At 36.3% G+C, this 57,671-nt stretch carries 42 protein-coding genes and 2 riboswitches (1 of these 44 running past the window's edge); of the genes, 20 read left to right on the top strand and 22 right to left on the bottom strand.

Annotation, left to right across the window (positions count from 1 at the left end):
- Positions 1-270: the 5' end (the start) of a DUF4198 domain-containing protein gene (locus I6U50_RS15325; RefSeq protein WP_198639495.1), read on the bottom strand. The gene continues 462 nt to the left of window position 1, outside the view; only the first 270 of its 732 coding nucleotides appear in the window; it begins with the start codon at positions 268-270; its stop codon lies off the left edge, out of view.
- Positions 271-516: 246 nt separating this feature from the next.
- Here I6U50_RS15325 and I6U50_RS15320 point away from each other — a divergent pair, with 246 nt between their 5' ends.
- The 4 genes from I6U50_RS15320 to I6U50_RS15300 all read left to right on the top strand — a co-directional run bounded on the left by I6U50_RS15320 (position 517) and on the right by I6U50_RS15300 (position 6,493).
- Positions 517-2,886 (top strand): TonB-dependent receptor, encoded by a 2,370-nt coding sequence (locus I6U50_RS15320; RefSeq protein ID WP_198639494.1) that lies wholly within the window; start codon positions 517-519, stop codon positions 2,884-2,886.
- A 30-nt stretch (positions 2,887-2,916) separates the two neighbouring features.
- On the top strand, positions 2,917-4,155 hold the full coding sequence (locus tag I6U50_RS15315; RefSeq protein WP_198639493.1) for a DUF4374 domain-containing protein: 1,239 nt from the start codon (positions 2,917-2,919) through the stop codon (positions 4,153-4,155).
- Positions 4,156-4,266: 111 nt separating this feature from the next.
- Positions 4,267-4,614, top strand: coding sequence for a DUF3325 family protein (locus tag I6U50_RS15310; protein ID WP_198639492.1), 348 nt, complete (start codon positions 4,267-4,269; stop codon positions 4,612-4,614).
- A gap of 277 nt (positions 4,615-4,891) precedes the next feature.
- Positions 4,892-6,493 carry a PepSY-associated TM helix domain-containing protein gene (locus I6U50_RS15300; protein ID WP_198639490.1) on the top strand — a complete coding sequence of 534 codons (1,602 nt, stop codon included), beginning with the start codon at positions 4,892-4,894 and terminating at the stop codon, positions 6,491-6,493.
- Positions 6,494-6,920: 427 nt separating this feature from the next.
- Here the strand turns inward: I6U50_RS15300 and I6U50_RS15295 are convergent, their stop codons facing one another.
- From I6U50_RS15295 to metE, 7 genes are all read right to left on the bottom strand, one after another.
- On the bottom strand, positions 6,921-9,734 hold the full coding sequence (locus I6U50_RS15295; RefSeq protein ID WP_198639489.1) for a M16 family metallopeptidase: 2,814 nt from the start codon (positions 9,732-9,734) through the stop codon (positions 6,921-6,923).
- 97 nt (positions 9,735-9,831) lie between these two features.
- The gene (locus I6U50_RS15290; protein ID WP_198639488.1) at positions 9,832-11,172 is read right to left on the bottom strand and encodes a RagB/SusD family nutrient uptake outer membrane protein; all 1,341 of its coding nucleotides are present in this window, start codon (positions 11,170-11,172) and stop codon (positions 9,832-9,834) included.
- Positions 11,173-11,182: 10 nt separating this feature from the next.
- Positions 11,183-14,617, bottom strand: a complete 3,435-nt coding sequence (locus tag I6U50_RS15285) for a TonB-dependent receptor (RefSeq protein WP_198639487.1) — start codon at positions 14,615-14,617, stop codon at positions 11,183-11,185.
- 109 nt (positions 14,618-14,726) lie between these two features.
- On the bottom strand, positions 14,727-15,848 hold the full coding sequence (locus tag I6U50_RS15280) for a FecR family protein (protein ID WP_198639486.1): 1,122 nt from the start codon (positions 15,846-15,848) through the stop codon (positions 14,727-14,729).
- 77 nt (positions 15,849-15,925) lie between these two features.
- On the bottom strand, positions 15,926-16,462 hold the full coding sequence (locus I6U50_RS15275) for an RNA polymerase sigma factor (protein ID WP_198639485.1): 537 nt from the start codon (positions 16,460-16,462) through the stop codon (positions 15,926-15,928).
- Positions 16,463-17,031: 569 nt separating this feature from the next.
- On the bottom strand, positions 17,032-17,292 hold the full coding sequence (locus tag I6U50_RS15270; RefSeq protein WP_193712014.1) for a cysteine-rich CWC family protein: 261 nt from the start codon (positions 17,290-17,292) through the stop codon (positions 17,032-17,034).
- Positions 17,293-17,316: 24 nt separating this feature from the next.
- The gene (gene metE / locus I6U50_RS15265; protein WP_198639484.1) at positions 17,317-19,623 is read right to left on the bottom strand and encodes a 5-methyltetrahydropteroyltriglutamate--homocysteine S-methyltransferase; all 2,307 of its coding nucleotides are present in this window, start codon (positions 19,621-19,623) and stop codon (positions 17,317-17,319) included.
- A 178-nt stretch (positions 19,624-19,801) separates the two neighbouring features.
- Positions 19,802-19,988, bottom strand: a riboswitch (cobalamin riboswitch).
- A gap of 130 nt (positions 19,989-20,118) precedes the next feature.
- Positions 20,119-20,321, top strand: a riboswitch (cobalamin riboswitch).
- A gap of 109 nt (positions 20,322-20,430) precedes the next feature.
- Here metE and I6U50_RS15260 point away from each other — a divergent pair.
- The 5 genes from I6U50_RS15260 (at position 20,431) to I6U50_RS15240 (ending at position 26,980) form a co-directional block, all read left to right on the top strand.
- Positions 20,431-21,576, top strand: coding sequence for a hypothetical protein (locus tag I6U50_RS15260; protein ID WP_198639483.1), 1,146 nt, complete (start codon positions 20,431-20,433; stop codon positions 21,574-21,576).
- Between the two features lie 409 nt (positions 21,577-21,985).
- Positions 21,986-23,704, top strand: coding sequence for a tetratricopeptide repeat-containing sensor histidine kinase (locus tag I6U50_RS15255; protein ID WP_198639482.1), 1,719 nt, complete (start codon positions 21,986-21,988; stop codon positions 23,702-23,704).
- Positions 23,705-23,715: 11 nt separating this feature from the next.
- Complete coding sequence (locus I6U50_RS15250; RefSeq protein ID WP_198639481.1) at positions 23,716-24,480, top strand: LytR/AlgR family response regulator transcription factor; 765 nt, start codon at positions 23,716-23,718, stop codon at positions 24,478-24,480.
- Between the two features lie 117 nt (positions 24,481-24,597).
- Entirely contained in the window at positions 24,598-25,401 is an 804-nt protein-coding gene (locus I6U50_RS15245) for a hypothetical protein (RefSeq protein WP_198639480.1), read from the top strand.
- Between the two features lie 292 nt (positions 25,402-25,693).
- Positions 25,694-26,980 (top strand): hypothetical protein, encoded by a 1,287-nt coding sequence (locus I6U50_RS15240; RefSeq protein WP_198639479.1) that lies wholly within the window; start codon positions 25,694-25,696, stop codon positions 26,978-26,980.
- A gap of 10 nt (positions 26,981-26,990) precedes the next feature.
- On the opposite strand, the gene I6U50_RS15235 is transcribed toward I6U50_RS15240, so the two are convergent.
- Complete coding sequence (locus I6U50_RS15235; RefSeq protein ID WP_198629140.1) at positions 26,991-27,557, bottom strand: PAS domain-containing protein; 567 nt, start codon at positions 27,555-27,557, stop codon at positions 26,991-26,993.
- 551 nt (positions 27,558-28,108) lie between these two features.
- On the opposite strand from I6U50_RS15235, the gene I6U50_RS15230 reads away from it, so the two are divergent.
- From I6U50_RS15230 to I6U50_RS15220, 3 genes are read left to right on the top strand one after another with little or no spacing between them, the layout of a single operon-like run.
- Entirely contained in the window at positions 28,109-28,699 is a 591-nt protein-coding gene (locus I6U50_RS15230; RefSeq protein ID WP_193712003.1) for a HupE/UreJ family protein, read from the top strand.
- 57 nt (positions 28,700-28,756) lie between these two features.
- Positions 28,757-29,188: a deoxycytidylate deaminase gene (locus tag I6U50_RS15225; protein WP_198639478.1), complete on the top strand. Its 432-nt coding sequence runs from the start codon at positions 28,757-28,759 to the stop codon at positions 29,186-29,188.
- Positions 29,185-30,774: a S41 family peptidase gene (locus tag I6U50_RS15220; RefSeq protein WP_198639477.1), complete on the top strand. Its 1,590-nt coding sequence runs from the start codon at positions 29,185-29,187 to the stop codon at positions 30,772-30,774. The genes I6U50_RS15225 and I6U50_RS15220 overlap by 4 nt, the downstream gene beginning before the upstream one ends.
- Before the next feature lie 306 nt (positions 30,775-31,080).
- Here I6U50_RS15220 and I6U50_RS15215 read toward each other — a convergent pair whose 3' ends face one another.
- From I6U50_RS15215 to I6U50_RS15205, 3 genes are read right to left on the bottom strand one after another with little or no spacing between them, the layout of a single operon-like run.
- Positions 31,081-31,686 (bottom strand): FAD-dependent oxidoreductase, encoded by a 606-nt coding sequence (locus tag I6U50_RS15215; protein ID WP_198639476.1) that lies wholly within the window; start codon positions 31,684-31,686, stop codon positions 31,081-31,083.
- A gap of 1 nt (position 31,687) precedes the next feature.
- Positions 31,688-31,885, bottom strand: coding sequence for a hypothetical protein (locus tag I6U50_RS15210; RefSeq protein ID WP_193711999.1), 198 nt, complete (start codon positions 31,883-31,885; stop codon positions 31,688-31,690).
- A complete protein-coding gene (locus I6U50_RS15205; RefSeq protein WP_193711998.1) occupies positions 31,882-32,463 on the bottom strand; it encodes a MarC family protein in 582 nt (193 codons plus the stop codon). The genes I6U50_RS15210 and I6U50_RS15205 overlap by 4 nt, the downstream gene beginning before the upstream one ends.
- Before the next feature lie 134 nt (positions 32,464-32,597).
- Between I6U50_RS15205 and I6U50_RS15200 the strand changes: the two genes are divergently transcribed.
- From I6U50_RS15200 to I6U50_RS15180, 5 genes are all read left to right on the top strand, one after another.
- Positions 32,598-33,161: a DUF3109 family protein gene (locus tag I6U50_RS15200; RefSeq protein ID WP_193711997.1), complete on the top strand. Its 564-nt coding sequence runs from the start codon at positions 32,598-32,600 to the stop codon at positions 33,159-33,161.
- Between the two features lie 216 nt (positions 33,162-33,377).
- Positions 33,378-34,202: a DUF4412 domain-containing protein gene (locus tag I6U50_RS15195; protein WP_198639475.1), complete on the top strand. Its 825-nt coding sequence runs from the start codon at positions 33,378-33,380 to the stop codon at positions 34,200-34,202.
- A gap of 8 nt (positions 34,203-34,210) precedes the next feature.
- On the top strand, positions 34,211-34,564 hold the full coding sequence (locus I6U50_RS15190) for a DUF4870 domain-containing protein (RefSeq protein WP_198639474.1): 354 nt from the start codon (positions 34,211-34,213) through the stop codon (positions 34,562-34,564).
- 557 nt (positions 34,565-35,121) lie between these two features.
- On the top strand, positions 35,122-36,054 hold the full coding sequence (locus I6U50_RS15185) for a ribonucleotide-diphosphate reductase subunit beta (RefSeq protein WP_198639473.1): 933 nt from the start codon (positions 35,122-35,124) through the stop codon (positions 36,052-36,054).
- Between the two features lie 295 nt (positions 36,055-36,349).
- Positions 36,350-37,696, top strand: a complete 1,347-nt coding sequence (locus I6U50_RS15180; RefSeq protein ID WP_198639499.1) for a deoxyguanosinetriphosphate triphosphohydrolase — start codon at positions 36,350-36,352, stop codon at positions 37,694-37,696.
- A 78-nt stretch (positions 37,697-37,774) separates the two neighbouring features.
- Here the strand turns inward: I6U50_RS15180 and I6U50_RS15175 are convergent, their stop codons facing one another.
- On the bottom strand, positions 37,775-38,797 hold the full coding sequence (locus I6U50_RS15175) for a DUF3078 domain-containing protein (protein WP_198639472.1): 1,023 nt from the start codon (positions 38,795-38,797) through the stop codon (positions 37,775-37,777).
- Positions 38,798-38,829: 32 nt separating this feature from the next.
- Positions 38,830-40,608, bottom strand: a complete 1,779-nt coding sequence (gene dxs / locus I6U50_RS15170) for a 1-deoxy-D-xylulose-5-phosphate synthase (RefSeq protein WP_198639471.1) — start codon at positions 40,606-40,608, stop codon at positions 38,830-38,832.
- A 97-nt stretch (positions 40,609-40,705) separates the two neighbouring features.
- Here dxs and I6U50_RS15165 point away from each other — a divergent pair, with 97 nt between their 5' ends.
- The 3 genes from I6U50_RS15165 (at position 40,706) to I6U50_RS15155 (ending at position 46,302) form a co-directional block, all read left to right on the top strand.
- Entirely contained in the window at positions 40,706-41,155 is a 450-nt protein-coding gene (locus tag I6U50_RS15165; protein ID WP_193711991.1) for a nucleoside deaminase, read from the top strand.
- 125 nt (positions 41,156-41,280) lie between these two features.
- On the top strand, positions 41,281-44,871 hold the full coding sequence (locus I6U50_RS15160) for a metallophosphatase (RefSeq protein ID WP_198639470.1): 3,591 nt from the start codon (positions 41,281-41,283) through the stop codon (positions 44,869-44,871).
- Positions 44,872-45,072: 201 nt separating this feature from the next.
- Complete coding sequence (locus tag I6U50_RS15155; protein WP_232805962.1) at positions 45,073-46,302, top strand: hypothetical protein; 1,230 nt, start codon at positions 45,073-45,075, stop codon at positions 46,300-46,302.
- Positions 46,303-46,615: 313 nt separating this feature from the next.
- On the opposite strand, the gene I6U50_RS15150 is transcribed toward I6U50_RS15155, so the two are convergent.
- The 8 genes from I6U50_RS15150 to I6U50_RS15115 form a co-directional block, all read right to left on the bottom strand.
- Positions 46,616-46,876 (bottom strand): hypothetical protein, encoded by a 261-nt coding sequence (locus I6U50_RS15150; protein WP_198639469.1) that lies wholly within the window; start codon positions 46,874-46,876, stop codon positions 46,616-46,618.
- A gap of 145 nt (positions 46,877-47,021) precedes the next feature.
- Positions 47,022-48,029, bottom strand: coding sequence for an acyl-CoA dehydrogenase family protein (locus tag I6U50_RS15145; protein WP_198639468.1), 1,008 nt, complete (start codon positions 48,027-48,029; stop codon positions 47,022-47,024).
- Between the two features lie 66 nt (positions 48,030-48,095).
- Positions 48,096-48,695, bottom strand: coding sequence for a nicotinamide riboside transporter PnuC (pnuC, locus tag I6U50_RS15140; protein ID WP_198639467.1), 600 nt, complete (start codon positions 48,693-48,695; stop codon positions 48,096-48,098).
- Positions 48,696-49,089: 394 nt separating this feature from the next.
- Positions 49,090-51,021, bottom strand: coding sequence for an OmpA family protein (locus tag I6U50_RS15135; protein WP_198639466.1), 1,932 nt, complete (start codon positions 51,019-51,021; stop codon positions 49,090-49,092).
- Positions 51,022-51,040: 19 nt separating this feature from the next.
- Positions 51,041-51,970 (bottom strand): PorP/SprF family type IX secretion system membrane protein, encoded by a 930-nt coding sequence (locus tag I6U50_RS15130; RefSeq protein ID WP_198639465.1) that lies wholly within the window; start codon positions 51,968-51,970, stop codon positions 51,041-51,043.
- Between the two features lie 110 nt (positions 51,971-52,080).
- On the bottom strand, positions 52,081-53,316 hold the full coding sequence (locus tag I6U50_RS15125) for a gliding motility-associated C-terminal domain-containing protein (RefSeq protein ID WP_198639464.1): 1,236 nt from the start codon (positions 53,314-53,316) through the stop codon (positions 52,081-52,083).
- Between the two features lie 379 nt (positions 53,317-53,695).
- The gene (locus I6U50_RS15120; protein WP_198639463.1) at positions 53,696-56,293 is read right to left on the bottom strand and encodes a lectin-like domain-containing protein; all 2,598 of its coding nucleotides are present in this window, start codon (positions 56,291-56,293) and stop codon (positions 53,696-53,698) included.
- An 88-nt stretch (positions 56,294-56,381) separates the two neighbouring features.
- Positions 56,382-57,671: hypothetical protein (locus I6U50_RS15115; protein ID WP_198639462.1), on the bottom strand; the 1,290-nt coding region annotated here is incomplete at its 5' end.

Genomic DNA, 57,671 nt, shown 5'->3' with positions numbered 1-57,671 from the left:
AACTGCCTGGTAGAAATCACGCTTCATGCTTATTTTCAATTCCTTTTTCTCTCCACTGGGAGCTATTAACCACAAACTAAAATTTTTAACTGCATTAAAAGCATCATTTCCCGGCTTTTCAATTGCTCCTGAAGTATATTCTCCATATTTGATCTTCACCAGCTGTTCTTTATTTAGTTTACCACTGGCAGCTGTTTCTATCCATAAATAATGAGCTGAAGCTGTGGACTGAACCAGTAGTACAAAGATTAAAATCGTGATTTTTTTCATTTTAATTATTTAGAATGATTATCGATAGTGCAAACATAGGCTAAGCTTTTGAATTAAAAAACTTATTTAGACTTATTTTAAATAAAATCGGAAATTCCCTTTTTCAGTAGAGAAAAATAATTACATTTGCTCCAGTTTAGAACCAGTCTTAATAATTATGTGTTGATTTTAAACAAAAAAAAGAGCCATACAGCGGCAACTGTATGACTCCATGATTACTCTTTAACCTCTTACAATTAAAAAGCAATGCAATATACAACTTTGCGTGGATTTTTTTTGCTATGCCTCTTTATAGGCGGCCACTTATGTGCCCAGGAGCAGCAGCAAATTGAAGGAAAAATAACCGATACCAAGGGAAATCCTCTACTTGGGGTGACCATCTGGATTCCTGAAATTTCCAAAGGGACTACAACAAATCCTCAAGGTTATTTTTCTTTAGCGGTACCTTCCAATAATAGAAATCTCAACCTCAACATCTCATTCGTTGGCTATGTCCCGGAAACACGCATAATTACACCAGCTAATAACTTTTTTGATATCAGTTTAAAAGAATCAGCAACCCAATTGGAAGAAGTAAATCTTACCGCAAAAAGTAAACTTCAACAAATTGAGGCACTGGCGTATAATGTAGATGTAGTAGATGCTAAAAAACTACACCATACTTCATTAGACATTGGGCATGCCCTGGACCGGGTTTCGGGAATACGGGTTCGGGAAAGTGGCGGCGTAGGTTCAAATATGCAACTTTCAATGAACGGTTTTAGGGGAAACCAAGTAAAAGTCTTTATTGACGGAATCCCGATGGAGAATTTTGGTTCTTCTTTTCAATTAAACAATATCCCTATTAACCTGGCTGAACGTATTGAAGTGTACAAAGGTGTGGTTCCTGTTGGTTTAGGAGCCGATGCCCTTGGTGGTGCTATCAATATAGTTACAAAAAGTGATTTTGGAAATCATTTAGATGCCTCTTATTCCTATGGCTCTTTTAACACGCATCGTAGTAACATTAATGCTATATACACGGCAAAATCGGGTTTCACTGCAAGAATAAATGCCTTTCAAAACTATTCTGATAACAACTATGCTGTTAATGTTGATGTAGCCGATTTGGAAACCGGAGAGTATTTCCCAAACCAGGAAGTTAAGCGCTTTAATGATAATTACCACAACGAAACAATAATTGGAAATATAGGTGTTGTAAATACATCTTATGCCGATAAGCTATTACTTGGTTTTACAGTGGGCCAAAACTACAATGAAATTCAAACAGGTGCCAGGCAGGTTAGCGTTTATGGCAATAGGCACAGACAGGGAAATATTCTAATGCCCAGTTTAAAATATCAAAAAAAAGATCTCTTTACCCAAGGCCTGGATGTCACTTTAAATGCGAACTATAATTTCGGAAAAGAAGAAGTGGTAGATACAGTAAACCGACGTTATAATTGGTTTGGGGAGTTTATTGAATATGACAGCCCGGGAGGAGAATTAAATTATACGCATTTAAAATTTCAGAATAATAATGGTATTGCAAATGCTAACCTTAACTATAACATTAATGAAACGCACAAACTGGCCATTAGTAATGTATATACCAGTTTTAACAGAAAGAGGGAAAACCTGCTATCGGAAGAGGAACAAATCTATAATCAACCTCAAAAAACCACTAAAAATGTGGCCGGCCTTGGCTATACCTTTGAGAAAGAAAACTGGAGTATTACCGGTTTTTTAAAGAATTACCATCAGGTTAATACATTTGAAGAAGCTTACAGGCCCGAAGGTTCAGAATACGGCAGCGTTGCATACCGCTTTAAAAAGAATACATTTAATAGTTTAGGTTATGGAGCAGCCGGCACATATTTCCTTACCGATAATTTTCAGATAAAAGCTTCTTTTGAGAAAAGTTTTCGCTTACCGCAGCCTAACGAATTATTTGGAGATGGCGGTATATTGTTACAAGGAAACAGTAGCCTAAAGGCAGAAACAAGTTATAATTATAACCTTGGTGCTCAATATCTATTCAAAATTCAAAAATATCACCAGCTTAATCTAAGCACAAATGGATTTTACCGTGATGCAAAAGATTTTATAAGGCCCAGGCTCAACAAAAATCAGGTTTTTCAGGTAATGGATAACCTTGCAGATGTTAGCAATCTGGGAATAGAAGCCGAAGCTCGTTATTCTTATAAAAATAAATTTTCTGCGGGAGCGAATTTAACCTATCAAAACCTTAGAAACAACACTCAGTTTGAAGATGGTCAAACCCAGGAAAGTATTGTTTACAGAGATAGAATTCCCAACATACCCTACCTGTACGGCAATGCTGATGCCAGCTACACCATAGAGAGCCCTTTTAACTCCAATAACAGTATCAGCTTTGGCTACAATCTGTTATATGTTCATTCTTTCTATTTGTATTGGCCCAGCTTAGGAAGCACAAAGCTGGAAGTACCCGAACAAATTGCGCACGATTTGAGCATGACTTACAGTTTTGGGAAAAAGAACAGCTTTCAGTTTACCCTGGAAGCAAGAAACCTGGCAGATGCCAACTTATACGACAATTTTAGCTTACAGAAACCCGGTAGAAACTTTACCGCCAAAATAAGATATTCATTTTAATCTAATCCTAACACCAAAACAATAATCAATATGAAAAAGTTCAATTTTAATTTTCTCGCCATGCTAAGTTTAGCTCTAATTAGTGTAAGCTGCAGTGAAGACGATCCCGATGTTCCGGGAGAAGGAGAAACCGCTACAGATAAATATATTATTGCAGCCACCCCGGTAGCTTCAGAAGGAGTAGCCGACTATTTACTTACTACAGAAAGTTTTACCGAAGGCACAATAAGCACTCAGGGAAACGGAGTAGAACAAGACGGCACTTACCGTTATTATATTACTGCCAATAATAAGTTTTTTAGCTTGCTCTATGGCCAGGGAAACCCCGGTGCAGTAACCACCTACCAGTTAAATGAAAATGGAGCTTTAGATAAAATATCAGATTTCCAATCGGAAACTGTACATACTTTTACTAATGTAGGAGATGACGTTCTTATGAGCCGGGTTTCCAGAAACAGCGAATCGCCGGTGGCAAGCTGGTACCGATTAGATACCGGCAACAGCCAGTTTGTGGACGAAGGTGAAATTAACACGGCTGCTCTTGCGCCCGAAGGGGAACAGGCATTTTTTACCTGGATGACCCAGGTAGGCGATAAAGTTTTTGCTCCTTTTTATAGTATTAAGGCTTGTTGTAATGATAGGTTTGGAACCAATTACCCAAACCAGGCCTGGATTGCCGTGTATTCTTATCCTGAAATGGAACTGGAAAAAGTTATAAATGACGATAGGACAAGTTCTATTGGCAGGTATTTCACCAATGGGCTTAGTGTAGACGAAACGGGAGATGCCTATGCATTTTCATCATCTCTTGGCTCATCTAATGGAGATATAACCTCTACAAAACCTTCGGCAGTTACCAGGATAAACAGCGGAGAAACCGAATTCGATGAATCTTACCTTTTTGATCTGGAGCAAGCCTCAGGAGGCTACTACGTTACCAATCATATTTATGGCGGAGATGGAGACTTTGTTGTGATGATGAAAAAAGAAAAAGCAGCTTATAGCGTAGGCACGAATTTGGCGATAATCAATGTTTACGATAAAACATTTGAGTGGTTAGATGGAGTCCCTGAGGCAGCAAGCATACAAAATGTAACCAGTAATAACTATGTAGATGCTAATGGAACTGTACACATTGGCATTACCACAACCGAAAGCAGTTATGTTTATAATATTAATGTTGAAACTGCAACTGCTACAAAAGGCTTAGAAGTAAAGGGAGGTAATATAACAGCTATTAGCAAGCTTAGCCCGGTAAAAGCAAATTAGTAAACCAGTTTGAATAAGCCAGAGACATTTCGGCCTTCGGGCCGAAATGCTCACCATACTAATATAGTTTATAACTCATAATTTTATGAGGCCTACTATTAAAATTTAAAGATGATCTCACTCGCCTTTTTAATAACGCTTTTAGGTTTTATCTCCTGTTATCATAGTTCAAAGAGAGCAAAATTCAATGTAAAATATCCTGTGCAACAATGGCTAAAAAATCATCCCAAAAATGCCAATTATCTAGGGATTTTATTAATGGTATTAGGTCTGTGCATTTGTTTTTTACATTTAGGTTGGTTAGTAGGATCTCTTTCTTTTTTAATGATCTTAAGCCTGGCAGCGAGTCTAAGCATACTGCTTATACCTTTAAAAATTCCGTCTCTAAAATTATGGGGCGTTTTAATTGCACTAATCTTACTTACTGAAATTTACCTCTCTTATTATGCCGGCAAATAAAAAATACTTCTCCTCTACGTGGCAACGTCTCTTAAAAATTACGGCTGGTTTTATTGGTGGATTTATCCTCACGCAAAGCTTTTTTATGATTTTCATCCAATTTTTTAAAAATGCCGCATCGCTCATTACCCTACAATTTGCAGGTTTTATAGTATGGGTTGCGTTAATGATAATCGCCTTTTTGACTAAAAATGGCTTTAAAATATGGGGGGTATACCTTCTTTTATCCGCATTTTTCGTTCTGCTTATTTATGTCATTCCCTAAATTTCCTTCAAAATGTCCAATAGAATTTACAATATTCTCTTTCATACCCACACCATTAGCGGTATAATTATAAGTGCACTTTTATATATAATTTTTTTCACCGGTTCTATTGCTTTTTTGCGAGATGAAATAAGTGCCTGGGAGCATAACAAACCTATTGAAGAAAATTACTTTAACACCATTGATTTTGATAGGTCTTTAAAGAAATTAGAAGAAAATAAAAATCTCTATGGAAGAGATATTACCTACTCTCATCGTTATTTTGAGCGAGAAGTAAATGTTTCTATGACGCCTTCCAAAGACTCTAGCCTTACTAATGAAAATAGCGGAAGATTATCTAATTATCTTTTTATGGATATGGATACTTTTGAAAAAAAGGACTATCAGTCTAATTATTCACTTGGTGAATTCTTCTATCGCTTACACTTTTTTGCACAGCTTAACTTTTTTGGAAGGTCTGGTTATTTACTGGCAGGTTTAGTTGCTTTCTTTTTTCTTTTTGCCATAATAACCGGTGTGCTGGTACATTGGAAAAAAATAATCTCCAACTTCTACACATTCCGTCCCATGGCCAAATGGAAAACTATTTGGACTGATGCCCATGTGGCACTGGGAATAATTGGACTTCCCTACCAGTTTATTTTTGCAGTTACCGGTTGCTATTTAATGATTGGATATATGGTAATGCTCCCGCCCGTAGAAAGCTACCTGTTTCCAGATGAACCCGGTGAAATAGCAAACATCCTAAACCTGGAAGAAGAAGTTGACAACATGGAATTCACCTATACACCAATACAAAAAGACTTTTCAATTAATCATTTTGCGGGGAAGATCCTGAAAAAATGGCCCGACCTAAAACTTAGTGAGCTTAAAATTATAAATTATGGCGACGCCAATATGTATGTACAACTAAGCGGTTCTCCCGGTTTTGATGAAAATCTGCTAGACCGGGCCTCCCAAACCTATAGAATAGCAGACGCTAAACTTATCGCCGAAAAATCTATCGACTCCCCAACTTCTTACGCCCAGGGAACTTTTAACCTTTTACGCCGATTGCATTATGGTGATTATGGTGGTTATGGCCTTAAACTAATTTACCTTGTTCTAGGTTTTGTTACTTGTTTTGTAATTCTTTCAGGGGTTTATATATGGCTAGTTGCCAGAAATAAAAAAAGTGTTTCAAAAAGCAAGAGAACCTTCAATAACTGGCTGGTCACTATTTATACCTCTGTTTGCCTAAGTCTATTACCAATAACTGCCATTATTTTTATAGTTATGAAGGTTTTTGGAGAAAGTTATGTTGCAGATACAGGGGGAGTACGAAAGGATCTTATTTACCAGGTGTTTTTTTGGGGATGGTTAATATTAAGCATTTTATTCACCATAAAACGAGACAATCATTTCACTAATAAAACCTGTTTAGTCTTAGGGAGTATCCTCGGTATGCTGGTTCCGATTGCTAATGGTGTAATCACGGGTAATTGGATATGGATTTCCCTTCAAAAAGCTTATACCCAAATTTTTGTAGTTGATGTATTTTGGGTACTACTTTCTTTAACCGCTTTTTTTGCTGTTTTGAGGATATCAAAGAAGACTAAGGCGAGCGCAGCTTAAAGGCAATTACAAATTTACTCTATAATCCTTTATCCCGAGATTATTGAGACTTTCAGGCACGCCTTGAAATCAAAAAACTTTACATTTAATGCTCCATTGGCTTGTCACGAGGTAATTTATTTTTTCACCTTAAATACTTTACTTTTCCATTCAAACCTAAAAAGCTTAGCAGAATAGAATGAACAAATTTTAATGTAATATGCTCTTATTTGTTCCGGCACCACAACTGTATTTTCACACCAGTTTTGTGCAGTGCAGATTACCGGGAAATAAGCGTAAAATGATTTCTAAATTTCTGTTTATTATCAAAGCTTATTCATTGGCTATGTAAGCCGGAATGATTAAAAAGCTTGTAAAAAAGTCATAAAAAAAACCGTTTCTTTTTAACGAAACGGTTTTTCTTGCTAACTCAATCAAATCACTGAAATTACCCAGCTTTCTTTTCCATTTTTTCAGGTAGAAGAATAAATTGAGAATAATTATCTTCTATTAAATATTCTTGGGCAAGCTCCTGAAGCTCCTTTGAGCTTAATTCATCGGCAAAAGAATTAAAGTCTGGAATTTTAGAAGGGTCCAGGTTGTATTTATAAGCTTCTTTTAGCTTCATAGACCAATAACTATTATAGTCCAGGCCTTCTTTTCCCCTTAAGCGTAAAGCTTCTTTTACCTTATTTAAATCTTCCTGGGTCACCCCTTCTTTTCTAATTTTATCTAATTCTACGTGTACGGCCTTTATAAGGTCCTCAACATCATCTGGAGCAGTGGTAAAGTCAATGCTTTGGCGGTACCATTTGTAAGGTATATCTGTAGCAAATGAAGCTACTCTCACACCATAAACCCCTCCTCTATTTTCTCTTAATTCTTCATATAACCTAAGCCTTATAACGTGTGTCAGTGCACTTAATAAATCTCTTTTTCTTGTAGAAAAATCAAATTTACCTGTATACCTAAGATGCACTTCAGCTTTATCTTCCTGTCCTTTATAAAAGGTTTCGTTATTCCCCTGGGTATAGCGCAATTTAATGTCTTTGCTCTTTTGCTTTATATTCTTTGAAGGTAAACTAGCAATATAAGTTTCAACATAAGGCTTTATAGAATCCAGTTCAAAATTCCCTAAAATAAAGAAGGTAAAGCCTTTGGCAGAAGCAAAGCGTTCTTTATAAAAATCAAAAGCTTTATCTAAATTCAATCCATCTTTAATTTGTTTCGATTCTACCGGAACAGCCCTAAGATGGTTATCGCTCATTTCAATAGCGATTTTCTTACGGAAATAGCTATAAGGGGTGATTTCGTTATTTTTATAGGCTGAAACCCTTCTGTCTTTAAAAACTGAAAAGGCAGCTTCGTCTTTATTAGGATTGGTAAAAGAAAGATGTATCATTTTTAACATCGTTTCTAAATCTTTAGTAGAGCTCTCTCCAGAGATGAGTTCTTCATAAAAGTTTATATAATTTTTAACTGAAACTGTCTTTCCCATATTCAGTTTTCTCAATCCGCTTTCAGAAATATTATTTAAACCGCTTTTATTGATTATACCTGCTGCAAAACGTGCAGATATATAGTCTTCATCGGGAGCTAAAGAACTACCGCCGGGACGAACAGCACTAATGCTTATAACATCATTCTGTAACTTTGTAGGTTTCAAAACTACTGTTACCCCGTTTGATAATTCCCATTCGGTAACATTAATATCTTTATTGTAAGAAGTACTTTTAACCTTTCCCGGTTTTGGTTCCCAGGACATTAATTCATCTACTTTTAAATCGTCTTCATAGGGTTCTAATTTCAAATCTTTTACAGATTCAAACCACTGTACCAAAGTTTCCTCTCCCGGAAGTTTTAAATCATCTTTTTCCGGCCCTGCTAGGATTAAGCTTATATTCTCATCGCCTATCCATTTCTCACTTAAGGCATTTACTTCTTCCAGGCTAATTGTAGGAAGCTGGTCTTTGTAAAAATTGTAGGTAAATTCACTACCCGGAATTGGATCACCTTCTATAAAATGATCTACATAATCTTCAACATAACTACGAGAATTGATTTTTCCTTCTTCCTTTCTAACCAGGTTTGCACGATTAAGAAGTTGTTTTTTATAGCGATCTAATTCACTTTGGTTAAAGCCATAACGTTTAGCTCGTTCACTTTCTTTAAGCGTAGCAATAATACCTTCTTTAATCTGGTCTTCTTTAAGGGTAGCACTTACAAAATATGAATTCTTATCGGCTAGAAAATTCCCCATTCCTCCTTTAATTTCAATAACAGGAGCTCTTCCTTCTTCCCTGGCCTCTTCCATTCGCAGGTTTAACATACCGGTATACAACCTACCCACTAAGGTTTTGCGGTAATCTTCTAAAGTTTCGGTGTTGTTTTTCTGTTTTTTATAATAAGCAAAAAACTTAAGAGATGATACCTCGGGATCTGTAAAAATACCGGCCTTTAATTCCTTATTATCAGGTATACCATATTGGGTTCGTGGCTTAGGACTGGTTGGGTTCTTCAAGTCCCCAAAATTTTGTATTATTTTTTGTTTGGTTTCTTCTACATCAATATCCCCAACTACCATTAAAGCCATTAGATCTGGTCTATACCAATCTCTATAAAATTTTCTAAGCTCTTCGTAATCAGCATTAAGAATAACGTCTAATTTTCCAATAGGAAGCCTTTCGGCGTGCCGGGCATTATTTGTAATTAAAGGTATATAACTGTTAAAAAGTCGGCGTGAACCTATAAGTCCGCTTCTCAATTCTTCTGCAATCACGCCACGTTCCTCATCTATGTCTTTTTCTGCCAGGGTTATACCATCACTCCAGTCTCTTAAGATCTCAATACCTTTATCATAAACCTCTTCATCATCTGTTGGCAGTGTTAGCTTATAAACGGTCTCATCAAAACTGGTGTGCGCATTAAGGTCGGCACCAAATAGTACTCCCAGATTTTCCAGGTAGTCAATAAGTTCATTTTTTTCAAAATTACGGGTTCCATTAAATGCCATGTGCTCAAGAAAGTGGGCAAGACCTTGTTGTTCTTCGGTTTCCAGTAAGGAACCTGCATTTATAACCAGGCGTAATTCTGCTTTGTTCTCTGTTTTGGGATTATGTTTAATATAGTAAGTTAAACCGTTATCAAGCTTTCCAGTAGTTATAGAAGGATCTATAGGAACCTTTTTAGTTAGGTCCTGGGCAACTAGATTGGTTAGGGCACAAAAAAGCAGTATCCCCGTAAGGAATTTTAATTTACTCATATAGTTTATCTTTAAAAAATGATTTTTATAAACACCCAAAAAGCAGATTTACACCTTTGATTTAGAGTCTTTTTTTTACTTTTTGGGCATTGTATTATTAATAACCAGGATTCTGGTCTGAAAGGTTTAATTCTGAATTTCCAAAAATTTCATCTTCCGGTATTGGTAAAATGAATTGGTTTTTATTTGTTACTTCCGGCTTTAGCTCCATAATTTTATTAAATCTAATCGCAGCAAACCATTCGGTACCATTTTCAAAAGCAAGTTCTTTCACATATTCCTGAAAGATCTCTTCTTTTACAGCCTCGATAGTAGTTGCTTCAGAAGGTGCCAAACCTGCTCTTAAACGAATTGCATTAAGTGGTTCCTGAATATCTTCAAGCGCAGCATTTTCAAATGCCAGGGCTTCAGCTTCAATTAAGTACATTTGAGCCAATCTAAGAAAGTAAGTAGGCCTAAAAGTTTCCTCATTATTTACCTTCAGAATTTTAAGCCCATCATAGGTAAACTCCTGCCTGGGGTCTCCATCCATCATTTCAGGATACCAGCTGTTACCGGTTTTTCCTGAATAAAATCGCTTTCGGTTATTGTCTTCAGTGTCTGAATCTGGACTTCTATGGGTAAGAAGAATAATTTCAGAAGAATTTAATCCATTATTAAACACTGTAGGAAAATCTGGCTCCAATTGCCTAACCTGGCTTTCTATAACCTCGTTTGCCATACTGGCTGCACCACTATAGTTCCCCATGAACAAAAGCACACGAGCTTTTAATGCCTTAGCCGCAGTTTTCGAAGCTCTATGGTTTACCGAAAAATCTGGAGCATTAGCGATGGCATAATCTAAATCTGACAATATCTGCTCGTAGGTAGCGGCCACGCTGCTTCTAGCTTTATTACGGGTAACAAAGTTTACCGGTTCTGTACGAATAATAATTCCATATTCACTATCTAAATCGTAGAACTCACCGAAATACCTTAATAAATCAAAGCTACTCATTGCCCTTAAAAAATGAGCTTCGCCAATAATTTCAGACTTGGTATTCCCCGAAAATTCTTCATCGGGCAATTCTTCTACAAGAGCTATGGTATTATTAGCTGCATCCAGTACTTTGTACTTAATTTGCCAGAAACTTTTTAATTCACTATTGTCAAAAAGAACGCTGTTGGTCACAAAAGCTGAATTTCCGTCACCAAAACCAATGTAGCTCATAGATCCGCTAAGGCCAGCGGGAACTAATTCTGAGTACATATAATAATGCGCACTTGAGAAAGAAATTATCGTACTGTAAACACCACTCAATAGTGCTTTTGCGTCATTTTCATTTTTCACTACATTCTCGGGAACCAAATTATTTGGTGGGTCCTGATCTAAGACATCGGTTAGTTCACAGGATGCCATTAGGAATATTGATAATATAGGTATTATTATTTTTTTCATCATATAGTTTTTAAAATCCAATTTTCACTCCTGCCGTAAATACTCTAGATATAGGATACCTGTTATTGTCTCTTCCTGCACTTATATCGTTATTATACAAGTTAGAAGCTTCAGGATCTGCACCAGGGTAGTTGGTAAAGGTTAACAAGTTTTGTCCGGTAACGTATATAGTAGCACTATTTACAAACCCAAACTTGTTCAAAGCTTCCTTAGAAAACACATATTGAAGGTTTACGGTTTTTAAACGTAGGAAAGAAGCATCATATACATAATAGCTTGAAATACGATCGTTATTATTTGGATCTCCATAAACTGCCCTTGGCTGGTTGGTTGGGTTTTCTGGGGTCCAGGCATTAAGCACTTCAGTAGTCTTATTTTCACCAAAATATGAATTGGCAAAATTTATAGACCTTGCCTGGTTAAACCAATGTAAATCATTCCCTACTGAAAAATTGAACAAGGTAGTTAGTGAGAAGCCTTTATAGCTAAAGGTATTGGTAAACCCTCCAAAGAAATCGGGTTGGGTATCACCAATAACCTCCTGGTCCTGGGCATTCACCACTCCATCATTGTTAAGATCTGCAAATCGAAGGTCACCTGGAGACGTCCCGGCCTCTTGGTAAATTCCGGTGGGAGAATTAGCATTTAGCCCATCAATCTCGCTTTGTTCCTGAAAAATACCTTCTGACACATAACCGTAGATAAGTCCTATTGGGCTTCCTTCCCTAAGTAAACCTCCACCGCCAAAGCCAGATACAAAACCATCTTCATCTTTAAAGTCATCAGAAATTTCGGTTAATTTATTTCTGTTTTTATTGGCATTTAAGCCAAGGCGCCAGTTGAAGTCATCTGATCTAATTATATCGGCATTTATTTCAAACTCAACACCCTTGTTACTGGTATTACCTACATTGGCCTGTACAGAAGAAAAACCTGTACTACCCGGACTAATGGCTGTAAAAATAGCATCCTCGGTATTCTTTTCATAATAACCAATAGTACCGCTAAGCCTATCATCAAAAAGGGAGTAATCAACCCCAAGGTCAAATTGTTTACTGCGTTCCCATTTTAAGCGATCATTTCCTAACTGGTTAAGTACAATAGCGGGCATATCTCCATAATCATCTGTTGCATAAAGCGTTCTCCACTGGTAAGGAGAAAAGTCCTGTTGTCCCGTAACACCCCAACTAGTCCTTAACTTAAGCTCATTAACTGTATTAGAGTTTTTAAGGAAAGCTTCTTCTGAAAGTCTCCATCCCACTGCAGCCGCAGGGAAAAAAGCGTGGGTATTTTCTTTGGCAAATTTGGAAGAACCATCTACCCTGGCCGATAAGCTTAGTAAATATCTGGAATCAAAATTATAATTGAATCTTCCAAAATAAGACTCCAAACCATAAGCCGTTTTATTAGAGGAAGCGTCCCTACTTACTGTAGCGCTAGAGATGTTGGTAAGCACATCGTTAAAATAACCGGTTCCCCAGCCTTTAAGCAAAGAAGTTTTATTTTGCTCAAATGAAGCACCAATTACTGTATTTATTTGGTGAACTTCATGAAAGACTTTATCATATCTTAATGTATTTTCCCACATAAGGTTAGAAAACTTACTGGAGCTCTGTTGGGCATATCCATCGCCTTCTCCTGTAAAACTACTCCACCCACCTCTAAAGGTGAATTTTGGATAGAAACTTGCTTGCGAACCATCGTTGTAGTTTAATGCAATAAGGGATTTTGCAGTTAAACCATCGGTAATTTCCAATTCTGCAAATAAAGAAGTAAGCAGTAATAGGGTTTGGTTATTATTGGTAGCCTGGGCTAAAGCTGCCGGGCTTTCACTTGCATAACCACTGGAAAAAGAATAATTTCCATCAGTATCAAAAATTGGCAAATCTGGTCTAAAGGTGTACATTCTATCAATTAATGACCTATCAAGCGCATCCTGGTTTGTATATGAAATACTGGACTGAACTCCAATATTCAATGCATTGTTAACTTTAGTATCCAGATTAAGCTTAAACGAATATCTATCGAAGTTTGATCCTTCAAAAGCCCCTTCCTGTGTATTAGCTCCTATTGCTGAAAAATATCGGGTATTTTCACTACCACCCTGCACACTTAAATTAAAATTCGAGATTACCGAACTAGAAGGAGAAAGTACTTCTTCCCAATTGGTATTGGCATTTCCAAAATAAGAACCATCTAAAACATTTCTAGTGTAAGAATTATCTAAGATACCGTTTTCTACTGCGGTAGTAGTAATTGCTTTAAATTGTTCAGCATTTAAAACATCAAGGGTTTTGGCTTCCTGCGAGCTTAAAGAATAATCTATATTAAATCGGGGAGCCTGGGAAAAATTCCCTGATTTGGTTTCAATTATTATTACCCCATTGGCTGCACGAGAACCGTAAATGGCCCCGGCAGATGCATCTTTTAATACAGTAATAGAAGCAATATCGTTCGCATTAATATTTCCAATAGGTGTATTTAGGCCTTGCGCCTCCAGCACACCCCCCAGTCCCTGGCCTTCTCTACCACCTACCGGGATATTACTATTAGGAACCACCGGAATACCATCAATTACGTAAAGCGGTTGATTTGAGCCCTGTAAAGAAGTTGTTCCCCTAATTCTAATTCTGGCAGGTGCCCCGGGTTGCCCGGTAGCTCCAGAAACATAAACTCCGGGAATTTGACCTTGCAAAGCATGGTCTAGATTTATGTTGGGAGATTGCATTCGGATATTCTCCATATTTACCGTACTCACCGCACCGGTTAAATTCTGTCGTTCTGTAGTACCATATCCTACTACAACCACTTCATTAAGATTACCAAGATCTGCTTGTAGGGTTATTTCATAGAAATTCTTATCGGTTATCTCAACTTCTTTACTTTTATAACCTACAAAAGAAATATTTAAAACAGCCTCATTTGGTACTGCCAGGCTAAATTCACCGTCAAAATTAGCGGTAGTACCGCGGTTCATACCCTTAACAGTAATTGTAGCGCCCAATAGCGGAACTCCCTTTTCATCTAAAACCTTTCCGCTAATTTCCCTTTGTTGCGATTGGGGCTCCCGGGAGCTAGACTTTAACGGAATATCTTTTTTGGTTAGAATTATTTGCTCCTTTAAAATTTCGAAATTAATAGCTGTATTCTTGAACAGCATCTCCAGAACGGTTTCAACTTCTTGATTTGAAACATCTAAGGAAACTTTTCGCTCTAAATCAATTATAGAGTTTTCATAAAAGATATTATAAGAAGTCTTTGCTTCTATCTCTTCAAACACCTGTGCCAGAGAGACTTTTTCCAGATGTATTGAAACTTTTTCCTGCCCATAAGTATTGGCATTAATTGGGAAAAGAGAAAGCATGAAAAATAAAAAGGAAAGTTTAAGCGATAACCTTTTACACTTTGGTTCGGTAGCTCCGAACAAAGCTAATATTTTTTTCATAATTTTGTTTTTAGTTTAAGAATTGAGGAAATTTTTAAATAATTTGTATTTTAAATCGGGAAATGTTCCAGCATTTTCCGATTTTCTCTTTTTGTAGCCTTATGTCATATTAATTATTTTTTGGATTAATGGTAATTTTATCGTTGTTTATACTAAAATTGAAGGAGGCGGCTCTCTGAAAGGTTTTAAAAACTTCTTCTATAGACTCATTTCTAAAACGCCCGGTAAAGCTTTGCTGTAATAGATCTTTATTTTTACAATCTATACTAACATTGTAGTGTCTTTCAAGTTTACGTTGAATTGTGCTAAACTTTTCGTTTCTAAAAAGCATAATTCCTTTAGTCCATGCGATATGATCGGCAGCATTGGTATTAACACTGTGCAAAGAATTCTTCGATTTTTGAAATACAGCCATTTCATTAGGCTTAAGCACACTTGTATGCTGTAATCCCTCTGTAGAAACCTGCACTGAACCTTCCAGCAATGCAATATTCTCATCCTTATCGCCAGGATAAGCCGAAACATTAAACTTTGTCCCTAAAACCTGTGTTCTGGTATGATTTGAATTTACTATAAATGGTTCGTCAGGGTTTGAGACCACTTCAAAATACGCTTCCCCCTCAAGGTAAACCTCACGGCCTTTCCCTTTTAGAAAAGTTTTTGGATACTTTAAAGAAGACCCCGCATTAATTATAGTCGTGGAACCATCAGATAAAACCAATGTTACCGATTTTCCAAAAGGCACACGTATGGTATTAAATTCCAACTTTTCATTTGAAGGCTTGCTTTTTGGTGTATACAACAATTTCCCCTTTTTATAAGTAAAATCTGAATGTTCTACCAGGTCTTCTTGTGAATCTAATGTTCTTATACTCCCATCTTCCAACTCAATGGTTATTTCAGGACTATTTTGCGTATCAGCGGGCAGGTTAAAAAACCAGATTGACACGCCAAGTATTCCAATAAAGATGGCTGCATATTTTAAAAATGCAGTCAATTTAAAACGTGACTGTTTTTCAACACTCACCTGTTTCATAATCTCCTTCAGAACCAATTCCCTTTTTTCACGGGGTAAATCATTAGGCTTAGGGTTATTCCATTCATCCAGCAAAAAAGCCTCAAGCTCTTCAAAAGAATCCTTTTCGAAGTAATTCTTCAAAACATTGATTTCATGACGAGTACAATTACCCTCAAAGAATTTTTCTAATAAAACGTGAATATTTTGAGACATTGGTTACAAGTGTTTCTATAAGGTTTACGATGCCCAACTAGAAAATCACTAGTTCCAAATGTTAAAATTTTAAGTTTTTATAGTATTGGAAAGAAAAAGCTAAACAGCCTACTATTCTTTTTTAAAAACTTCATGGCTGTTGAAAAGTGGCTGGAAACGGTATGTTTAGAAATACCTAACTTAGAAGCAACTTCATTATAAGTATATCCCTGAAATTTAATTAATTTAAAAATTTCTTGCTGTCGTTTAGGGAGTTGCTCTAATAAGCCATTCAATTTTTTTAGCTGATTATTTTCACTAGAAGTTGTAGGGTTCCCGGCTTGCTCCTGGTGTAATTTGTATTCCCTCAATAGCTTTTCTTCGTTTACTTTTTTTCGAAAATAGTCAAAAGCAACATTCTTGGTAATAACATACAACTGCTGATCTAAAGGGAGTTCCAAATTAATGCTACTACGGTTTTTCCATATTTTTAAAAAGGAGTCCTGCACCAGGTCCAGGGCAACACTTTCATTTTTCACAAACTTTATGGCAACGGCATATACTTTAGAAAAATACAGGTTGTAAATTTCCTCTAATGCTTTTGAATCTCCGTCCTTCAGTTTTTTTTGCAGCATTTTTAAACCTTTTACGCCAGGTATAGGCACTCATAATGTTTGCAATAGTTAACAAAATGCTAATATACTATTTCCAAAGTTTTATTTTATTTTTCTAAAACCTATAAATTGAGGAAAATTTATATGCCTTATAAATAGTTTTATAGAACCTATTTATATTTTCTTTAAAAAAGACCCTGCTAACAATGCGTAAACCCACTTAAGTAAAAAAGTCATGAAAAGAACAAGAGATGTAAACTGGAAAGAATCATTTTTTTTTATTTGAACAAATTTTACTCATTTTAATCAACAGCTATTAATATCGGCTAAAGTGGGTTGTAAGTAACCGGTTAAAATTTCCGGACTGAAAAATAAACCTGGCAGATTGAGATATCAGGATATAAAAAGACTGCCTGAAAAGCCTTAAAAATTCACCTTGAGCTTTTTAAACTGAAATAAATCCAGTTTGGTGAAAATTAACCTTTCAGACAGCCTTAATTTGTTATTGTTAACCAAATATACTTTTTCAGTTAACTACCTCGGGGTGTTACACCCTTTGGCAGTGTCAATAAAATTCCAACTAAGCCTCTTCAGCCGCCTTTATTATTTTTTGGCGGCCTATAAAATACACCCAGAATAGCCTTTAATTTTTCCTGTAAATTTTGGTTGCGATACTCTGTTTTTAAAGCCTTCATACATTTAGCGCAAAGGCAACTTTCATAAAGCTTATGTATGTATTCCAGTTCTTCATTATCCAGTACCACTTGAGAGCATTGGCAAAGTTCTATAGAGCCAACTTTACATTCAAAGGCTGTTTTACATCTTGGGCAGTATTTTTCTTCGTGCTTCATGGGTATTTATAAAAAAAGTTGGTTTTAATTCTCCACCAAAGCAGTTCTTACCATTTTTGCGGCGCTAACCATTGCTTTTAATGCAGCTTCAGTTTCTTCCCATTTCCTGGTTTTTAAACCACAATCTGGATTTACCCAAAGTTGTTCTGCAGGGATTACTTTTTCGGCTTTTTTTAGCAAAGTAAGCATTTCTTCGGCGGCAGGAACCCTGGGGGAATGTATATCATAAACCCCCGGACCAATTTCATTGGGATACTCAAAATCAGAAAAAATTTCCAGCAACTCCATTTGCGATCGGGAGCACTCAATGGTAATCACATCTGCATCCATATTTGCTATACTCTCCATAATATCATTAAACTCAGAATAGCACATGTGTGTATGAATTTGAGTAGAATCTTTTACCCCTGCCGATGCTAATTTAAAACAAGTAACCGCCCAATCTAAATATTCTTTCCAGCCGGATATCCGTAGCGGTAATCCTTCTCTAATGGCAGGTTCGTCAATTTGAATTATTTGAATCCCGGCCTGCTCTAAATCTTTTACTTCTTCACGAATAGCCAAAGCTATTTGTTTACAAGTGGCAGATCTTGGTTGATCGTCTCTAACAAAAGACCATTGCAAGATTGTTACAGGCCCCGTCAACATTCCTTTAACCCATTTATCGGTTAAAGATTGCGCATATTGAGACCAATAAACCGTCATGGCTTCTGGCCTGGAGACATCTCCATATATAATAGGAGGCTTAACACATCGGCTACCGTAACTTTGTACCCAGGCTTTTTTGGTAAACAGAAAACCATCTAATTGCTCTCCAAAATATTCTACCATGTCATTACGCTCATATTCTCCATGTACAAGAACATCTAAACCTATTTCTTCCTGCCATTTTATGGCATTTTGGGTTTCTTTTTTTAGTAAACTATCATATGTTTCTGCTGATAATTTTCCTTTTTTAAATTGAGCCCTCCAACTCCTCACTTCTTTGGTTTGCGGAAACGAACCAATGGTGGTAGTAGCGAACAAAGGCAAATCCAGTACTCTCTGCTGCTCAATCTTTCTTATGCTGAAGGAGTTGGATCTTTGTGAGTCTTTTTCTGAAATTTGACTCACCGCATCTTTCACCTTTTTGTTGTGAATTACCTCTGAAGTTTTTCTACTCTTAACAGCATCTAAATTCTCTTTAAACTCCTTTAAAAGGGGCGCTTCAGTACTACCGGTAGCCAAAGCCCGAAGAGTTTTTAATTCTCTTACTTTTTGCCGGGCAAAGGCCATCCAGTTCTTAATTCCAGGGTTTATTTCAGTCTCCAAATCAAGATCGTATGGAACATGTAACAACGAACAGGAAGGAGCCAGTAGCAATCTATCAGAACCTATTTTATCCTGTGCCTTTTGAATAAGATGAAGGGAATTTTCAAAATCATTTTTCCAAATATTACGTCCATCTACTATCCCGAGCGATAAATTTAAGCTAGCAGGAATTTCTTCAAGCACCCTGTCTAATTGTGATGGGCATCGCACCAAATCCAGGTGTAACACATCTACCGGAAGCTTTAGAGCCAGGGCAAGATTGTCTTTAAGGCCTTCAAAATAAGTGCTGAGAACAAATCTAAGTTTAGGGAATTTTTTTCTAAGCTCATTATATACAAAAGAGTAGGCATCCCTGGCTTTCTCATCTAGGTCTAAAGCTAGAAAAGGCTCGTCAAACTGAATCCATTGTGCTCCTTCTTCCTGTAATTGAGTTAAAAGCTCCTGGTAAACCGGCAATAATTTTTCTGCAAGGTCTATTTTATCAAAACCTCCCTCTTTTTCTTTTCCCAAAAGAAGGTATGTAACCAGTCCAATAATTACAGGTTTAGGATGAATCCCAGCTTCCTTTGCTTCTTTAAATTCATTAAGAATCTTATTGGAGTTAAGCTTAAAGTGCTGATTTTTGGAAAATTCAGGAACGATATAATGATAATTGGTATCAAACCATTTGGTCATTTCCATGGCGGTAATATCTAAGCCATCTTTTTGATAGCCTCTGGCCATCGCAAAATATAAATCAAGATTGGTTAAGTCACTTCTACTTTCAATCTCCCTATAACGTTCAGGAATAGCTCCTACGGTAAGGCTCATATCCAAAACCTGGTCATAATAAGAAAAATCGTTACAGGGAATTAGATCAATTCCTTCGTCTTTTTGAAGCTTCCAGTTTTCATGGCGGCTTTTTTTTCCTACCTGAAGAAGATCCTGAAGTTCACTTTTGCCTGACCAATATTGCTCGCAGGCTTTTTTGAGTTCTCTGTTGCTACCAATTCGCGGATAGCCAAGAATGTGCGTTTGCATTTCTAACTTTTAATAATTAAACAATTTGTTTTAAAAGTCTTTATAAATGCTTCGTAATGCCAGGCGATAAGAAAAAAAAGGAGAAAGAAGATACACCCAAAAAGACATACTTCTCCTGTAAAATAAAAAGTATTATAACGGGTACATCTCTAAGACCTAAGCTTCAAACCGCGAAAGCATTGTCCAATCAGAATAGGCAGGTCTCCTGACTTGTAACGGCTGCTGTCATCCTTCCCGCGTTATGCAGTGGATAATTCTTTGGACAGTAGCTTTATTATGTTACTTACAGTTGCGCGACAGTTCGTGATTCTCACACGATTCCCTATTAATCTACCTTAAGTAAAACCTTTTCTGTTTGATGAAGTATGCTAAAGAACTTATGCGGGATAAAACTAGGGATTATTTATTTAATTTCAAGACTTTCATTGAGCTTATAACTAAAAAGAAGTAAAGATAAATTCAGTTTTTAAGATTCTCAAACCAGAAATTTAACTTAATATTGCCGGGATTTTCGGTTACAATGCTTTTAAGGTATTGTATTAAAAGGGAATCAGGTGTAAATCCTGAACAGTTCCCGCTGCTGTAAATCCTTTCCTTAATTTTTAGGAAAATCTTTTTATTGATACCACTGTCTTTTGGGATGGGAAGGTTTAAAAAGAGGGAGAAGTCAGAAAACCTGCCGGAAACATAAGGAACAAAGCTTTCGGGAGTTATTGCTTTGGGTAGGTCTTCTATTCTAACTATATCCCCTGCTGTTTTGTTTTGTAAAATAAGTTAATTCCAATTATTAACCTTTATACAAATCAAATGCAACAAAAATCATTTTTTAAATCATTAATCCTTATTGGAGGTATTTTACTTTTTTCATCTTGTAGCAAAGATGACGGCCCAGGTATAATTCCTATGGAGTTTTCGGATCTAAATTACCAGAAAGATTACGAATTAACCCTGGGAGATACTTTATCTATTAATCCTGAAATTCTAAATTTACCGGAAGGGACAGGTTTTAGCTGGAAACTAGGTGATGATAAAGTTTCTGAAGCTCAAAACCTTCATTACGCCCCCAAACAATTTGGCACATTTGCACTACAATTTAAAGCATTGGCGAATAACGACTCTCTGCTGCGCTCTTATGAAGTTACCGTAAATGATCCTTATCAGCTTTATTTCCGCCCAAAAACAGAAAACAGCAGTAAATATATTTCTGAAATTATTGAATATAAACCTGCACCCGGCCAATATATTAATAAAACCTACGGTTCTTTGGAAAGCGCAGAAAAATTAGTGGGTGGAAAATCGGCCATTCTATCTTTAGGAGCATGGGGAGGCTACGTAACGTTCACTTTTGATCATACCATTGAAAATAGAGAAGATGCTAAAGACTTTGTAGTTTATGGTAATGCAATGGGCGGACTTTCTGAACCCGGTATTGTAAAGGTTTCTTTTGATGAGAATGGTAATGGCTTACCAGATGACACCTGGTATGAACTAGCAGGAAGTGCACATCAAAAAGAAGAAACTATATTGAATTATCAATTAACCTACACCAATCCAAAAGAGTACGCCAATGTACCCTGGGAAGATAACCAGAAAAACCAGGACAGTGTAATGGTTAATCCCTACCACTCCCAGAATTACTATCCACTCTTTATTGAAGAAAAGGATAAAATGAGTTTTAACGGAACCCGGGTTTACCCTAAGGTGAGCCTGGAAGGATTTGCCTCTATAGATGCACTTGAATGGGGGTATGTAGACAATTTTGATGCTGATTATAATACTTATGCCGGAAACGCCATGGATTTGGATTGGGCAGTAGATGATAATATGAACCCCGTAGCATTAAGAGGTGTAGATTTTATAAGCATCTACACAGGGGCGCAGGGAAATGTTGGTTGGCTTGGTGAGATATCAACGGAAATCAAAGGAGCTTCAGATCTATCTATGACCGAGTAAAGCCCCTAATAATATCCTTTATTTATCCTTATATAAGAACTTCACTATTTTTCCAGCTCCAAATAGTATTGTTTTTATATAAGGATAAACCTATAAGCTTAAGCTCATTTGTAAACTTCCCGCGTCCATCTGCCAAACTAAAAAATACTTCTAAAAATCAAAAACCGGTAGACTAAGATGCCTTAAACCTTAAATTGATTTCTGCTAAAAGCAAAAACAAGATTAATACTATACTTTTGCAAACGTATTGGCTTAGAAAAGTAATTACCTTGTAACAAGCCATAGATTTTTTAAATCTCGATTATCGAGTAAAATAACATTTTTTATCCTTTAAGAATGTAATACTTTTGTCGTACTAAACAGCGCCAATCTAGCAGAATCCCACAGCATTACCCCCCAATTAAACTTCATGCATTATTTTACAAAATTTACAATAGTACTCTTTTTCAACCTGCTTTTTACTTTTAGTTATGGAATACAGCAAAACCCCAAGGACTTTAAAAGTATTGACTCCCTAATTCAGAATAGAGCCCTGGAAAAAGCTAAAGAAGAAAGCTTTCAAATTATCAGGAAACAACCTAAGAATTTTCAAACTGTTGGCAGGGCACACATCTATTTGGGGAAAATAAACCTATTGCAGGGCGAACTGGATATTGCGCTGTCTAATTATATGGATGCCAAAAAGCACCTGGAACTGTTATCTGAAACAGATCGCGTAGAACTATTCTCAGGAATTGGAATAGTGTACTCAAGATCCAAAAACTTTAACAGCGCCGAAAAAAGCTTCAAAAAAGCATTATTGGGCTATAAAAACAATGATTTTTGGCGCCTTAAAACTTTGGTTAACCTCGGCGGGGTTTATATGGAAAAGAATGACCCCAAAGTAATAAAGGTCTACAAAGAGGCTTTGCAGTTAGCTAAAGAAATTGAGCAACCTAAAGTTGAAGTCGTTATTTTAACGAATCTTAGTAATCAATACATCAAAGAATCCCAATGGCAGTTGGCCATTAACACTGCTAATAAAAGTTTAAGGATAAGGGATAGTTTACAAATGCCTCTATCTGTTATTACTTATAACAATCTAGGCTATGCATTAGTAAATTCGGGCAAAGTACCGGAGGGAATCAATTATTATGAGAAAGCCCTGGCAAAGGCTTCTTCCCAAGAACTACAACAATTATTCTATAACTTACTAAATGCCTATATCAATATAAAAGATTATGAAAAAGGTATAGATTATTATAACCGATATGATAGCATTAAAGATCAAATAGCAGAAAAAAGGTATGAAGAAAAAATAGCTGCCATTAAAACATTTTATGATACTGCCGAAAAAGAAAGAAAAATTGCCAATCTAGAGGCCGAAAAAAAAGCTCATAACAAAAAAATTACCTGGCTAATTTTTGGGGGTGGCATCTTCTTTCTTCTAATATTGACAATCATTTTCTTTAGAATAAACCATCTTAAAACAAAACAAGCCTTACAGCAGTCGCAACTTCGTAGTAAATTCCTTAGACTTCAATTAAATCCGCATTTTCTTTTTAATGCGCTCCAACAGGTTCAGTATTACATCTATAAAAATGAACCTAATACTTCTATGCAGTATTTAGATAATTTCAGCAAATTAATAAGGCTTATTTTAGAACATTCAGACGAAGAATATATAAATTTAACAGACGAACTGGAAATTTTATCCAACTACCTTGAACTTCAAAAAACCCCTGAAAATCAAGGAATTTCATACCGCATTATTTATAAGGATGTTCATGACCCGGAAACTATTAAAATACCGGTAATGCTACTGCAACCTTTTGTTGAAAATGCCGTAATTCACGGTGCGAGACAGAATAGAGAAAATGGTAAGGTAAAACTTCTGTTCAGGCAAGATGTTAAGAAAAAAGTCCTCTACATAGAAATTGTAGATAATGGAAAAGGCATTCAGACAGACAGGTCTCAAGACCATAAAAAACTTCATCGCTCTATGGGAAGGGAAATTTTAAAAAATAGAGTAGAAGAATTTAATAAAATGAATAAGTCACATATTGTACTAAATGTAGAAAGGGCATGCAATGACAAAGCTTTTCCCGGCACCAAAGTGACCTTGACAGTACCCTATCTTGAATTCTAAATTTGCAGGTTATGAAAGAAATAAATAACGATGTAAAAATTTTAATACTGGAAGATGATCATGCATCTTTAGATATGATTAGCGACTTAATTAGGGTTAACTTTAAGGATTGTTTGGTAGAAACTACGAAAACTATCAAAGAAGCCCAGGTAGCCTTTGAAAATTTCCTTCCCGATATTCTTATCCTGGATATCAACCTCCCAGACGGAAATTCTATGGATTTTTTGGAGAATTTATTCCAAAAAGGCTATAAAAACATTAAGGTTATTTTTACCACAGCTTATTCAAATTATGCGGTAAAAGCTTTTCGCCTAAGTGCCCTGGATTTTCTTCTAAAGCCAATTTCCCCTCAAGATCTTATTTCCGCAATTGAAAAGACTATAAAATCACTTAAAGACCATCGTTATAGTTTAAAACTAGAGACTCTCTTTAGCAACCAACAAATGAAAGCCGAGAAAAAAATAGTTTTAAAAACTCTTGAAGATATTCATATCATTCCTTTAAAAGATATTATTCAGGCACAAGCCGATAATAATTATACTATTTTTTTTCTATGTGATGGTCGCCAAATCTTAGTATCTAAATCTTTGAAGAATTTTGAAGAAGAGCTGCAAAAATTTAATTTCATGAGGGTACATCAGTCGCATCTCATAAACACTATGCATATCTTATCCTATCAAAAGAAAAGACACTGCGTTCAACTGGCAAATAATATTGCAGTACCAGTAGCGCAATCAAAAAGGCAATCACTACTGGAACTATTCAACGAATACTAATCCAAGAAGGTGGAATTCTAAACGAAACTTATAGAATAATAATTCTTTATTTCAATTGGATTTGCTTATTGAGCTGATACTTACATTTGCTCATAAATTACTCTAAATAGACGTATCATGAAAGCTTCTAAATTTCTTCTAATTTTAAGTTTATTTTTATTTGCCAAGCCTGTTCAGGCACAATTATTCGGAAAAATTAAGGATAAGCTTGAAAACAAAGCGGCCGAAATAGTTGAAGAGAAGCTAAATGGTAAAAAGGAAGATAACAAAGAAGGTAAAACTCAAAGCAAAAGTAAAATAACACTAGAAGAAGTTTATGACTTCAAACCAGGGGACTCTACAATTTTCGCTTCCAATTTCAACTCTATACCTAGTGGAGCTATGCCATTAGATTGGAAAACCACAAGTACCGGCGAAGTAGTTAGTATAAATGAAATAGGAGGCAAATGGCTTAAAATGGGGGAAAGAACAACCTATAAGCTCAACAAAAACATCTATTACCCTACCAACTTTACCCTGGAATTTGATATTCTGGTAGCCGCCGATAAAGTTAACGACTTATCTTCCTTATACTTTGGCTTCACTAAAGATAATAGTATTAGAGGTTGGATTTCTAACGAAAATATCTGGGCCGGAAAACTGGAATATATGAATAACAACGACATAAACATTTACAGTAGGGCAAAAGACCTTTACCAGTCTTCTTCATTTGACCTGGAAACTTACGCCAACCAGGTAATGCATGTAGCCATACAGGTAAACCAAAATAGGGTTAAAATATATTTAGACAAGACAAAAATTGCCGATACCGAACTTTTTAATAATGAAAAAGCCAAACATTTTTACATTAGTAGCCCATTAAGACAAAATCATGGAGCCAGGGTTTTATTCAGCAATTTTATTGTAAAAACCCATAAATAAAATGCTTCTCACCCGGTTTATGCAGGCAAATTACTTTTAGATAAACCGCGTAGTATTAAACCTCAATTATTACTAAAATTACTATTAGTTCCGCTCGGGGCTTAAACTAAAATAAACCGGCTTTAATTATTATTCTATATTCACGGCTCTAGCGGCACACTAAGAGCCATTAGAAGGGAGTGTAAAAAATTTCGGCTATATCTATATCAATCATGTTTATTACCAAAAAATTAATAATAAATCTTTAATTTGGCTGCATAATTTTTACAATCAACAATTTTTAGCCCTTAAAATGCGTATAGCTCAACAACTATTTATCCTACTGGCAATTATAACTTTGCTTTCTTCCTGCGAAAAAGAGAATGATACTCCAAAAACTGATTATTCTATCCAGTCTAATTCAAACTTTGAGCTAACCAGTAAGCACGAAAATGGATGGATAAAGCAAGGGCAATATGAACGTTCTGGGGAACCTTCGGCTGAATTTGAATATTACGCAAACGGCTATATAAAAACTGCTAAAGTATATGCGAGTTATCCAAAGCAGCATCTTTATATGGAGGTGGGCCGAAGTGAAACCAATAAACCACTTTGGTCTAAATATTATACGCCGGAAGGAAATCTATGGTTTGAAACCAAATATGAAAACGGATTTCCTTTGGTTAAAAAGATTTATAGCGATAAAGGTACTGCCATACATTCCTATACCAATGCTGAGTTAACCTCTGTTGAATTTACCTCAGCAGACAAAAGTAACACCACCAAAACAACCTATAACAAAGCAGCCGGAACACGTAATGTATCTATTAATCTTAGCGGACAGGACATATTGAACAAAACCTACCCTTATCAAGAACAAGTTGGTTCGGGAATTTACACAGGTAACCATGTCCCGGTGGCCAATCCATTTGGTGCAACTGAAGCTTCATATTACACCCTAAATCAATCCTTTTCTCAAAGCCCAACCTGGCAAACCACTGCCAACCCCATAGAATTTATGTATCCGTTTAGGTTATTTGATGAGTTCTACAATCCCGGAGATTACTTTGCCACCAAATTTGCTGTTAGCACCGAATTATACCAATCGGTTATTGAGCAATACCCAATAACTGAAAAAGGCGTTTTAATTGGTGGCGGATCATACCAGGATGGCTACCAGCATTTTCAAAATAATTGGCAGGTAAGAGATTCACTTAGGAAGATCTATAATGAAAACCCGGAACTTTATAAGCTTAAATACGGAAATGAGTATGTAGCCAAGCTGGGGTATGGAAAAATGTTTTTTATCATTGGGGCTATTCGCAACTTACCTACACAAAACGAAGCAGCTAATAAGATTAAAAAAGTTGCCCAAAAGCATATGAATAATTTGATTAGTGGTGATCAAGAACTTACTACAACAGAGCAGGGTTTATTAAATAAAGTTTGGTTTGAAGTAAAATTTTTCTCTACGCTAAAGAAACATCAAAACGGGGTGGTGATCAACTCTTCCCAGAGCTATAAAAATGCCATAATGGAAGTAAATGATGCAGAACCTTCTCTTGTCCAAATGAAATATGAGAGCCTGGAAAACTTATAAAAGCACCATACTAACCTGCCTTCCTTTCCAGGGCCAAATAATGGGTTGTGTTTTGAGTTTTTAAAGGAATAACATTAATCTCGCATTTATAAGTGCTTTTATCCTTCTTATAATTAACCAAAACCTCAGTAAAAGGTTCATCCTTAGCTAACTTATATCTTATTCTCTCTAAAGCAGCCGGATCGGTTTCTTCTCCCTGTAAAAAATGTGGAGTTCTATTAATTGCATATGTACTGCTATATCCCGTCATTTCAGTAAATCCTTCACTCACCCATTCGATCTTAGCCTTTTTATTGGTTACCACTAAGGCATCAAAAGATTTTCCCTTAAAAATAGCATCTAAATCGTTCGTCCATTCAAACTTCTCCGCCAATTCTTTAAAACTATTAATACTATTCTGTTGCCTTATAATTACTAACTGCCTCGAGTAATAATCATTATAAATATCCCAACTTCTTAGCGGCATCAATTTAATTTCAGAAGCCCTTATCTCATTTTCTATTGCCCTGGATTCCTCCAAACTAAGAGAGGAAAGGTAAATATCCAGAGACTGCATATTCATAAAGTTTTTCTTCATAATCTTTTCTTTTAACAACAAATACGCTCTTGCTACAGTTTTTTAAAATGGTTAAAAAATAGCTTACAATAATTTTATTATACATATAAACTATCTCGGAGTTATACCCTTTGGCGGCGCCAATAAACACACGACAAGCCTGCATATTCTTAGGTGGAAACACTTAGATGTAAAAGCAAGGCTTGGGGCACTAAAACCCGATAACTGAGTAAATTTCAAAATCAATATAACAGGCAATATTAACCAAAAATCCACTAAACATTCTTTAAACCAACGTTAATGTTTGAGTTTTTAGGTAAAAAATTAGACATAATATAAAAGGAGACCGATTACCAGATAATTTAAAGAAGTACAGAAAATAGAGTAAACTACCTCGGGATATTACACCATTTGGCGGTGCCAATAAAGGAGCAAATACTTTTAAAATCTAATATTTACGGCAAGCTTTTGAAGGTAAAAAGAAAGCTAGAAATGGCTTTAATTAGGCCTGTCTAAAGCTTTTGCGAATTTCTGAATAAGTTGTACTTTCGGGTCTTTCTAAATAATTAGATATGTCTCAATTTTGGCTGTATTTTAGATTGGGTTTAGAACACGTTCTAGACTGGCAGGCTTACGATCATATTCTGTTTTTAATTGTTTTGGTTACAGCCTACACCTTTAGCAGTTGGAAACGAATTCTTTGGTTGGTAACCCTGTTCACGCTGGGTCATACTCTTGCATTATTTTTATCGGTTTACGGTATTGTTAAAGTAGACGCTGCCTGGGTAGAACTCCTAATTCCGGTGACTATAATTCTTACAGCTTTATACAATTTAGTAACTGCCAGCAAAAAAGATCGTAACAAAAACCATAATCCTCTATATTTTACTACCATTTTCTTTGGCTTAATCCATGGTCTTGGTTTTTCCAGCTATTTCAAAATGGCTTCTGCCAATATTGAAAATAAATTTTTACCACTTCTAGAGTTTGCCCTCGGAATAGAAACAGCCCAGGTTATAGTTGTAATTGCTGTTATGATTCTTGGTTTTATTGCCCAAAACATCTTTTCGGTATCTAAAAGAGACTGGGTATTAATAAGTTCGGCAATAGTTATCGGTATTATTTTGCCTATACTTCAAAAGAATTTTCAGGCTATTTTTTAAATTAGAACGCTCTAACAAAAGCGAAATGGCACCTTAAAAAGCCGGAAAATATTAATAATGAATAAAAGAAAACAATTAAAATACGATAAAGCCTACTTGAGAATTGCTCGCGAATGGAGTAAATTATCGCAATGTAAAAGAAAACAGGTTGGCGCAGTTATTGTAAAAGATAGAATGATAATTTCTGACGGTTTTAACGGCACCCCTACCGGTTTTGAAAATTATTGCGAAGATGATGAAGGCTACACCAAATGGTATGTACTCCACGCTGAGGCCAATGCTATTTTAAAAGTTGCAAACTCTACTCAATCTTGTAATGGCGCTACATTATATATTACAATGTCACCCTGTAAAGAATGCAGTAAATTAATCCATCAAGCGGGTATTACCAGACTGGTTTATCATGTAGACTATAAAGATAACTCAGGCCTGGAATTTTTAAGAAAAGCCGGGGTAAGCCTTGAACAAATAAATGATTTAGAAGATTGAATACCAGGCAAAAAATATTGATTCCTATTTTTCTTGCTTCAGCCTGCGCTCTAGGCGTATTGCTGGGCGCCAAACTGGATTTCTCTTCTTCTGACGCACTTTTCTCTTCCAACCCAAAAAAGCAAAAGCTCAACCGACTTATAGACTACATAGACTATGAATATGTAGATGATGTGAATACCGACAGTATAGTTGATCTCACAGTGAATAGAATTCTTGAAAATCTAGATCCACATTCGGTATACATACCTAAAGAAGAATATGCAGGGGTCATAGAAAATATGCAAGGGGATTTTGTAGGAATTGGTGTTAGCTTTTATAATGTAAACGATACGGTTGTGGTAATTCAGGCCCTGGAAGGCGGACCTAGCGAAAAAATAGGTATACGTGGTGGAGATCGCATCCTTTATGCCAACGGCACACCACTCTTCAATAAAAACATTAGTAACGATTCACTAACTAAACACCTAAAAGGTGAAGAAAATTCTCAGGTAACCCTTAAAATTAAAAGAAAAGGAATTAAAGATCTACTAACCTTTAAAGTTAAAAGAGGAAGGGTTCCATTAAAAAGTGTAGACGCGGCCTATATGCTATCGCCTGAGCTGGGCTATATTAAAATAAATAGATTTTCTGAAACTACTTATAAAGAATTTAAAGATGCATTAAGGGACCTTAAGAAAAAAGGAGCTAATAAAATTGCCTTAGACCTTAGAGACAACCCCGGAGGTTATCTTTCTGAAGCTATTAAAATTGTAGATGAATTCCTGGAAGACGAAAAGCTTATACTGTATACAAAAAACAAAAATGGTGCAATTGAAGAAACTTTTTCAAGACAAAAAGGACTTCTGGAGAATGGAGATTTGTATGTACTTATTAATGAAAGTTCAGCCTCTGCCAGTGAGGTTGTAGCCGGCGCTTTACAAGACAACGATCGTGGCACTATTATAGGTCGTAGGTCTTATGGGAAAGGCCTTGTACAACGTGAAATGGAATTAGGAGACGGTAGCGCAGTTAGGTTAACCATTGCACGTTACTATACTCCAACAGGCCGCTCTATCCAAAAACCTTACAATAACGGAAACGAAAGTTACTTTAAGGATTATATGCGCCGTTACAAGAATGGCGAACTCAACAGCGCCGATAGTATAAATGTAGACGATTCCCTTAGGTATGAAACCCCTAAAGGTAAAGTAGTGTATGGAGGGGGTGGAATTATTCCCGATATTTTTATTCCGCTAGATAGCGATAACGAAAAGAATAACATTAAGCTTCTTCTGCAAGGTGGGTATATGAGTAGGTTTATCTTTAATGTACTGGAGAAAAATAGAAGTTTTTATAACAATGTGCAACGAAAGAATTTTGAGAGTGAAGTAATTATCTCAGATAAGATGGTACAGGATTTCATTGATTTTGTAAACAATGCAAATATTAGACTTGATGTACAGAATCAAAAAAGCCTGGTAAAACAATATTTACAAGCTGTAATTGCCCAGCAATTATACGGCACCAATGCTTTTGAAAAATTAATCAACAAAAATGACCCAGGAATAAAAAAAGTGCTTGAATTATCGAAAAAAAATCAATAGATTGCAGTTGTGATTGCAATTAATGAGAATCTTATAATTTTCTTTACAATATCGCCGCTATTTTTCTTCATTATAGCGGTAAGCTTTAGGTTATTAGATAACAGCGCTTTGCTATTTTTACAGAAAGAAATTCTCGTTAACTCCTCTAATGTTTCAATAAGTTGTATTAAAAGTCAAATACAAATTACAGACGATAAAGAATTTAAAAATAAATTAAAACTGGCCCTGCTCTACAGAAGAGTACACCACACGTGTCTAATTTTAATGCTTTTTTCTATACCACTTATGTTTACAGGATATTATATGTTATAGTATTTTATCGTGTACCTTAGTTTGCTCTCCCGTCCATAAACTTAAAATATCTGTTGCTACACTTGCGCCACTTCCGCAGGCTATAGCAAATTGACTTCTCCAACCGGCAAGGCTACCTGCTACATAAATACCCGGTTTTACCAAATGATCTTTATTTTTAAGCTGAATACGATTTTTGGACACCTTTGCTTTTTGATGCGGTATCACTTCGCTTTCCAATCCTTGAATTCTAAACGGGCTGGTATAACCGGTGGCTACAACTACAATTTCAGTTTGATAGTTATTTTTATTGGTAACTACCCTAAAACCCTTGTCTAAAGTAACAATTTCCTTAACTTTTTCTCCCTCTATTTGTTCAATATCGGGATATTGCTCCTTTAAATGAACAAGGCCTTCTTCCATAATTTGCTTCCCCGTAGTTCCTGGAACCACACCCAAAGCATTATTCAGCATAGCCGAGTTTAGATGAGAGGCTTTTTGATGCATAACTATTCCCACTTGCCTACCCGGAACTACACCTTTATGGATAGCTGAACCCAAAATTAGCGCGCAAGACATTCCTGCAGCTCCACCGCCTATAATAATAGTGTCAAATTTCATCTTACGAATTATGCTTTTCAGCAATACTCCTTGAGGTCAACAAAATGCCCATAAGCACAATAAGACAAAGACTTCCTACTATCACAAGTACAGCTGTTCCACTATCTCCCTTTAAGAGATCGTCAAAATCTAACGCGGTTGTACTGTAGCCCATAATAACTACAGCTAAAAAAATTACGGTATAAATAAATAACTTCATGTAAATAAACTCTGAATGTTAGTGGCAAATAATTTTACAGCAATAGCCAGCAAAATTACACCAAATACTTTTCTTATAACACTAATCCCCTGGCTTCCTAAAACCCGCTCTATTCTATTAGAGGATTTTAGCACCATATATACAAAGATAATATTGATTAGGATAGCGACAATAATATTTATCGCTTCATATTCTGCTTGTAGCGATACCAAGGTAGTAAGCGTACCCGCACCCGCAATTAGTGGGAATGCCAACGGAACAATAGAAGCTGTTTCCGGCTCATCGTCCTTATAAAGCGTTATTCCCAAAATCATTTCAAGGGCTAGAAAAAATAGGATAAATGCGCCGGCCACGGCAAACGAATTTACATCTATACCAATAAGGTTTAAAATCTCTTTCCCTACAAATAAGAACACAATCATGATAATACCTGCAACAACCGAAGCCTTTTCACTTTGAATATGCCCAACTTTTTTACGCAGGTCTATAATAATTGGGATATTTCCAATAATATCAATTACCGCAAAAAGAATCATTCCGGCTGTAAAAATCTGTTTTACATCTAGTAATTCCCACATAACTACCATTTTAAAAAATATTGCGCAAATGTAATTTTTAAAAACACAGTATCAAGGAATTAGCAGGTAAAAATTTTATTAAAATTAAGCCTGTTTTTTTTCAGTAAAAATACCGATAGAGCTATATTTGCCAAATGTTTCAAATAGGAAAAACCATAGTTTCGGAAGAAATCTTGACCAAAGATTTTGTTTGTAACCTTTCAGCCTGTAAAGGAGCCTGTTGTGTAGATGGCGATGCTGGGGCTCCGGTAACCCCTCAAGAGCGGGAAATTCTCGATGAAATATACCCAAAAGTAAAGCCATACTTACGCCAAAAGGGAATAGATGCCATAGAGGAACAGGGCACCTATATAACCACAGATCTTGATGAAATTGAAACACCTTTAATAAATGGTGCCGATTGCGCCTATGTAACTTTCGATGAGAAAGGTACAGCGCTTTGTGCTATTGAAGAAGCTTACAACCAGGGTGAAATAGACTTTAAAAAACCTATTTCCTGCCATCTATATCCAATAAGAATTCAGGAATATTCAGAGTTTTCAGCAGTAAATTACCACAAATGGCAAATTTGCGATGATGCCTGCAGCCTTGGAGCCGAACTTCAGGTACCTGTTTATAAATTTACCAAAGACGCGCTTATAAGGAAATTTGGTGAAGATTGGTATAACCAATTAGAAGAAGCTGCAAAAGATTTATAATTCACCCCAACCAAATTCAAACAACTGACTTTCAGAATTATATTTTTTAATATTCTAAATTAATTTGTATATTTAATCTTCAATTTTCATACCCTATAATACCGATTTAACCCTTACATCGGTATTTAAACAATCCCCTACATTTTTAATTAATTCTGCCCCATAGTTTAATTTTTAGGCTTACAGCCTATTTGATAATCTTAAAACTCAAACATTATGAAAAAACCAATCTTAATGGGGTTTGCACTCCTATTCTGTATTTCCACGATGGAGGCTCAATTTCTCAAAAAATTAAAAGAAAAAGTCGAAAAAAAAGTGGAACATGCGGTAACCGAAAACATATCGAACAAAGCTGCGCGCGAAGCTAATAAGTCTCTAGATAAAATGTGGGACACCCAACTTAAAAACAGCCCAATTCCCATGGGGGCAAATAGAGTAGATATTAGCGAAGTGCCGGAAGCTTATAATTTTAATTGGGAATACCAATTACATTTGGAGACCAAAGAAGGGAACATGGACATGACGTACTTTTTAAAAGAAGATGCTCCATATTTTGGTATACGAATGCCCCAGGTAGAAAACATGTTTATGGTGATGGATATGACCAAACAACTTAGTATTATGTATTTTTCTTCCGGTGAAAATAACTTTATTACCGCCACCAAAATAAGCGACCTTAACAATACCCAGGAAGATTCCAACCCTTATAAGGACACAGAGCTTAAAAAAATTGGAACTAAAAATATCATGGGATATGAGTGCCAGGGCTATGAAGCCGAAACCGAAGAACATAAATTTACATTCTATATTACACGCGAGGCACCTATAACTTTCGCCAATATGTATAGTGATGAAAAAAGTAATATTCCGAAAGGCTGGAATGCAGATTGGCTGGAAGAAGGCGATGCTTTGATGATGGAGATGCAAATGATAGATAAAAATAATTCTAATCGCAATGCCAATATGCGTTGTACCGGTTTGGAGAAAAAATCCTTTTCAATAAATAAAAAAGATTATGCCGCATTAGGCTCACCTAACTAATATATATCATGGAAAATTCAAACACGCACACCAACGAATCTAAAAGTACATTCGATCCTAAAACCATAGCTATCATTGCTTATTTAACCGTAATTGGCCTGGTAGTAGCTTTTGTTTTAAACAACGAGAAAAAAGATGAATTTGCTGCTTTTCATATAAAGCAATCTCTGGGATTGATATTAATTAGCCTCGGACTTTTTATTATAGGTATGATTCCAATTTTAGGATGGATATTAAGCTTTCTGGGTTCTATTTTCCTATTGTATTTATGGATAATGGGGCTTATTAATGCAATTAACCATAAAACCAAAGCCGTACCATTTTTTGGTCAGCAATTCGAGAAGTGGTTTGCCAATATATAACCAATATATCCTCACTTCCCTTCCAGGGCTAATATTTAATCTAAATAATTTATTGAAATAAAATTAAGGAATTAGAAAAGGGGAAAAGTCCCATAGATTTTGTTTTACGAAAATTTCAAATACTTTTTAAAAAGCAAGGATAAAGACTAAGAGAGTTTTTAATATAGAAAAAGAGTCCTGCATACACCAGGTTACATCTTTATCTACTCCGGGAGCTATTTGGACATGCTTTGAACAGAAATTAAATGACTTTTCAATTGGTAGCCATCTTAGAGCATTAAATCCAGGCCTTTCAGCAAACTACCTCGAGGTAAGCCTCGGGGTATTATACCCTTTGACGGTGGTGGGAGATTTTATCAGTATATAAAAGGAATGTATTCTTCATAAGTTTCAAAATTATCGATAAAATGCAAAAAACATAGACGTAACACCCTAATTATAAAACTTTTATGTTGAAAACTTTGTGGAAACATTAAATAATAAACCAATAAGATATTGTTAATAATTATCGATATTTATTAAATAATTATCATCTATACATTAACAATATCGTTTTTATGGATAAACAGAACCCCAGGCTTCGAGACAATAAAGACAGGTTTATAATATTTCCTGTAAAACATAACGATATTTGGGATGCTTACAAGGCTATTGAGGCTAATTTTTGGACCGCAGATAAGATAGATATCAATCAGGATTTGGAGGATTGGAAAGACCTAAGCGAAGAAAAACGTTCGCTCCTCCATAAGGTAATTGGCCTAATTCTTCATTCAGAACATAAACTAAATGGAAAAATTATAGCTAGTCTTAATAAAAATATAGAGTTGCCGGAAGTAAAGTCTTTCCTGGACTTTCAAACAGTAATGGAAAATACACATACTGAATCTTACGGTATCTTTTTAAACACATTTTTAAGCGCAGCAGAACAAGACCTGGTTTTTAAAGAAATTGAAGCATTTCCAGCTACTCTGGCAAGAGAAAAATGGATTAAAAAATGGACCAACAGCTCGTCTTTTGCCGAAAAACTGGTTGCACTGGCTACCGTGAAAAGTATTTTTAACTATAGTTGCTTTGCAGCCCTTTTTTGGATTAAAAACTGTGGATCAATGCATGGCTTAGGTTACACCTATGAGGTGATATATCGCGATAAAGCTATTCACCGCGATTTTGCAACGCTCCTATTTAAAGATCATCTATTAGAAGATATTTCAGATGAAAAAGTTCAGCAAATAATTGAGGAAGCTGTGGCTATAGAAAAAGAAGTTATTTATAACTTTCTTCCGTTAAATTTAATTGGCCTTACCACAAAAGCTTTAGACGAATACCTGGATTATGAAAGCAATAGGCTTTTTACAGATTTAATGGTGAATAAAAGTTTAAACGAAAAGGCATTTAGCAACGAAAAACTTTTGAAAAAAAGAGCACAAGACCTTTCAAAGAACTTAGAAAAAAACAAAGATTATAATAATCTTAGAAAGAAAACAGATTAAGAAAATTATACATAACTAACGAAAACGGTATTATATATTTTAGTTTTGGTTAAAACAGAAACTTTTAAATCTCGAAGATCGAGTAAAACTGAAACCAGTACCATATTCCCCAATGTGGTACTGTTTCAGCTTTTTTAAGCAAAGCTGCTGCTGAAACTACTACTCTCTAAACCGCATACGTCTTTCTTTAAAATTTACTTTCAGCAATTCATTAGGAACTAGCTTGTAATCTTATGGCTTTTTCTATTTTTGGGACTAAATTCAAACTCAGCTTTTAACTAAGGATAAAATTATGATGAACTGGGAGCAACTCCTCTCGCTAAAACGTTTTGGAGACACGAATAAAAGGCTAAGGAAAGAGCAAAACGAAACCCGACTGGGCTTTGAAGTAGATTACGATCGTATTATTTTCTCTTCGGCTTTTAGAAGTCTACAGGACAAAACCCAGGTAATACCTCTTTCTAAAACCGATTTTGTACATACCCGGCTAACACATAGTTTAGAAGTATCAGTAGTAGGACGTTCTTTAGGTAGGCTGGCAGGCCAGAAAATCCTGGAAAAACATCCACACCTGGCTAACATACACGCTTATAAAATGAACGATTTTGGTGCCATTGTAGCTGCGGCTGCTCTTGCTCACGATATTGGAAACCCGCCTTTTGGACATTCGGGAGAAAAAGCAATTGGAGAGTATTTTAGCCACGGAAACGGAAAACGCTTTAAAACTAAACTCTCTAACAAAGAATATCAGGACCTGGTTAAGTTTGAAGGGAATGCCAATGGCTTTAAAATACTAACCCAAAACAAACCCGGAATCTATGGTGGCCTTCGGCTATCTTATGCCACTTTAGGTGCTTTTATCAAATACCCAAAAGAATCTCTGCCACACAAACCCACATCTAATATAGCCGACAAAAAATTTGGCTTTTTTCAAACCGAAAAGGAAATCTTTGAAGAAGTAGCCGTAGAGCTTGGCCTTTTAAAAACAGGAAAAGATAACGATATAAGTTATTATAGACATCCCCTTGCGTTTTTAGTGGAAGCAGCAGATGATATATGTTATACTATTATCGATTTTGAAGACGGCATTAACCTTGGCCTTATAGATGAAGATTATGCACTTGAATATCTTATAAAACTAGTTAAAGACAATATAAACACCAACAAATACAATAGCCTTACCAATACTGCCGATAGGCTTAGCTATTTAAGGGCACTAGCCATTAATAGACTTATTACAGAGGCAGTAGAAATTTTCCTGGAAAACGAAGATGCCATTCTTGCCGGAAATTTTCATCAGAGCTTACTGGACAAGAGCAAATATGAAGCCCAAATAGACGATATTATTAAAATTAGTATTGAAAAAATTTACCAAAGCGAAGAAGTAATCAACAAAGAGATTGCAGGCTATAAAATGCTATCACACCTGTTAGACACCTATACCGAAGCCTTGCTTCCAGAAGAAGATCAGCATAATTCCAATTTTAATAAACTGGTTTTAAAATCTGTACCAAACTTATCTGGCTTACAGGAAAACTCGTCTGTTTATAAACGTTTGCTGGAAATTTGTTCTCATACCGCTTCATTAACCGATGGCTTTACCGTGGCTTCTTTTGAAAAATATAAAGGCATAAAACTATAGGACCTTAAAAAAAGTTAAACAATTATGCTTACCGGCTACCATCTTTAACAAAAATGCCGGCTTAGACAGCCGGCATTTTTAAAATTCATAGACGAGCCCTACACCTAACATTTGCTTAAATTGCACCCTGGGACCGGTAGTTTCCAGTTTACCATCCCCGTTGGTATCTTCTTTAAACTTCACATCATCATCATATCGCAAGTGGGAGCCCACATTGGCTTTTATAAAATCGTTTACTTTTAAATCTACTCTTAGTTGCCATTCCACATCAATATTTCCGAATTTATTCAGATAATCTGAATACAAGCTTAACTGACTATCTAACTCAACATTCTCAAAGATTTGTTTTGAAAAATCACTGGTAACAAGAAACCCTATTTCTGTTCGTACTTTCTCTCCTTCTTCCACAATATTACCAAGTGTATCGCGAACTGCGCCGGTAACACCAAACATACCTTCGTTTGCCAATCTTTGGTCTAAAACAAAAGTTGATTTTTGTGTAAGTGGTGAAATATATACTTTAAAGTCTTCTATAGGATCAGAATATTCGGTACCAATACCTAAAAAGAAATAACCGGGTGCCATAAACTTCGAGATAGGGCTATTAGTATCGGGGTACTTATATCCATTGGTAAATTGTGTATTAAAATTGAGTTTTGCTGAATAAAACCAGTTGGAGGTAGAATCCCTTCTATATCCAAAAGAGGAAGTTAAACGCAGTTCATCCTCGGTTTTCCTAAGCTTCTGGCCTTCCTGAGAGTTGATACCATAACGTGTCACAATCTTATTGCGCCAATAAAGATCATCTTTTTTATAATTTCTCTCCAGGTTACCATAAACAAGGGCCGAGACTGAATTATTTCCACCGGCATTCCAATTTACAAAGGCCACTTCGCTAAGGTTAACCCCAACTTCATTTTTCTGTGTCCAAAATGTAACAACCACAGAGTCCACCTTTTTCTCGGGCGGCTCTACTTTAATAGAATCTGAAGGTTTTACCGTATCCTTATAATAATGAGGATAATTATCGGAATTTAGATTTTTTGCGGTTGAATTTAGATGTATTAAGCAAGCCAGGAGACATAAGACTTTGATTTTCATTAGTTAATTTAGATTTTTTCGGAATTGCAAAATTAAAGATTTTGAAGAAGAGAGACTATCACTTCCTCAATATATTCAACGTTAATTTTTGCAATTTCTTGTAACTCCTTTATTTTTCCTTGTTGGATAAACTCATCTGGCACACCTAAACTTCTAATTTTAGCTTTATAATCGTGTTTTGCGGCAAATTCTGTCACTGCAGAACCAAAGCCACCCGTCACTACCCCATCTTCTATCGTAACAACATATTTATACTTTTTAAATATAGTATGCAGTACTTCTTCGTCTAAAGGTTTTACAAAACGCATATCGTAATGACCAATGCTTTTGTTTTCTATCTTTTCTATCGCCTTATTGGCATTATAAACCATATTCCCAATACTCAAAACAACAAGGTCATCACCTTCCTGCAAACAATTTGCTTTCCCAATTGCTACCTCTTCAAAAGGAGTCTCCCAAACTTTTTGAATCCCTCTTCCACGAGGATATCTTATGGCTAAAGGTAACTCTATACCAAGTTGAGCGGTATAAAGCAAATTTCTAAGTTCTGTTTCATTGCTAGGGGTAGCAATAATAAGATTTGGTATACATCTTAAATAAGCAATATCAAAAACACCGTGATGGGTAGCACCATCTTCTCCAACCAGTCCTGCCCTATCCAGGCAAAAAATAACAGGCAGTTTTTGCAATGCTACATCGTGAATTACCTGATCGTAGGCGCGTTGCAGGAAAGTTGAATAAATAGCACAAAAAACCACGAAGTCCTGGGTAGCCATTCCTGCAGAAAGTGTTACTGCATGCTGTTCGGCTATACCAACATCGAAAGCCCTTTCGGGAAAAGCCTGCATCATAAATTTAAGGGAGCTTCCCGTGGGCATTGCAGGGGTAATTCCTATAATTTTCTCATTTTTCTTGGCTAATTCCACTAGAGTAAGACCAAAAACATCCTGGTATTTTAGCGGCAGTCCGGCCGTATCGTAAGTTAAAAGCTCTCCGGTCTCGGGCTTAAATTTTCCCGGGGCGTGATACTTTACCTGGTCTTCTTCTGCTCTCTTTAAACCTTTACCTTTAGTGGTAATTACATGAAGAAATTTTGGCCCTCTAATTTGCTTCATTTGTTCAAAAACTTCTAATAATCCACCAATGTCATGCCCATCTACGGGCCCGAAGTATTTAAAATTTAAAGCTTCTATAATATTGCTTTGCTCTGGCTTATAGCCTACCCTTGCTTTGGTTAAATATTGCTTTAAAGCTCCCACACTGGGATCTATACCAATAGCATTATCATTAAGAATAACCAATAAATTGGCTTTGGTCACTCCGGCATGATTTAATCCTTCAAAAGCCATCCCACTTGCAATAGAAGCATCTCCCACTACCGCTATATGGTGTTTATCTAAGTCTCCTTTTAAATTGGAAGCAATTGCCATCCCAAGCGCTGCAGAAATTGCGGTTGAGGAATGCCCTACCCCAAAAGTATCGTACTCACTTTCTTCCCGCTTTGGAAATCCACTAATGCCATTAAGCCTTCTGTTTGTATGAAATTGCAGGCGTCTACCCGTTAAAATTTTATGACCATAAGCCTGGTGACCTACATCCCAAACTAAAAGATCTTTAGGGGTATTAAAGGCATAATGTAGCGCAATAGTTAATTCTACCACCCCAAGGCTGGCGCCAAGATGCCCTTCTTTTGTGGCTACAATGTCTATAATAAACTTGCGAAGCGCAGCTGAAACTTCCTGCAGTCTTTCTGCCGGAAGTTGCCTTAAGTCTTCGGGAGTAAATATATCTTCTAAAATATTGGTATTCATAGTAAGCAAAGTTAAGCTTTGAAAATATATTTCTCATAAGGTTTTCTTCAGAAGCTAATTTTATAATTTTATCTTTCCAAAGAAATATAAAAGTAAGATGTTACAACCCTACAACGACGAATATTTTATGCGAAAAGCCCTGGAGGAAGCTGAAAAAGCTTTTGAAAAAGGCGAGATTCCTGTGGGCGTTGTTGTAGTTATCAACAATAAAATTATTGCACGCGGTCACAATCTAACCGAAACCCTTAACGATGTTACTGCCCATGCCGAAATGCAAGCCATAACAGCTGCCGCTAGTTTTCTTGGTGGAAAATATCTAAAAGATTGCAGTATGTATGTTAGTTTGGAACCCTGCCAAATGTGTGCGGGTGCTTTGTATTGGAGTCAGATTTCAAAACTTATTTTCGCTGCAGAAGACAAGCAACGCGGTTATCGCAAAAACGGCGTAAAACTTCATCCTAAAACCCAGGTAAAATCAGGCATTCTCGCAACAGAAGCTTCTACTTTATTAAAACGCTTCTTTATTGAGAAAAGAAATTTAAATTAAGCGGACAATATTTACGTTAAAGACTTGCTAACACCAAGTGTTATAATGCGTTAAAAACTATTGTTAAGTTGCATTTTTTCCAAAAATTTGTGATTCTATAACAATAATTTTCGTTTTACGCATCTATGGGGAATTACAATACAATTTTTAAATTATTACTATTTTTTTCGTTTTTAGGAATAACAGCAAATGCTCAGGTTACTCCCAATAAAGAAGAACCTAAATCTTTAGAGCATACTTTTTATGTTACAGCAAACCTGGGCACTAATCTTACCGATGAGGCCAAAAAAATACTCAAAGCAATTATAAGAGCTTCAAAAAAAGACAAAGAAGCAACACTTTTAGTTCCCGGGAATTTTCTTCCGCCCAAAGGATTTCAAAAAAACGATGCTAAACGTAAAGCTCAAAAGCAATTTCTAAAGCAACAGTTATTAAATAGGGTTCAAGACTTTAATGGCACCGTGGTTTTTACTCCCGGGCAAAATGAATGGACCAAACAAGGCCAGGATGCCATAGACGATTTAGAGTCTTTTCTTCAGGATAACCAATCTAATGTAGAAGTTTGGCCAGATGACGGCTGCCCTATTGAAAGTGAAGAAATTGCCCCCAAAGTAGTTCTGGTAACAGTAGATACACAATGGTACCTGGAAAACTGGAACGAACATCCTAATATAAACACAAAATGTGATATTAAAACCAGAGAACGCTTTTTTGCCGAGTTTAAAGATGATATTAAAGATGCTCATGGAAAAACAATTATAGTTTCTATGCAGCATCCTGTAATGAGTAATTCAAAAAAATCTTTTGCCGAAAAAATTGGTGGTTTTACGCCACAAGATTATCAAAATGAAGCGCATAGTTACTTGCGTGGAAGATTAGAAACCCTTGCAAGCCAGTTTGATAATGTGATTTTTGTTTCCGGGAAAGATGAAAACCTTCAATATCTAAAAGATGATGGTATTCCACAAATTATAAGTGGAAGCATTGGAAAACCTAAAAAGCTTAGTATTAGAAAGGAAAATGAACACTTCGGAACAACTAAACCCGGATATGCAAAATTAAAACTCTATAAAAACAACGAAACCCTAGTCGAATTCTTTTCCATAGAAGATACAGAAAATCCTATTTTCAGCAAAAATATTAAAAGCGACGAACCCAACTGGAATGAAATTAACTTTAAGACCAAAGAGGAAATTGGGGATAGCATAAGTGCTTCTATTTACACCAGGGAGGAAACCGATAAATCCTGGCTTTACAAATCTCTTTTTGGAGATTTTTACCGGGAAGTTTACAGCAAGAAAATTAAGGCTCCCGTACTGTTTCTTGACACCCTGGATGGAAACCTTGAGCCTTTAAAAGAAGGCGGCGGCATGCAGTCTAGATCTCTGCGTTTTATAGCCGACGATAAAAACGAATTTACCATTCGCGCGCTTAAAAAAAGCGCTACCCGCTTTTTGCAATCGGCTGCTATAAAAGATCACTATATTAAAGATTATATAGATAATACGGTGGCGCAGCGCTATGCGCAAGACCTTTTTACCACAGCACACCCTTATGCACGATATTCTTTAAAGCATATTAACGATTTACTTGAAATAAATGCCGGAAAACCTCAAATATTCTATATCCCAAAGCAAAAAGCACTGGGGCTAAATAACGACGATTATGGAGACGAATTGTATATGTTTGAAGCCCACGTGGGCGATGAAAACAAAGGCTTTGAAAAATTTGGCTCCCCTGAAGATATTATTAGTACCCGAGATCTTCTGGCAGAATTAAAAGAGTCTAAAAACGTTAAGTCAGATGAAGTTGCATTTATAAAAAATAGGTTGGTAGATATGTTAATTGGTGACTGGGATAGGCACTACGACCAATGGCGATGGGGCCTGTATACACAACCCAATGGCATTAAGCTTTATAAACCAATTCCCAGAGATAGGGACTTTGCATTTCCTAATTACGATGGTTTTATTCCAGACCTGGTAAAATTGGGTCTGCCAATAGTACGCAAAATGGAAACCTACGATGAGAATGTAGATAATGTAAAATGGTTTAACCTTTCTGGATATCCTTTAGACCAGCGACTATTGAAAACTTTAGATTGGGAAGGTTGGCAGGAGCAGGTGAACTTTATTCAATCCCAGCTTACCAACGAAGAAATAGAAACTGCTTTTGAAGCTTTACCCGAAGCAGTTCAGGATGAAACGATTAAAGACATTAAAGCACAGCTTAAGGCCAGGAGAGATAATTTAGGCGATATTGCTAAGCGGTATTACAACTACCTCCAGGAATTCCAGGTATTAACAGGAACCGAGGAAGATGACATATTTCATATTGAAAGAAAAGAAAACGGTATTACTGCGATAGAGATGATTAATGAAGACGGAAAAAAAGTCTTCAGTAAATCTTATAATTCTGAAGCTACCGATGAGATTTGGATCTACGGCCTTGATGGAGAAGATACTTTTAAAGTTACCGGTGATGAAGAAAACCCAATTAGAATCAATGTTATTGGTGGGGAAGAAAATGACATTTACGATTTTAAGAACACCAAAAAAGTTAAACTCTACGATCATAAAAGCAAGGAGAACACCATAAAAAATCCAAAATCCAAAAAATGGCTGGTAGATGATTACGAGATCAACACATACAATCCCGACAAGCGGTTAAAGACTGAAAATAAAATTTTGCCGCAAATAGACTATAATGGTGACGAGGGACTTTCTTTAGGCTTAAAAAACACCTACACCACCTATGGGCTAACCAATAATCCCTTTAATACAGAACATAGTTTTGATGCTTCCTATTATTTTGCAACCAGGGGTTTTGAAATAGGCTATAAAGGAGAGTTTGCACATATTTTTTACAACTGGAACCTGGGAATAGAGGCACGCTATACCAGTCCCAATTTCGCATTAAACTATTTTGGAAAAGGTATAGAATCGCAAAATATGCGAGACCGCTTTGGACGCGATTATAACAGGGTGAGAATTGAACAATGGGAATTTGCCCCATCGCTTATATGGCGTGGAAAATTTGGCGGAAGCTTTTATTTTAAACCAATGCTGCAATCTAAAGAAGTGTCATATGACGAAGAACGTTTTATTGCCGACGCTTTTTCTAAAGAAAACGATCTTTTTAATCAGCAACTTTATGCCGGTGCTGAATTAAACTATCGTTATGAAAACAGGGATAACCCGGCATATCCTTCCCGCGGATTTGAAGCTGATCTTACTACAGGTTATAAAACCAATATTGATGAACATAATAACGAATTTGCTTATATAAGTCCGTCTTTAGCTATTGATTACCCCCTGCACGAAAGCGGTATTGCCGTATTGGCCACCAGAATTGGCGGAAAAGTAATTATTGGAAATGATTACGAATATTATGATGCTGCAATTTTGGGCGGAAACAATAATCTTAGAGCCTATCGCTGGGAACGTTTTAACGGAAAACAATCTTTCTACCACTCTACCGATCTTAGAGTTGGTGTAAGCCGATTTAAGACTAATTTTATTCCATTGCAAATTGGTGTAAGCGCAGGCTTTGACTACGGTAGGGTTTGGGCTGAAGGTTCTAATTCAGATAAATGGCGAAACAACTATGGAGGCTCTATCTGGATTAATGGCTTTAACGCATTTACCGCGAATACCGGCTATTATTATGGTGATGATGGAGGAAGGTTAACCTTTACTTTTGGGTTCAAATTCTAAAAACATATTCCTTATTTCCACAAACCTGTGGAAATAAAAATGTAGAAAACAACAGGTTCTAAAATTAGAACAATAGCACATCTAAATATAATTAAGCACAAACATCTAAAATTCAGTTAATTATTAACACAAAGCTTAAAGCTATCTTAATTTGAGTATTTAGGTAAGAATATTGGTTTCAAGAAGATAAACAGTTTTATCATGGCCCCAGAAACCAATTTGATACTTAACCTACTTCAAGCATTAATGCTAATCCCATTTTTGCATCTTTTAAATCAGGAAATTTTTAAAAAGCTAAACAGAAAGCACGAGTTTTTCTCTACAGGATTAATGAACAAGCTTTTCTTTTATCACTTAGTCTTTGCCGGAATTTACTATAGTTATGCCTTTTTTAATCCTTCAGATTCTAAAAGGTATTTTCGTGTGCCCGGCACAGAAGGCAAAACCTGGGGCGGCTTTCTGGATACCGGAACATCTTTTATAGATTTTCTATCCTATCCTTTTATAAATTTCTTCGGATTTAGCTATGAGATGATGATGCTACTATTTAGCTGGATTGGTTTTCTGGGCTTTGTTTACGCATACCTGTTTTTTAAAGAAAATATTTCTTTAAATATAAAATTGTTTAAAAGAATAGATTTTCTCACGCTTATTCTGTTTCTGCCCAACATGCATTTCTGGACAGCTTCTTTAGGTAAGGGAGCACCTATTTTTCTAGGTTTAATGTTATTTGCTTATGCACTTAAAGAACCAAGAACAAGATTCTTTAGTCTAAGTTTGGGGTCGCTATTGGTCTTTGCTATTAGGCCACATATGTTCCTATTATTAGCCGGAGCAGGAATGTTAAGTATTTTTTTAAATAAAAATCAAATCAGCTTAAAACAAAAAGCCATTTTTGTAGGAGCAATTACCGGTGTTTTACTGTTATTCCACAAACAAATTCTTGGGGTAATGAACCTTGGAAATTCTCAAAACTTAATCGCCGATTTTCTTTCTTTTACCGAAAATAGGGCAAAAGATTTAGACAATGCCACTTCGGGCGTACCCATGACCGAATATTCAATAGTAGAAAAATTCTTTACCTTCTGGTTTAGGCCCCTATTTTTTGATGCGCCGGGAATTCTTGGCATAATTGTATCAATAGAGAATTTAATCTATTTGATATTGTTTGGCAAACTATTTAAAAAGAGTTTCTTTGGGTTTCTAAAAACCGCTCCGGCAAACGTAAAATTGAGCTTAATCCTGTTTTTCACCAGCTCATTCGCCATGACCTTTGTAATGTCTAATTTAGGAATCATCCTAAGGCAAAAATCAATGATTATGTATTTCTTGTTCTTTGTAATCTATTATTTTATGGCTTACGAAAAAGATACTGTTTTTAGATTAAAGCAAGAAGTGACCGGGAGAAAAACCATAACCAAAGCAGCTTAGTGCTTCTATGGATTTGAGGGAAATTTAAGAACCTAAGATTATTAATTATTCTTTAAGTTCATTTTTTATAGCTACAATAGCTGTTCTTGTGATGCCGAATATACTGAAGTTGTTCTTTATTATTGCCAAACGACTCGAAGCTTTTATTGTTTAGGCACAGTATCATTTAAAGAAATAAATAGGTTAGCAGGCTTACCGCTGATAACAACAAAATTGGTAATCATCAACGATTTTCACAAGATTTAAGAAGTTCATTGAATTTCAAGGAGTTAAATTTCCTTGAAACTCTACTGAAAAATTAAAAATCCTGAGATTAAGAAGCCAACATTCTAAAAAGCTCCTCGTCTATTTTTGCATTTATATTTCTATGGTATTTATTGAGTAAATTGGCTATTAATTCTCCTATGGCATCCTGACGGTCTTCAGATTTACTCATAAACTGAATCTTTCCCCATCCGCGAATATCGCAAACCATCATTCCCTTGGCATCCCAAATAGTTTGATTTCTATTGTCATAATTAACCGGAAATTTCAAGGTATCTAACGCTAAATTGTTTTTTTCACTTAAATTCATGAGTATTTTTTTTACTATTATTTTAAGCAAAATTAATCGCAAACAAACTGGTATAGGTTAATTAAAAATTAAACCTTAGCACCTGATTTTTAAGTAAGTGTTAAGTTGAATTTCAAGCAAATTACCCCAGGACAAAACTCTGAGCTTACCTGGTAAAAATATGGTGTTGTGTGGCGGTAAAATAATCGCAAAACACCTGATTTAAAGGCTCGTTATTCCTACTTGCTTTAACTCCCAAATAGGGATATATTTCAATTATACTTTTTGACAGGTTTTTTACCGAATCTGACGCCGAAATATGTACTTCTTCCCTATATTTCTGATGAATCTCCACCTCACATCTAATATTAGACTCTATTGTTTTTGCAAACCCGGCAACTTTTGAATTAGATACAGAGAGTATATTGGCCAAAGACTCCAGGCTTTTATTCATTTTAATTTTATGTGCTTCAGCCAGGAAATGTTCTGCCATACCAATATAATTCACCCAAAGTGTTAGGTCGGCAAATACCGAAAAAGGAATTTTAAAAATATCCTGCGGCTGGTGAAACTCATTATAGATAAAACTGAACCGCTTAGAGACCAAAACATCCTCAACGATAAAGGAGTGAGTGCTTGAAGCTTTTAAACCCATACTATTCCAATCTTTCACGATGCTAACTTTTTCCCGGGGAATCACAAAAGAGAGAACTTTTGGTGAACCATCCTCATTCTTTACAGCTTTACCATGTTCGTGAATTTCGGCATTTAAAGTAAAATGGCTTAGGTACTCTGCACCGGTAGCATAACGCCAGGTACCAGATACTTTATACATATCCCCAATTTTTACAGCTTTGCCAAAAACACCTCCGCTACCTCCTAAAACAGGAGCTTTAGAACTTTGAAATATTTCGCTTGCCGCTTGCGGTTTTAGATTTCCAATAAAATAATTGGCACCACTACAAAGTGTAAGTGTCCAACCCAGGCTACCATCAATTCTTGCCAGTTCCTGAAGCCTGGAAAGTCCTTCAGAAAGCGAAAGTTCAAGTCCTCCGTAATTTTTGGGTACCCAAATGTTCCAAAGATTCTCTTTGGCCAGCCAGTTTAAAACTTTTTCCGGAAAAATGTCTTTCCCTAAACACAATTTGGTAAGCTCTTGGTGCGGTTGTATCATGAAACAAAAATTTAGAAAATTAAATTCATATTCTTTAAAATGGATTGCAAATTATAGGGTTGTTTATTATGCTGCTAATTGCGCCTGCTTCGTTTTAACAATTTTTCGCCATTTAAAATAGCCCGAAGTTCCTACAATAAACAAGAAAACTGTTAATGCTGCATACACATATAAGTCTTTATAAATAAGCAATGGGATAGAAATAATATTGCTAATATTCAGGAAAATCCAGTTCTCCATTTTTCTTTTGGCCATGAGCCACATGCCTGCCCAGGCAAATGCACTCACCCAGGCGTCCCAAAAAGGAACATCAGAATTGGTATAAAAACGCAGCCAATAACTCATTAAGCTAAAACAGCCTATAACAATTCCTATGGCTTTTACATATTCTAATTTACTGGCGTAAGAAATTGGGGTTTCCTCCTTTTGGCGGCCAAATTTCCAAAAAAACCAGCCATAGATACTCATCACCAAATAATAAAGGCTTAAAAGAATATCGGCATATAATTTTGACTGGTAAAGAACATAGAGGCCTATTAGGATAGAGGCAATTCCGAATAAATAATTATGGATAATGTTTTTTCTTGCCAACAGTACCTGCACCACTCCAAAAGTAGTCCCCAAAGCTTGCAACCAAACAATTTTTGTAAAGAAATCCTCTATCATGGTAATTTAATTTTACAATGAAATGAGGTGGTGAGATAACTAAAATTGCAGAAATACAATATCAGCATTGAAAAATCCCTTCGCTGGCATTATCCAGATCAGGTTCAGAGTATAATACATCTGGGACAAAGCCCAAAGAAACATTTTAGAAAATGAATCTTGATTCGAGAAAAAAATTAATCTCAAATGTCGAGTAAAACTCCCTGGGTATCATCTCAGCCTGCCTTAAAGCAAGCACCCCATTTCAGGCACAAAGCTATAGCTTATTTATGAAGATTTAGTAGTATTTGTGGTTAAATAAATATAGAATTTCGTCAGAGTTTATACAGACAATAAATAGCTTATTAAATAGCCTTCCAAGCTTCTTAATTTATACACCCGGAAGTCTAACTTCCTATTCGAGTATAATAAATTCCGATCGGCGGTTTTCCTGATGTTTTTCTTTACTACAGTTCACTCCGTTTTTACATTCATTTAAAAGCCTCTCTTCTCCATATCCTTTTGCCTTTAACCTATTTGCATCAATATTGTTTTCAATAAGATATTCCATGGTAGACTTCGCCCTTCTCTCAGACAGCTTTTTATTATAGGCATCAGACCCCCTACTATCAGTATGCGATCTAATCTCAATTTTTAACTTTGGATACTTTTGCATAACGGCAAGAAGCTTCTCAAGTTCTACACGGGCATCTTTTCTTATATTCCATTTATCAAAATCGAATAAAATATGCTTAATATTTAGCACCTTGCTAATATCGGTTCCCGGAACTAATGCCAGGCTGTTACGCTTCAACTGAAAATCGATTTTTTGGGATTCTCTTTTTGCTTCACTTGTATACTCCCTGGCATCAAAGTTTTCCTTTTCGGCACGAAGCCTATAAGAATTAAAATAATTAGTTACCACACTATAATTCCCTTCACTATCGGTTTCTACCAATTTATAGACACTATCATCATCTTTATATAGGGTGATGGTAGCATGGGGAATAGGCTTCATTGTTCCTTCTTCCTTTACCTGCCCTGTAATAGTAGCTTTATAAAAATTTACTATTTCTGAGTTTTCCTTAAGAAAATAGATATCAGCATAAGCAAAATCTCCATTATTTGTACGATTGGAACTAAAAAAACCGTTTTTGGTTTGGGTATCAACACCAAACGAAAAGTCATCGGCATAAGAATTAATTGGTTCCCCAACATTCAATAAATCTCCAAAGCCAGGGTTTTCTATCTTAATATAGAAAACGTCCAATCCTCCCAATCCGAAATGCCCGTCAGATGAAAAATATAACTCGTTGTTTTTAGACACAAAAGGAAAAGTCTCTTTACCTTCTGTATTAATTTTTGCACCTAAATTCTCGGGCTCTCCCAACTCACCTGTTTTTAGGATTGCCACCCTATATAAATCTGAATTGCCAAAACCTCCGGGACGATTAGATGAGAAATAAAGGTATTTTTCCTCACTATCCAGTGCCGGATGCGCCGTAGAAAAGGCATCACTATTTATAGCCAAATCTTCGGGCTCCTGCCATTTACCATCCTTTTTTCTTGTTCTATAAATCTTTAAATATTTACTCTCCGATTTATTTTTGGCATCTGCATTGTTTTTTGTGAAGTACATGGTTTCGCCATCTTTACTTATCACTGCAGAAGATTCATGGAATTTCCCGGAAATACCTCTTTTTAATTTTTTGGGCTTATTTAATACCGAATCTTTGTTAATCGCTACCGAGTAAAGATTAAGAAAGCTAAGTCCGTCCCAGGCACTTTTTCTCTTTACAAAAACCCCGGTATCCCTGGTAGAGGCATAGATTAAATCTCCATCCTGATAGAAATGCCCAAACTCAATTCCACCAGAATTAATTTTGTTTAATTTTTTGATACGATACCTATCAGAATTCTTATCTATTAATTCTAAATAATCTTCAGCACTAAGTTCGACGCTAGAAGACTGTGCCCCGCCATTTTTACTTTTAAACAAATTATAATAATGCTTCGCTTTCTCATCATTCCCGGTTGCTTTTAAAGCCTGGGCATACCGCCTTAGATAGGATGTTTCCTGATCTTCTTCAAAATCAAACAACCTTTCATACCAGCTAACGGCATCATCGTAAGCTGCATTGAAATAATAAGAGTCCCCCAGTCTTTGAAAAAGTTCTTCAGACTCAAACCCCTTTTCAGCAACCTCCAAATAAATGTCGCGGGCATTAATATATTCATATTCATTAAAAGCTTCATTAGCCTTATCCAGTTTCGCCTCCTGGGCCATTACCGTGGAAGTTGAACACAAAAAGAAAAATATATACAGGTATTGAAAATTCTTAATCATAAAGTGGGCTATTAACTAATTAAAAGAATCTTGGGTTAACACTATTACGCACGCGTGTTCCTAATTCAAATCTTAGAAAGATCTCATGAGAGCCGGAGTTATACCGTTGTAAAGGCGTAGTGTCATAATCGTAAGCATAACCAATCATAATATTATCTGAAACATTAAATCCGGCAAGAGCACCTATAGCAGCATCCCAGCGGTAGGAAGCTCCCAGGCTAAAACGATTATAAAGTTGGAAATTGGCTGAAACATCTACGGCCAAAGGCGCCCCTGAAACCGCTTTAACCAAAAAAGCAGGTTTTAATTTTAAATCCTGATTTAAGTTAAAAACATAGCCTCCAATGGCATAAAAATGTAATTTCTCTGTAGCTGTTGAAACAGCGATTTCATCATAATGTTCGGTTTCAAGCATATTTGGGGTTGAAACTCCAAAATACCACTTCTTTGAGTGTAGGTAAAAACCAATTCCTACTACCGGAGAAGTAAGGTTTCTATTTATAAGGTTCACGTCGTTTGGATTTTCGATATCCAATTTGTTAACATCAAGGCTAAACATATTGATACCTGCTTTTAAGCCGAAAGAAAGTTTTGTTTCCGGATTAAAAACGGGAATTGAATAAGAGAAATCGGCGGTTAGAATATCTTCCGAAGAAGGCCCAATACGATCACTAATAAAACTTAGCCCTACCCCTACTCGTTTAATTCCAATTGGTGAATTAACAGAAAAGTTAAGAGTTTCTGGAGCTCCTTCAAGCCCTACCCATTGGTTACGGTACATCCCAAATGTACTCAACATACCCCTGCTACCGGCATAACCCGGATTAATACTAACCGTATTATACATATACTGGCTATATTGAGAATCTTGCTGGGCATTTACCTCCTGGAGGCAAACAACAATACTACACAGTAAGAAAAAAAGTGCTCTTTTAATATTTATTCCCATTCTATTTTTTTTACTCGATAATTGAGGTTTAATTGTTTCGAAGCCTGCCTCGAAACCACAAATAATTTCCTGGCCAATCTCCCGGAAACTTCTCCCGGGATATCCATTAATTAGTTAGCATTTAGGTATAAATAACCTGCCTTTTTAAAGGTGTCTATTTCTTGGTTCCCTACTGAATAATCAAATTTGAGTATGTAGAAATAAGTACCTGAAGGCAATTGTTCATTTCCATTAACATTAAGTCTTCCGCGGGAATAGCCATCAAACAAATCTCCCTGTTCCCCATAATTATCGGTTTCAAAAACCTTCACACCCCATCTGTTATAAACTTCTACTGTAATATTCTCTGTACATGTATTAGAAGCTCCAGAGGTTATAGAGAAATAATCGTTAACTCCATCGCCATTTGGAGTAACTGCATTATAAACTGCAATTTGACACGGAATTACACTTACTTCATTGATTCTTGCCAGGGTAAAAACGCCAAATTTATCTACCATGGTAGAAACAGTTTGATTGGCATTATTAACTATTCCTCCTTCATCTACCCATCTATTCTCCATTTCATCCCATCTTACAATATGAATTGCTTCTTCCCGGGGTGTGGCCAGAATCTCTGAAGGTGTGGTTTCATCGTTCCACGAAAGACTGATGAATGTTTCTTCTGAATCGCCAATATTCTCTATAGTCCAATACTCGTTCTTATTAATTATTTCCACGAATTCTGAACGTAAATCGTGTGGATATAAAGCATTGCTATTCTCCAGGTAGTATTTAGCTTCTACAATACTGTTGGTATTTTCCATTTCGGCTGTACCTGCAAATCGGTAAAAGCCTTCATCCCCAATTGGAAACTTAAAATCTTCGGTTCCATAATGAATTACATGACCATCTACATGACTGGCATTAGAGGTATTGGTATGGCCTGCAGTTTCGCCAAAAGTGAAGCTTCCACCGTAATTATCATTATCTACAATACCCTGAAAAAAATTGGACTCCCCGGCTATGTGTATATCGCCAGATAATTGGAAGGGAGCAGCCTCACTGTTATTCTCAAAAATGGCATTGTAAAAATAACTTGCTTCCCCTCCAGAAATTTGCTGTGGATTATTCCCGGTAAACCGGGTCTTACCGGTTTCACCATAAAAATCTACAACACCATCATTGTTAAAATGACTGTAGATAAATGATTCGCCATCGTTATAAAACTCAGCAGATTCTAAGTTGTTAAAACGCTCTACTGTTGAAAACTCAGTACCCTCACTTACGTAGAGTGTTCCTTTGTTGCTTGTTTGAGCAATAACCGCCAAAGGAAAGACAAGTATTATAAGTATTAATAAGCGCATAGTTTAAGGTAGATTAATATTAAAAATATGCCCGCCATTGATACCAGGCACATTAGATATTCAAATTCTTTATTTTTTGCTATTCTATTTTTCATTGTTTGAAAAAACATTCAGCATCCAAAAGCTCCGGTCCCCATTAGCTTCATTCTAAGTCCAGACGGGTTGATCTCTACATTTATATTCATAAGTTATAGAGAACAGGAGCAATAGATATATCTATGTTGTTTTTTTATTACTACGGGCAGCATATAGCCTATGTATATAAAATCGGCTATTCCAGATATTAAAAATGTGGTATCTCTTACATTACTCAAGAGAGAGATATTCTTCCAATATTCGTAAAAACCCTTAGCCATACATATGTGCTTTAGAATATTCATTAGTTTCTTGCTTTTGAAGGCAACATAGGATTGGTGATTATTAAACAGGGTGTCTTATTTTTCCCACTACCGTAGCCTGTCATGGTTGTAGCTCCTACTACGTTTTGTGTTCCAACAATAGTATTTGTACCTGTGGAGTTCCATGGTATATTATTAAATTCGTTATCATTGATTAAAACCAAAGGAAACAACGGACCTCCCGAAACTTTACTTGCATAGAGGGCTACCGAGCCAGTAGGACCTATAACCACCCGTATAAGAGGGGCTGATGCACTTCCTGTCATTTGCCATATATCTCCTTCTGTGTCCGTTTCAAATTCATCACCATCGGCAAAACGAACGTTGATTCCGGATGTATTTAAAGATTGAAATTCAAGTTCTTTCACAGCCAATTTGGTGCCGTTAATCTCCAGGTTAAATGAATTGTCCAGTGTATAAATATCAAACTGGAAACCGTAATTGGTAGCTGGTTGATTAAAAGTTACCGATTCTCCATCTGATAAGCTAAAACTCTCCCCTTCAACATCTTCCAGGCACCATCCCGTATCACATCCGCCCATACTTTCGGGAAGAGAAGCATCTTTAACCAGGACCAATATTTCGATTAATTCACTTTCACAACCCCCTTCGCTCTGACTTAAATAATAGGTATTGTAACCCGGTGTAGAGGTATCAGGAATTATCGGTGAACCTCCTTCGTTCAGATACCAGGTAAGAGTATATCCGGGATCAGTAATATTACTTGTTAGAATAGTTTCCCCCTGACAAACTTCAATATAACCGGCTTCCGGCACGTTAGGAGCATTAGGCTGTGAGGCTATATTTATTGAAGAACTATTGTTCCCAAGGTTTTCCGGAGGCTCTATATTACTCCCTGAACCATTAAATTCTACTTGTGCTGTATTGGTATAACCGGAAGAAACCCCATCTATGGTAAACATAATTGGCGGTGCAGACCTTCCTGAGCCTAAAGTACCAGTGCCATTTAAAGTAAATGTATGAATATTACCATTACTACTATGCGTCCAACCGGTACTGTTATTGGTAAGTGTTGCACCTGCCGGTATTTCATCAGTCACTACCACATCATTGGTACTGCTATAGTTCAAATCTTCCGTTCCTAAGTTAGAAACCCTTATAATAAAATCATTACCATTGGTAGCATCCAAACACTGCTGATCGGCATCTTTTTTTATGGTTAAATCCACACCCTCTGCTATAACAGGGGTGTTTACAGTAGAAGTATTATTAGCCAAATCGGGATCGGTAACTTCATTATTACCAATATTGACCGTGTTTTGTAGTAAATTCCCAGTGGGAATTTCGTTCAAAATAGCTTTTACCGTAATAGTTCCGGTGCTGTTTGCCGGTAAACCTACGGTTCCGTTAAAATTCCCGGAAGTTATAGGTGCTCCAGAAGTAGGTGTAGGTAAATTGGCATTGGTGAAACCACTATGACTAATATCTGTAATATTAAGCATCCCGTTGGGAATAGGATTTCCTTCTCCATCAGTAAGTTGGTCTTCTATATTAATAGTTGAAATTGCTGCCGGGGTATCATTGGTAACCTCTATTATATAGGTAATTTCATTTTCATTACCCGAACCGGCAACAGAACGCAACACATTCTTATCTGCCAATTTATTCACCCTCAAATTCCCTGGGGTTGTAACCAAAAGGTTTCGAATTTCGTGATAGTTGAACCCACCGCCTGTAGAAGCTGCGAAGCCCAATTTTAATAACTCTGGTGGAATATCTGAAGTAGTATAATTAATCAATTCTGTAAAAACATCTCCTTGAGTTGTTGCCCAGCGTACGGTAATGTTATAAGTACTATTTCCAGTAGGAGTTATTTGAACTTGAATTCGACGATAAAAGTTGGCATAGCTTGGCCGAGAGCCTACCGTAGTATTATAGTCAACTACATCATCTTGAGCATTTCCTTGCTCATTAAGAGCATCGACAATATTGCCATTACCTAAAATTGTTACTCCATCTAAATATTTATTAGTGTTAGGATCATCTGGATTCGCAGAAGTAGTTGGCCCTCTAAGTGCTACAGAATTGGGACTCAGCTGTGATGACCCTCCGTTTTTTCCTTCAGAATTTCTTACATAGTTTCCATAAGCATCAAAACCAATGCCCACATAACCTCCAGTAAGACCAGGAGTTCTAGGGTTGGTAGCAGTATTGTTTGCATATCCCAAAGAACTTCCATAGGCACCTAAAGCAAAATTTCCAGGGCCGTAATTGGCGTCGAATAAAAAGACACTAAACCCATCTGCTCCATTATAGGTATTATCATCCTGGTCTCGCCACATTGTAAATTCAAAATCCACCAACACACCCAAAGTTGACGGAAAGGATTTATTGACATAGGCATAACCTTTTTGGCTCTCCGAAGCTTCCGTTAAACGCAACCAACCAGCATTTACAGGGTCAGACACACCTGATGTTAGATAAGCTTCATCACCCAGGATGACATCGGGAGAACCACTGCCCTTAAAGTCATCTGTAATGGTAAACTGTGCTGAAACCTTAAAAGTGGCGAGCAAAAAAACAATACCAGTAATTAGTATATGTATTATGTTTTTCAAATTGTTAATTTTAAAATTTGACTTTAAATTTCTGGTTTCAAACAAACCTACAAGACTTTTAAAACCTTGTAGGTTCTATCTTGTACTACTATTTAACCACAAATACAATGTTCATAAAGGATGCTGCACTGTTTGTAGAGCTTATAATATCATAAGTTAGTACACCATTGCCATCTACACTTACATTTGCAAACACAGTAGTATCGTAATAAGTAATATGATATTCCAACTCGTTAGCCGGTAAAGTTGGGATTGCTGCTGAAGCACCTGCACTGCTAACCATTGGCGAGCCAAATTGATTCACATATTCCTGGTGTAGATTACGTGTAAAGCTTGTACCTTGAGTCGAAGTATCAAAAACTACACTTGGCATATAGAAAAACTTTGGCATTGCAGACTTCACTTGCCTTAAAGTACCATCAGCTTCTGCAACTACCAATTGATCGTTAGCAGTACCCGGTTGCAAGCCTGCTACTGCCAATGTGTTTGTTGCATCGGTCGTAATGCTTGTAGGCTCAATTAGAGCTCCTCCTAATTTAATATCTAAGGCAGATTTCGTCAATCCATTTTTGGCTTCCAGGATTTCACCCACTCCAGATTTATCTATCCAGGTTACATTTCCTGTAGCATCGGTAGCCATTATTTGATCATTACCTACGCCTTGTATTTTATTTGTAGTAACCGCTCCATCGGCTAGTTTAGCTGTAGAAATCCCAGCATCTGCTACTTGTATTCCGGCATCTGCCAACAATTTCGAAAGTCCGTCTGTCCCGCTTATAAACTCCAGACCTCCATCAAGACTTAAATCTCCTTCACTGGTATTTACTGTGGCCAACAACTCCTCAATTGCAGTCTGAACATTTGTTGCTGTCAATATATTGGTCGTATTATCGAAGGAAACTGCACTTGCATTGGTATCGATAGTTGTAATAGTATTCCCAGAAGCATCAGTAAAAGTATAAACTCCATCGGTTACACTTACCGAAGTAGTATTGGCATCAATAATTACCTCCGTACCATCTACGGTGGTGTGGGTATAAGTACCGTTGCCATTAGCAACTAAAACATCGGTAGTATTATCCAGGTTAGACTGAATTTCATCTAAAGCATCCTGTACATTAGTAGAGGTTAAACCTGAATTGGTATTGTCATAACCAGAAGCACTTGCATTGGTATCGATAGTTGTAATAGTATTCCCAGAAGCATCAGTAAAAGTATACACCCCATCGGTTACACTTACCGAAGTAGTATTGGCATCAATAATTACCGCTGTACCGTCTACTGCGGTGTGGGTATAAGTGCCGTTATTGTTATCAACTAATACATCAGACTCGTTTCCAATAATGCTTAAAATTTCATCATAGATCGCTCCCTGGTT

Source organism: Salegentibacter maritimus, assembly GCF_016236975.1.
GTDB lineage: Bacteria > Bacteroidota > Bacteroidia > Flavobacteriales > Flavobacteriaceae > Salegentibacter > Salegentibacter maritimus.
Note: the sequence above shows the minus strand (reverse complement) of the source record. Positions and strands in the feature narration are given on the sequence as shown.

What these genes read in the sequence shown, in the direction of transcription:
- I6U50_RS15215 (WP_198639476.1), bottom strand. Translation starts at nt 31,686, where the DNA reads ATGAAATTTGACACTATTATTATAGGCGGTGGAGCTGCAGGAATGTCT.
- I6U50_RS15160 (WP_198639470.1), top strand. Translation starts at nt 41,281, where the DNA reads ATGGGGAATTACAATACAATTTTTAAATTATTACTATTTTTTTCGTTT.
- I6U50_RS15315 (WP_198639493.1), top strand. Translation starts at nt 2,917, where the DNA reads ATGAAAAAGTTCAATTTTAATTTTCTCGCCATGCTAAGTTTAGCTCTA.
- I6U50_RS15210 (WP_193711999.1), bottom strand. Translation starts at nt 31,885, where the DNA reads ATGAAGTTATTTATTTATACCGTAATTTTTTTAGCTGTAGTTATTATG.
- I6U50_RS15255 (WP_198639482.1), top strand. Translation starts at nt 21,986, where the DNA reads ATGCATTATTTTACAAAATTTACAATAGTACTCTTTTTCAACCTGCTT.
- I6U50_RS15300 (WP_198639490.1), top strand. Translation starts at nt 4,892, where the DNA reads ATGTCCAATAGAATTTACAATATTCTCTTTCATACCCACACCATTAGC.
- I6U50_RS15260 (WP_198639483.1), top strand. Translation starts at nt 20,431, where the DNA reads ATGCAACAAAAATCATTTTTTAAATCATTAATCCTTATTGGAGGTATT.
- I6U50_RS15165 (WP_193711991.1), top strand. Translation starts at nt 40,706, where the DNA reads ATGTTACAACCCTACAACGACGAATATTTTATGCGAAAAGCCCTGGAG.
- I6U50_RS15310 (WP_198639492.1), top strand. Translation starts at nt 4,267, where the DNA reads ATGATCTCACTCGCCTTTTTAATAACGCTTTTAGGTTTTATCTCCTGT.
- I6U50_RS15195 (WP_198639475.1), top strand. Translation starts at nt 33,378, where the DNA reads ATGAAAAAACCAATCTTAATGGGGTTTGCACTCCTATTCTGTATTTCC.
- I6U50_RS15190 (WP_198639474.1), top strand. Translation starts at nt 34,211, where the DNA reads ATGGAAAATTCAAACACGCACACCAACGAATCTAAAAGTACATTCGAT.
- I6U50_RS15225 (WP_198639478.1), top strand. Translation starts at nt 28,757, where the DNA reads ATGAATAAAAGAAAACAATTAAAATACGATAAAGCCTACTTGAGAATT.
- I6U50_RS15270 (WP_193712014.1), bottom strand. Translation starts at nt 17,292, where the DNA reads ATGAAGCACGAAGAAAAATACTGCCCAAGATGTAAAACAGCCTTTGAA.
- I6U50_RS15275 (WP_198639485.1), bottom strand. Translation starts at nt 16,462, where the DNA reads ATGCTGCAAAAAAAACTGAAGGACGGAGATTCAAAAGCATTAGAGGAA.
- metE (WP_198639484.1), bottom strand. Translation starts at nt 19,623, where the DNA reads ATGCAAACGCACATTCTTGGCTATCCGCGAATTGGTAGCAACAGAGAA.
- I6U50_RS15200 (WP_193711997.1), top strand. Translation starts at nt 32,598, where the DNA reads ATGTTTCAAATAGGAAAAACCATAGTTTCGGAAGAAATCTTGACCAAA.
- I6U50_RS15150 (WP_198639469.1), bottom strand. Translation starts at nt 46,876, where the DNA reads ATGAATTTAAGTGAAAAAAACAATTTAGCGTTAGATACCTTGAAATTT.
- I6U50_RS15235 (WP_198629140.1), bottom strand. Translation starts at nt 27,557, where the DNA reads ATGAAGAAAAACTTTATGAATATGCAGTCTCTGGATATTTACCTTTCC.
- I6U50_RS15295 (WP_198639489.1), bottom strand. Translation starts at nt 9,734, where the DNA reads ATGAGTAAATTAAAATTCCTTACGGGGATACTGCTTTTTTGTGCCCTA.
- I6U50_RS15205 (WP_193711998.1), bottom strand. Translation starts at nt 32,463, where the DNA reads ATGTGGGAATTACTAGATGTAAAACAGATTTTTACAGCCGGAATGATT.
- I6U50_RS15180 (WP_198639499.1), top strand. Translation starts at nt 36,350, where the DNA reads ATGAACTGGGAGCAACTCCTCTCGCTAAAACGTTTTGGAGACACGAAT.
- I6U50_RS15230 (WP_193712003.1), top strand. Translation starts at nt 28,109, where the DNA reads ATGTCTCAATTTTGGCTGTATTTTAGATTGGGTTTAGAACACGTTCTA.
- I6U50_RS15155 (WP_232805962.1), top strand. Translation starts at nt 45,073, where the DNA reads ATGGCCCCAGAAACCAATTTGATACTTAACCTACTTCAAGCATTAATG.
- I6U50_RS15130 (WP_198639465.1), bottom strand. Translation starts at nt 51,970, where the DNA reads ATGGGAATAAATATTAAAAGAGCACTTTTTTTCTTACTGTGTAGTATT.
- I6U50_RS15245 (WP_198639480.1), top strand. Translation starts at nt 24,598, where the DNA reads ATGAAAGCTTCTAAATTTCTTCTAATTTTAAGTTTATTTTTATTTGCC.
- I6U50_RS15290 (WP_198639488.1), bottom strand. Translation starts at nt 11,172, where the DNA reads ATGAAAAAAATAATAATACCTATATTATCAATATTCCTAATGGCATCC.
- I6U50_RS15320 (WP_198639494.1), top strand. Translation starts at nt 517, where the DNA reads ATGCAATATACAACTTTGCGTGGATTTTTTTTGCTATGCCTCTTTATA.
- I6U50_RS15240 (WP_198639479.1), top strand. Translation starts at nt 25,694, where the DNA reads ATGCGTATAGCTCAACAACTATTTATCCTACTGGCAATTATAACTTTG.
- I6U50_RS15250 (WP_198639481.1), top strand. Translation starts at nt 23,716, where the DNA reads ATGAAAGAAATAAATAACGATGTAAAAATTTTAATACTGGAAGATGAT.
- I6U50_RS15125 (WP_198639464.1), bottom strand. Translation starts at nt 53,316, where the DNA reads ATGCGCTTATTAATACTTATAATACTTGTCTTTCCTTTGGCGGTTATT.
- I6U50_RS15145 (WP_198639468.1), bottom strand. Translation starts at nt 48,029, where the DNA reads ATGATACAACCGCACCAAGAGCTTACCAAATTGTGTTTAGGGAAAGAC.
- pnuC (WP_198639467.1), bottom strand. Translation starts at nt 48,695, where the DNA reads ATGATAGAGGATTTCTTTACAAAAATTGTTTGGTTGCAAGCTTTGGGG.
- I6U50_RS15175 (WP_198639472.1), bottom strand. Translation starts at nt 38,797, where the DNA reads ATGAAAATCAAAGTCTTATGTCTCCTGGCTTGCTTAATACATCTAAAT.
- I6U50_RS15185 (WP_198639473.1), top strand. Translation starts at nt 35,122, where the DNA reads ATGGATAAACAGAACCCCAGGCTTCGAGACAATAAAGACAGGTTTATA.
- I6U50_RS15285 (WP_198639487.1), bottom strand. Translation starts at nt 14,617, where the DNA reads ATGAAAAAAATATTAGCTTTGTTCGGAGCTACCGAACCAAAGTGTAAA.
- I6U50_RS15280 (WP_198639486.1), bottom strand. Translation starts at nt 15,848, where the DNA reads ATGTCTCAAAATATTCACGTTTTATTAGAAAAATTCTTTGAGGGTAAT.
- I6U50_RS15135 (WP_198639466.1), bottom strand. Translation starts at nt 51,021, where the DNA reads ATGATTAAGAATTTTCAATACCTGTATATATTTTTCTTTTTGTGTTCA.
- dxs (WP_198639471.1), bottom strand. Translation starts at nt 40,608, where the DNA reads ATGAATACCAATATTTTAGAAGATATATTTACTCCCGAAGACTTAAGG.